Origin of the sequence: Streptomyces sp. NPDC056296, assembly GCF_042268605.1 — a bacterium.
In the GTDB taxonomy this organism is placed as follows: Bacteria; Actinomycetota; Actinomycetes; order Streptomycetales; family Streptomycetaceae; genus Streptomyces.
Genome location: NZ_JBHJRX010000018.1, coordinates 55,159 through 111,344, shown reverse-complemented (window position 1 = coordinate 111,344; position 56,186 = coordinate 55,159). Strand labels below are relative to the sequence as shown.

Genomic DNA, 56,186 nt, shown 5'->3' with positions numbered 1-56,186 from the left:
GCGCGGCGTCCGGGGTGTCGTCGCCGAGCAGATGGCCGGCCAGTCGGTCCGGGACCCGCAACGAGCGGGTGAGGAAGGGCCGCTCGGGCTCCTCGACCTCCAGCAGACCGAGCGCGCGCAGCGGTGCCGAGGTGTGGAAGCGGGCCCGGACCGCCGCCAGGTGGGCGGGCACCCCGCACAGGTCCAGGGCGAGGCCCACGGTGGCGCGGCGGCGGCTCACGTCGTCGTTGAGGTAGCCGTAGAGCGGCTCGAAGGTGCGGTCGACGTCGGGGGCGAGGGCGATGAGCAGGACGGCGGTGTCCAGCTCGGTCAGCCCGGTCCTCCCGGCCAGCAGCGCCAGCCGGTCACCGGGACCGGCCGGGGCGTCGGCGGACGCGTGCGGCGGGGCGGCATCGGTGCCTTCGGCAGCTTCGGTGCCATCGAGGGCTTCGTCGGCGTCGGGGGACGGCCAGGTGCGCAGCAGGTGGCGTACGGCGTCGTCGGACAGGTACAGGCCGCGCAACGGGTCGTCGGCCGTGGGGTCGGTGGCGGCGCGGTGCTCGACCAGCGCGGTCACCCGCTCCCGCAGGACGGCGAGGTGGGCGAGCAGGGCGTGCGCGGGATCGTCGTGCGAGTCGTACGCGTCCTGCGAGTCCTGCGAGTCCTGCGAGTCGTACGGACCGTACGAGTCCTGCGAGACGTACGGGTCGGTCGGGTCGGACGGGTCGCCCGTCGGGGTGCCGGAGGTGCCGGAGGTGGCGGCTGTCGTCGCGTCCTCGGTGGGGGCGCTCACCGTTGGTCCGTGCGGCGGTTCACCGCGTCCTTGAGAGAGGCCGCGTCCTTGCGGGCGGCGCGGGCGGCGGCCACCTGGTGCGGCCGGTGGGAGCGCTCGCTGGACTGCGCCGGTTCGCCGGGCAGTTCGCGTACCCGGACCACCGCGCCCTCGGTGACCGGAGGCCCGGCGTCGTACTCCGGGAAGGCGGGGAAGGGAGCGGTCACCACCAGGTCCAGGGACGGTTTCAGCTCGCCGCCGAGGGCGGACCAGATCTCGGCGAGGGAACGGGACTCCGTCTGGGTGCCGGCCACCGTCAGCGGCATCGACAGCTCCAGTGCCCGCAGGGCGGGCGGGAGTTCGGAAGGGGCCAGGACCTCGCGCGGCAGCAGGGTCGCCAGTACGGCGGACAGCAGCCGGTGTTCGTCCTGCGGGGTCTTCGTCCAGGCCGTCACCAGGTACGACAGCCGGAACCAGCGTGGCGGTCGGCGGCGCCGCACCTCGATGTCCCGCTTGTCGCGCACCGACACCCGTCCGCTCTGGCGCCGGGCCACGTCCTCACGGATGTCGTACAAGTAGGCGTTGACCACGGGGGCGTTGCGCCGGGCCGCCCAGTCACGGGTGGGTGCCTCGAAGGACACGTCGATGCCCGAGCCCGTCAGCGCGCCGCCGCCGAGGAGGCTCTTGAGGACCTCGTCCACCTCGTGGATCACTCTCGCGCTCCCGCCCTGCCGTCTCGCCGCAGCCGTCCGCCACTGTCCGTCACCGATCGTGCCCCGGGTGCCGTCCCGCCCGCAGGCGCGCCGGGGACGGCGGCCGGGCAGGCCACCCTGCCCGTGCGGCCCCGAGGGGCCGCCCTCGATTGCCCGTTCGGTCAGATGTAGCCTTCCCGCAGGGCATAGGCCACGGCGTGCGCGCGGTTGCGCAGATGGAGTCGCGTGGTGAGTCCGTGCATGACGTTCTTGACGGTCCGTTCGGAGTAGGACAGCTTGCCGGCGATCTCTCCGGTGTCGAGGCCCTCGGCGACCAGTCGCAGGACGTCCACCTCGCGGGGTGCGAGACCCAGCGAGGGGGCGCCGGGGCGGCCCGCCGCGCCCCGGTGCAGGGTGCCCACCTGGCTGATGAGCCGGCCGAGCAGGTCGGCGGGCAGGTCGCCGTCGCCGCGGGAAGCGGCCAGTACCGCCTGCACCAGCCGGTGGGCGGTGGCCTCGTGCCGCCAGACGATGGCGCCGACGCCGCACTCGACGACGTCCAGCAATTCGCTCTCCCGGATCGCGCCGACCACGAGTACGGCGCGCGCGCCCTCGCTGCGCACGATCCGGCGCAGCCGGGTGAGCGCCGCCTCGTCGAGCGCGTCCTCGATGAGCAGGGCCACCGTGCCGGGGCCGGACTCCTCGCGCAGGTCGATCTCCGGGTGGCGGCGCAACTGGCTGACCGCGCCCTCGCGGCTGATCGGGTCCGGAGCGGACACCGCCACCGGGACACGCCGGTCGGTGACGCCGACGGCTCCGTCGGCGCCGAGGGTGGATGCAATGGTGGTCCGGGGTGAGTTGAGCAACCGTTTCCCCCCTGTTCACGAGCCCGCCGTTCGGCGCAGGCCGGTAGCGGATGAGCGTGTTCCACACTTCTGTGACGGCTGGGGCTGCGCAATCGTGGAGCACCACGAGGCACACCACGAGACCAGCGCGCAGGCCCTCCCGAACGGGCCGCCGCGTGGGCGTTCCAGCAGGTCAGGAGGGTCTTGTGCAAAGGCACGCGGGTCCGTGACGCCGGGTGCGCACCGCCGTGAGCCTCGCCACAGCCACCGCCCGGGCCACGGGATGCCGTTGCCGTTCGTGGGCCACCTCACACCACCCGCGTCCGCATTCCTACGTCTCACATGCCGGGGGAGCACCATCCACCACAGGAGGCACCGATGACCGGACCGCTCCGCGAACGCGACGACGCCCTGGCGCTGCTCACGGCCGAGACCGAACGCGCCCGGGCCGGCACCGGCGGCCTCGTCCTGCTGCGCGGAGCCACCGGCACCGGCCGCACCGCCGTACTGGAGGCCGCCGCCCGGCACGCCGCGGACCGCGGCCTGCGGGTGCTGCGGGCACGCTGCTCACCCGAGGACACCGGCGTCCCCTTCGCCACGGTCCTCCACCTCCTCGGTCCGGTACCGGAGTTCACGGACCTGGCGCCGGGCGGCGACGACCGCGGCAGCGCGGCCCGGCTGTGGCGGCTGCTGCGCTCGTACGCGGACGAGGGCCCGCTGCTGGTGGCCGTGGACGACGTCCACCTGGCCGACGACCCCTCGCGGCGCTGGCTGATCGAGGCGGCCCGGCGCGTCGACCGATTACCGGTACTGCTGGTGGCCACCGAGCGCAGCCAGTACGACATCGAACCGCGGCCCGCCGGACTCACGCAGGCCCTGTCACCCTCCCTCGTGCGCACCCACACCCTCGCGCCGCTCAGCGACGCGGCAGCGGCCGGGCTGGTCCGCGGCGCCTTTCCCGCGGCCGGGCCGCGCTGGACGCGGGAGTGCGTCCGGGCCGGTGCCGGCAGCCCGCTGCTCCTGCATGCCCTGCTCGACGACCTCGGCGGCATCCCGCGGCAGGACGGGTCCGCACCCGACGGCGCGCCGCCCCTGCCCGACACCTGCGCCGCGCTGTACCCCGGGACCTACCCGGCGGCCGTCTCCTGGTGGCTGAACAGCGCCGGCCCCGCCACGGCCGACGTGGCCCGCTGCCTGGCGGCACTGGAACAGGCGTGGCCGCCCGGCACGGACGGCGACCCAGCCCCCGACCCGGCGGTCCTGCCGAACGGACGCGGGGCGGCCGGGCATGCCCTCATGCCCCCCGGCACGGAGCCGAGCCACGCCGCCGCACCCGACCACGCGCAACGCGCGGGACACGACCGGCACGACCAGCATGCGCGGGGCGCCACGCCGCCCGCCACGTCCGCGCGGCGTGACCAGCGCGGTCAGTTCGCGGAGTACGAGGAGTACCCGGGGTCCGACCAGGACGTGCGGCCGGGGCAGGACGACCAGTTCGCCCGGCATGACCGGTCCACGGATGCCGCGCAGCACACCCGGCCCGCGCAGCGCGACCAGGGCACGCAGTCCGCGCAGGGCGGGCAGCCCGGCCAGGGACCCCTGTGCGCGCCGCACGATCCGTACGCGCAGCCCGCGCAGCCCGCGCGGCGCGATCGGCCCACGGAGCCCGCGCCGTCCGTCCGGTCCGCGCAGCGGGACCAGGACATGTGGCCCGCCCAGGACACGCAGCCCCCGCGGCCCGACCCGTACGCCCAGGACGCGCCGCACACCCCCTACACGCAGCCCGACCAGCACGCCCCGTACCCCCAGCGCACGGAGCCCACGCGGTACGCCCCATACGCCCCGTACCCCCAGTACGGCCGCCTCTCCGCGCCGCCCCCCGACGCACCGCATCGGACGGCGCCGGGGCAGGCCTCCCACCCTCCCCGGGGGCGTGCGGCCGAGGCGGGGGCCGGGGATCCGGTGGATCTGCTCGCCGAGGCGGCCGGTGTCGATCCCGCGCGGGTCGCCGGGTGGCTCGCCGCGATGACGCGGCTGGGACTGCTGCGCCCGGACGCCGACGGCCGCCCCCGCTACGCGCACCCGCTGCTGCGCGACGCCGTGCTCACCGGCTGGCCCAGGCCCCGCCGGGAGGCGGCGCACCGGGCGGCGGCGGAGGCGATGCTGCGCCGAGGCGACCGGGTCGAGGCGGTCGCCCGGCATCTGCTGCGGACGCCGGCCGTCGGCCTGCCCTGGGCGTTGCGCGTCCTGCGCGACGCGGTCACGGTCGCCGTGCACGACGCCCGGCCCGACGACGCCGTCGGCTATCTGCGCCGGGTGCTCGACGAGCCGCTGCCGGACGACCTCCGCCAGCGGCTGCTGACCGAACTGGGCTCCCTGGAGTACGCGTCGGCCGACACCCCGGCGGCCATCGCGCGCCTCGCCGAGGCACAGCACCTGCCGGCCGACCCCCGCAACCGGGTACGTACGGCCGTCGCCCTCGGCACCGCGCTGGCCGGCCGCGGCGAGATCCGTACGGCCATGGAGGTGCTGCGGCGTACGGAGGGCAGGCTGTCCGGCCACCCGGGGCTGACCCGCACCGTGCAGACCGCCGGCCTGCTGCTGTCCGACGAGGACCTGGCGACCCGGCAGGAGGTGTACCGGTGGCTGTGCGAGACCGGTGAGAACTCCCCGGAGCTGGTGGGCACCGCCGGACAGGCCCTGCTCGTGCGGCACGCGGCGACGGCCGCGCTGATCTCGGCCGAGGAGGCGATGACCCGCGTACGGGCCCTGCTCGCGCAGCCCACCGACCCGCTCGCCGAGCCCTTCCTGCTGGGCACGGCCGCCGCGGTCGCCCAGTGGGCCGACGAACTCGACGAGGCGGACCGGCTCGTGGAGCGCGGCCTCGCCGGACAGCACCCCGCCCTCCTGCACCCGATGCAGCACGCGCTCCTCAACACCCGCGCGGACATCGCCGGGGCCCGCGGCGACCACGCCCGTCTGCTCGCCACCGGCGGCGCGGCGGGGGGCCGGGCGCCGTCCCGTACCGGGCCCTCGAACCGGGACGCCCACGCCGTGATGGCGCTGGTCCACACCGGTCGCACCGACGAGGCACAGCGCCTCGCCGACCGGTTCGACCTGCGCGAGGTGCCGGAGAACTGGGAGCTGAACCGCTTCCTGTACGCCCGGGGCGTGTTGCGCGCCGCCACCGGCGACCCGGCGGGCGCGCTCCACGACTTCCTGGAGTGCGGACGGCGCCAGAGCGCCCGCGAGGTGGTCAGCCCGGTCGTCACCCCGTGGCGGACGGCGATCGCGGAGTGCCGGCTGGCGCTGGGCGGCGGTGAGGAGGCACTGGCCCTGGCGACGGAGGAACTGCGGCTGGCCCGGGTGTGGAACACCCCGCGCACGGTGGGCCGCGCCCTGCGCGTGCTGGGCACCGCGACCGGCGGGCGGCGCGGCCTGGAGCTGGCCGAGGAGGCCGTACGGACCCTGCGGGACGCGCCCGTCGACACCCACATGGAGCTGATCCAGGCGCTCATCGCCCAGGGCCGTCAGCTCGCCGCCACCGGCGACCGCGGCCGCGCGCGCGACTGCCTGCGCGACGCGGCGGAGCTGGCCGAACGCAAGGGCGCCCCGCGGCTGCTCGCCATGGCCGGGCAGGCCCTGCGCGAGAGCGGTGCCCGGGGCCCGGTGACGGCCCGGACCGGCTCCGGGGCGCTGACCGGCAGCGAGCGCCGTATCGCCGAACTGGCCGCCGACGGACGGACGAACACCGAGATCGCCGACCTGTTGCACCTGGCCAGGCGCACCGTGGAGACCCACCTGACCAGCACATACCGGAAGCTGCGAATACGCCGCAGGACCGAGCTGCCCGGCGCGCTGGGCGGGGGCGGGGGCGGTCGGCCCAGGGACGCGCACCCCACCGCACGGAGCGCCACTCAGGACACCGCCCGCAACACCCCTCAGGACTGAGGATCGCCCGGTGCGAGACGCCCTTCGTCGGCCCGGAGCCTGCTGTCGTCCGCCGTCTCGGCGAGCAGCCGCCGGGCGACCGGCTCGGGCATCCGCACCACCACCGGGGTAGGCAGGGTCAGTTCCCGTACCGCCGTCCCGGTCCGGTGCGTGCCGCGCGCCACGACCCGCGCCACCACCCTCACGTCCACCGTGAACTGGACGAGGACGGACCGCTGCTTGGGCTTGTGCACCGGCATCGAGCCGGAGCCGTTCGCCGTCATGTCGGCCGCCCCGCCCGCGCTGTCCGCGTTGGCCAGGGCCTGGTTGAGCCGGAACTCGGTGGCGTTGAGCAGGCCCGCACCGAACAGTCCGCGCCCCGCCCGCCCGCGGTCCGCCGAGTACTGGCCGTCCTCCTGGGTGGGCCGGGGGCCCTCCGGGCCGCTGGGTGCGACCGCCTCGAACGACATCCTGGCACCCGTGCCGAGCACCTTGCCGGCGCGCAGCCGCGCGTGCACCGAAGCCCGTAGATCCTGGCCCTGGAGCCCGCTCGCGTGCACCGGCGGCAGCTCCGCCCCCGCGTTGGTCAGCAGCGGCAGTGCCGAGATCATCCACTCGGTGGAGACGGCCTCCTGGAGGGTGTACGCGGCGGACTGCCCCGTGTCGCGGTACCGGTGGCCGCCACCGGCCTCCTTCACCGCCGCGTCCACCAACTGCCTTACGTGCGGGGCTCCCTGGAAGCCGTTGACCTGCGCCTCCAGCGGCAGCCTGACTCCCCCGGCGCGCCAGGCGCCGAGCCGTGCCGGGTCGGCGTCCGCGGCGGCGGGCGGCCGTTCGTCGGCCGGCCGGGCGGTGACGGGCTCCAGCCGGGCCAGGGCCGTCAGGTCGTCCTTAGGCACGCGGTGTACCAGCTCCTTGCGCCCCAACTGGGCCAGAGCCACCCGGCCCTTCGCCGAGTGCAGCTCCAGCGAGGCGTCGACCGGCACGCGCATCTTCGCCGGGCCCGTGGAGGAGTCCGCGACCAGCTTCATGCCGACCTGGGCGCGGGAGACCGAGCCCTCGCGCTGCGAGTCGGCCGTGGTGGCACCCAGGCCCGCGACACCGCCCGTGCTCTTGAGCACCCCGGCGCCGCCGTCCGGTTTGGCGGAGCCCGCGAAGACGCCCTCGGCGCCGAGCGAGCCGCCCTGCTCCTGGGAGTCCGTCCGCTGGGTGGTGGCCGAGGTGATGTACTCCATGTCCCGCTTGTCGGTCGCCATCTCGGCGAACCTGCCGGGACCGGACCGGCGGACCCGGAACACCGCCCAGTACGGCGTTCTGCGGCCGTCGAACAGCTCCACGGTGACGCCGCCGTCCATGGCGCTCGACAGGAGCCCCTCGGCGCCGTCCCGGTCCAGGACGCGCAGCAGCCGCTGCACGTTGTCGTTGGGGTCGTCCAGCAGCCGGTGCGGCAGCAGGTCCGCCGCCAGGCCCTTGTCGCGGCGGGCGAGGGCGCCGCGCAGCTCCGTCAGCAGCGGCACGAAGTTCGGCAGGTTCTCGACCATGCCCATACCGAGCGGCAGGCGGGCGTCGAGATCGGGCACGGGCTGCGCGGGAGTGCGGGCGGGGTCGGCGGGCGGGACCATCGGCGCGCCGCCCTGCCGGTCCGCCGGCCGCCCACCGGCCCGCCGGGACCCCTCCGCCTCCGTCGCCGTCCCCGTTTCTGTTCTTGTCCCCGTCCTCGTACCCGTCCCCGTCTCCGTCCCCGTCCGGTCCTGCCGGGGCGCGAGCGCGTTCTCCGCCCCCTGTGCCCCGGCCGCCGCCGGCTTCGGCAGCCGCAGCCCCTGCGAGGACAGCTGTTCCGCCGTCAGCCACACCCCCACCTCGCCCGGCAGTGTCCGCGCCTCCGTGGTCACGTACGGGCCGCCGCCGGTGACCTTGACCTCGGCGACCATGGTGACCAGGAGGTCGCACCGGACGAGGTAGAGCGGGGCCTTGCGCGGGGTGTGGGCGTTGCGCTCCACCGTGCCGGACACGGTGACGCCCCCGGCGGTGCTCTCCCCCTTGCTCCGGGTCACCGCCGCGCCCTGCCCGGTGCGCCACTCGGCACCGTTCTGCAGGCCCATCAGCCCGCCCTGGTACGTCGTGGTGGTGCCGCGCCCCTCCTGGCCGCCGGCCTGGTGGCCGCCGAGCAGGAAGGTCTCCGTACCGGGGCCCGAACCCTCGTGCATCACCCGCGGGTTGGTCAGCGCCAGCCGCATGCCCACCGCCCCGTCCAGCGCGGCGAGCCGGCGCGGGTACTTCAGGTTCTTCACCACCCACCCCGAGGACACCGCCTGCCGCAGTGCCCCGGTGAGCGCGCCCGGACTGAGCCGTTCCTCGATCGCCTGCCGGGGTGCGAGCCCCTCGGTCTGCAGGGCCCGGTCCTCGCGGAGCCCCTTGTCCCTGGCCGCCGCCCCGGCCAGCAGGTCGAAGGCCAGGTCCCGGATGGGCGCGCCCGAGCCGACGGTCTCCACCAGCGTCCAGTTCCGCAGGGCGCGGCCGCTCGCCGGGCGGGGCGTCAGCGCGGCCAGGTCGCCGATGCCCGCGGCGTCCACCCGCCACTCGGGCCTCCGCCGCCGCGCCCCGCGCGCTGCCCTCTCCTCGTCGAGGCGCCGCTTCTCCTCGCCGTCCAGGGTGAACTCCGTCGGCGTGACCAGCCGTACGTCCTGCTGCTCCACGTCCATCCGGGCGATGCGCTCGGGTTCGGGCACGTCGCGCCCCGGCGAGCCGGGCAGGACCGAGCGCCGGGCCTTGCGCTGCCGGTGCGTCATGGTGACCTGCACCTGGAGGTTCAGCGGTGCCGAGAAGACGCTCGCGTCCTCGGAGCCGTTGGTGAGGACGTCGCTGCGGGTGGTGGGGCCGGCCTGGTTGCGGCGGGCGCTGATGTGGTTGCGGTCGCGGCGGGCCGTGCCCGTCAGGACGCCGGGGACGATCCGCACCTGGCCGATCGCCGACCAGCCGGTCGACCGGGAACTGCTCCGCCCGCTCTGGAGGTTGCTGCTGACGCCGGAGTGGCTGCGCACCAGCCACTTCTCGATGTCACCGGCGTACTCGGCGTCGCCGAGCGTGCCGGTGACCCGTATCTGCACGTCATGGGCGTGCATACGGCTCTTGTGGCGCAGCCGCACCGGGACGCCCGTGGACAGCAACTGGTCCTTGTTGGCCTTCAGGTTGGTCTCCGAGAGCCGGGTGACCAGCTCCTGGTAGTTGTGCCGCTGGGCCTGGGCCTCCGCCGCGGGGGTGCCGAGCTTCCGCTTGTCGCCGAAGGGGGGCAGGAAGCCCTCCAGCCGGGGGTCGGCGGCGAACATCCTCTCGATGGACGCGATCACCCCGGTGGTGTCCAGCTTGTCGAGCGCGACGCTCGCCCCCATCGCCCCGAACGGCAGGTGCCGCTCGACGTCCTCCTCCGTCTCCTGGCCGCCCCCGGCTCCCTCCCGTCGCCGCTTCGGTCTGGTGACGAGCGGGCCGGCGCTCACCCCGGGCGGCAGCGGCAGCCCCAGGTCCTGTGCTTCGTCCGCCCGCAGCGTCATCCACATCTGGACGGAGTGGTGTGCCACCCGGGAGGCCCGGCCCAGCAGCATGTTCGCGGAACTGGTCCCGGTGCCCTCCACGGTGAGGTCGACGGTGGCCAGGTACAGCACCTTGTCGCCCCGGACCTCGGCGCCCACCCGGCGGGCCGTCGTCTGGTCGTACTGGGTGAAGCGGGCCTTGCGGGCGGCGGCGGTGGGCATCGCCCCGGCCCGGGCGACGGCGGCGTTCATGGCCACGCCGACACCGACGGCCGGTCCCGCGCCGATCGCGCCGGAGCGCCCCTTGGCCGCGGCGTCGGCGGCCGTGTGCTGGGCGTGGGCGTGGGTGCGCAGCTGGGTCTCGCCGGCGGCCCAGCCGGGGGCGAGGCCGGCGATCCGGGCACTCATCCGGTACGCGCCGGCCGTACGGGGGTCAGGACCGGTCAGGTCGTCACTGACGACGCCGTTGCCCAGCAGCCGGGGCATGTCCTCCAGCACGGTCGCGGTGGAGGTCGCCGCGTACAGGCGGGCCCGCCCGGGGGAGCCGGGCTCGGTGAGCGAGGGGTGCAGCACTGAGGCGACCGCGTCGAACAGCCCGCCGCCGCCCGCGTGCGGCCCGGAGTCGTCGGTGCGCGACCCGGAGTCGTCGGTGACGGCGACCGGGGCGAGGGAGCCGGCGTGCCGGACGCGCTTGGCCAGGGCCGGGTCGGCGAGGCGCGGCGCTGCCGGGGGCGCGGCGGTGGCGTACGGCACCAGGCTCTCGGTCGGCACCCGCATGGTCAGCGTGCCGGTGCCGTACACGGGCGGTGCGGGCGCCGCGTCCTGCTGCCGGACCCGTACGCCGTAACGCACCCTGCGCGGCACCTCGACCGTCCCCGACTCGCTGCGCAGCACCCGCGGTTCGGCCACGCCCTTCTGGCCGCGGCTCTCCTGGGCGGACTGCCAGGGCTGGGCCTGCGCCATGCCCACGCCGCCCACATAGAGGCCCGGCGCGACGGGCGCGAGCCCGAAGAAGGTCCCGCCCGCGCCGTAACTCGTCGAGCCGCCCGAGCTGGCACCCACCGTGGCGGCGGAGTTGTGGTGGACGTCGACCTTGGTGGCCTCCTCCTGGGCCTGCGCGAGGGCGGCCGGCTCGATCTCCGGGGGCCGTTCGTCGGTGGCGGGGGAAATGGTGACGGTCACGTCGAACCAGCCCCGCCCCTCGCCCCCCTCGACGGCGAACGCGCGGCCCTGCCCGTAGAACGTCTCGGGTCTCGCGGCCAGTTCCGTCGCGATCTCGGCGACCGCGCCGTCGCCGCGCGCGACGGCGCCGGCCACGACGGTGCGGACGAAGTCGTGCCCGGTGACCCCGTACGTCGAGGACAGTCCCGGGGCCTGAAGGCCCAGCAGGTACGGGGGGAGGGTCAGACCGCGCTCGGCGGCCTCCGGCACGGTGCCGAGGCCCGGCCCGCCAGGCCCGCCCGGCGCGGTCGCGCTGTTCGCCGTACCCGGCCGCATCGCCCGCGTGGCCCTCGAATTGCCGGCGCTCTGCTGGAGCGCGAGCATGGAGCGCGGCCCGGGGCCGCCGGCCTGACCGAGGCCCTGCGCGCGTTCCGGCCGGGGCACCGAGGGCTTCCGCCCACGGGCGCCGTCCTGGCGCTCGTCCGTCTGCCGCTGTCCCTGCCGCTGTCCTCGCACCCGCGTCAGCGTATGGACGCGGAGGCGGCCGTACGGGGCACGTGACCGGGTTCGGGAAGATCGTCGACGAGACCTCTTTCGTTGTTCAACCACGGTGCATTCAGCGGGCCTTGACAGTTCACGCCGCCCGCAAGAGCCGCCCGATCTCCAGCTGCTCGGCCTCCAGCGGGTCGCCGTCCTCCACGTTCCACAGGCTGTTCTGCAGGACGCGGCCGAGGGACCAGGCACGGGCCCGCTCCCGGTCCAGTCCGAGTACGTCGGTCATGGCGTCGAAACGCCATCGCGTCTCGTCCGGGTCGTAACGGTTGTCGAGGGCCGGCAGCAGGTCGAACCCGGGGTCGCCGGCCAGCGGCTTGGGGTCGATGGCGAGCCAGGGGGCGCGGTCCGCGGCGAGGACGTTGTCGTAGTGCAGGTCCCAGTGCAGCAGCCGGTCGCCGGGCTCGTCGGCGACCTCGCGCACGGCGGCGGCGCAGTCGGAGACCAGGCGGCGGTCCGCCGGGTCCGCGATGCGCTCCAGGACCCACGGCGTCCGCTCCAGCATGCGCCGCGCGATGTCACCGAGACGGCGCACGCCGGGCGGCGCGGAAGTGGCGGTGAGGTGGGCGAGCAGCCGGGCGATGACGAGGACGGCCTCGCGGGAGTCCTCGACGTGGCTGAGCATGCGGGACGCGTCGAGCCGCTCCAGGAGCATGGTGCCGGTGGCCGCGTCGTGGTCGAGCAGCCGCACCGCCCCGTCGCCGTCCCACAACCGCAGGGCGACGGGCTCGCCCTCGGTCTCCTCGTCGAGGATCTGGAGCTTGAGCACGGCCGGTGTGCCGTCGCCGCGCACGACGGGCAGCACCAGGGCCGCCCAGCCGTGCATGGAGGGCCCGTCGAGGCGCAGCTCCCAGCGGTCCAGGAAGCCGGCCGCCAGCGCGGGCAGCCCGTCGATGAAAGCGCGGCCCGCCGCACCGTTGTACTTCGCCTGCGAGACGGCGAGCGCGTCCGGAACGTCGATCACGTCGGCCGACGCTACCGGCGGACGGCCCGCCGGGCACGGGATTATCCGGCGCCGACGGCACCCCTCCCGCCCCCGGGGCCCGGAAATTCGACGGAATCCGAAGGAGACACGCGCCGCTCACCAGGGCTAACGTCCTCACCATGAGCAGCTCGACCAGCGGCGTCGTCAATGGTGGCATCTCCTACTGGTACGCGGACGACGGTCTCCCGGCGGCGGTGCGGGAGCCGCTCGCCGGCGACGCGTCGGCGGACGTGGTGATCGTCGGAGGCGGATACACAGGCCTGTGGACGGCCTACTACCTCAAGCAGGCCGCCCCCTTCCTGCGGATCACCGTCCTGGAGCAGAAGTTCTGCGGCTACGGCGCCTCCGGCCGCAACGGCGGCTGGCTCTACAACGGCATCGCGGGCCGCGACCGGTACGCGAAACTCCACGGCCACGAGGCGGCGGTGCGCCTCCAGCGGGCGATGAACGACACCGTCGACGAGGTGATCCGGGCCGCCGACGCCGAGGGCATCGACGCCGACGTCCACAAGGGCGGCGTGCTCGAAGTGGCGTGCACGCCCGCGCAGGCGGCCCGGCTGAAGGCGTTCCACGAGGCCGAGCTGGCGTTCGGCGAGAAGGACCGGGAGCTGTACGGCGCCCGGGAGACGGCCGGGCGGATCAGGGTCGCGGACGCGGTCGGCTCGACCTGGACACCGCACGGGGCCCGCCTGCACCCGGTGAAACTGGTGAAGGGCCTCGCGGCGGCCGTCGAGCGCCTCGGCGTGACGATCCACGAGTCGACGCCGGTGACGGAGATCCGTCCCCGGCACGCGGTCACCCCGTACGGCACCGTCCGCGCGCCCTACGTCCTGCGCTGCACCGAGGGCTTCACCGCCGCCCTCAAGGGCCAGCGGCGGATCTGGCTGCCCATGAACTCCTCGATGATCGCCACCGAGCCGCTGACCGACGCCCAGTGGGAGTCCGTCGGCTGGGCGGGCCGCGAGACCCTCGGCGACATGGCACACGCCTACATGTACGCCCAGCGCACCGCCGACGGCCGGATCGCGCTGGGCGGGCGCGGAGTGCCGTACCGCTTCGGCTCCCGCACCGACAACGACGGCACCACGCAGGCGGCGACGGTCGAGGCGCTGCGCGAGATCCTCGTCCGCTTCTTCCCGTCCCTCGCCGGACTGCGCATCGAGCACGCCTGGTCGGGCGTCCTGGGCGTACCCCGCGACTGGTGCGCGACCGTCACCCTGGACCGTTCCACGGGCCTCGGCTGGGCGGGCGGCTACGTCGGCTCCGGCGTCGCCACCGCCAACCTCGCCGCCCGCACCCTGTGCGACCTGGTCCAGCGGGACTCGGGACAGGGCGGCCGCACCGACCTCACCGAACTGCCCTGGGTGAACCACCGGGTACGCCGCTGGGAACCGGAGCCCCTGCGCTGGCTCGGCGTGCAGGGCATGTACGCCGTCTACCGCGAGGCCGACCGGCGCGAACGCACGAGCCACGGCGCCGGGTCGTCCCGGCTGGCGCGGATCGCGGACCGGGTGGCGGGCCGGAGCTGACGCGGCCGCCCGCGGCCGGCGGGGCCCCTTCCGCTTAGGCCTCCTAGGCCTCCTAGGCCCAGGCCCCCTAGGCCACAGGTTCCGGCACCGGCCGGTCGGCCGGGGTGCCGTGTTTCGGGGCCTTGGCCGTCACCATCAGGCCCGCGACCAGGCCCGCCAGCAGCATGATGCCGGCGGCCAGCCAGATGGCGACCGTGTAGCCGTGGACGATGCCCTCCCGGACGACCGACTCCCGCTGGGACGGGTCGGTGAGGTGGGAGGTGATGTACGACGCGCTGGTGCTGGTCGCGATGGTGTTGAGCAGCGCCGTGCCGATCGAGCCGCCCACCTGCTGCGCGGTGTTGACCGTCGCCGAGGTCACGCCGGAGTCCCGCGGGGCGACCCCGGCGGTGGCGGTGGAGAAGACCGGCATGAAGGTCAGGCCCATGCCGAGGCCCATCAGGAGCAGGGCGGGCAGGATCGCGGTGGCGTACGCCGAGTCCACGGTCATCTGGGTGAGGATCACCATGCCGCCGGAGGCGAGGAGCATGCCGGGGACCATCAGCATGCGCGGGCCCACGCGGCGCAGCAGCCGGGCCGAGATCTGGGTGGAGCCGACGAGGATCGCGGCGGTCATCGGCAGGAACGCCAGGCCGGTCTTCAGGGGCGAGTAGCGCAGGATCTCCTGGAGGTAGTAGGTCATGAACAGGAAGAGCCCGAACATGCCGACGACGGCCAGCATCATCGTCACGACGCAGCCGGCGCGGTTGCGGTCGCGGATGATGTGCAGCGGCAGCAGGGGGCTCGGGGCGCGGGTCTGCCACCACACGAAGACCGCGAGGAGCACGACGCCCGCGGCGAACAGCGCCAGCACCAGCGGGTCGGTCCAGCCGCGGGGCTGCGCCTCGCTGAAGCCGTAGACGAGCGCGACCAGGCCGCCGCAACCGAGGACGACCCCGGGGACGTCCAGGCGGGCGCCGGTGTGTCCGGGACGGTCGTGCAGGAGCAGGAAGGCGCCGATCACGGCGGCGACGGCGATGGGGATGTTGACGTACAGGCACCAGCGCCAGTTCAGGTACTCCGTGAGGACACCGCCGACGATGAAACCCACCGCGGCGCCGCTGGCGGCCAGCGTGCCGTAGATGCCGAAGGCCTTGCCGCGCTCCTTCGGTTCGGTGAACGTGGTCGCCAGCAGCGACAGCGCCGACGGCGCGAGGACGGCGGCGAAGACGCCCTGGAGGGCGCGGGCGCCGAAGAGCATCGCCGACGTGGTGGCGGCGCCGCCGATCGCGGAGGCGGCGGCGAAGCCGATCAGCCCGATGACGAAGGTGCGTTTGCGTCCCACCAGGTCCGCGACCCGGCCGCCGAGCAGCAGCAGACCGCCGAAGGCGAGGGTGTAGGCGGTGATCACCCACTGGCGGTTGCCGTCGGACATGTCCAGGTCGCGCTGCGCGGAGGGCAGCGCGATGTTCACGATGGTCGCGTCGAGGACGACCATCAGCTGGGCCAGGGCGATCACCACCAGCCCCCACCAGCGGCGGGGGTCGGCCTCCGCGGGCGCGGCCGGCCCACCTGTCCGGGTGCCACTCATCTGGCCAGAAGACCATGAATCGGGGCGTACCGCATCCCGTTGCCCAGGTGGTCGTGGTGGTCGTCACCTGCCGCCTTTCATGGCTCCAGGACCACCTTCCCGGTCGTCGCCCGGGTCTCCAGCGCGCGGTGCGCGGCGGCGGCCCCGGCGAGCGGGAAGCGGTGCACCGCCGGGGCGAGCCGGCCCTCGGCGGCCTCGGCGAGGGCGCGCAGTTCCAGGGTGCGTACGGGGTTGGAGCCGCCGGCCTTCTCCATCATCACCGGGCCGAGCACCTGCTGGGAGACGCCGTCGACGAGGTAGGGGGCGCCGTCGTGCAGTCCCTCGCCCGACCAGCCGAAGACGAGGTGCCTGCCGCCGGGCCCGAGCAGGGCGACGGCCTCCCGGGCGACGTCCCCGCCGACGCCGTCGAAGACGACGGTGGCACCGCCGCCGCCGAGGTGGGCGCGGACCTCGGCCGGCCATCGCGGGTCCCGGTAGTCGACGGCGAGGTCGGCGCCGTTCGCGGCGACGCGGGCGACCTTCTCCGGGCCGCCGGCCAGCCCGATCACCGTGGCGCCGGCGTTCTTCGCGTACTGCACCAGCAGGGTGCCGATACCGCCGGCGGCGGCCGGGACCACGGCCACCGAATCGGGTCCGAGGTCGGCGAACTGCAGGATCCCCATCGTCGTACGCCCCGTGCCGATCATGGCGACGGCCTCGGCGAAGCCCAGGTTCCCGGGGATCTCGTGCAGCCGGGCGTGGTCGGCGACGGCGAGTTCGGCGTAGCCACCGGGCGCGAATCCGAGGTGTACGACGACGCGCGTGCCGAGCAGGCTCTCGGGGGTGTCCTCCCCGAGGGACTCGACGACGCCCGCCACCTCGCGGCCGGGGACCGTGGGCAGGGCGGGAAGCTCGGGCGACGGTCCCTGGACGCCCTCGCGCAGGGCGGTGTCCAGGAGGTGGACGCCCGCCGCGCGGACGGCGATCCGGACCTGGCCCGGGCCCGGCCGCGGATCCTCGACCTCTTCGAGGGTGAGGTTCTCGGCCGGGCCGAAGGCGTGCAGGCGGATGGCGCGCATGGGATCCCCCAGGGTGAGGCGGGCTGTGTGGGTCCCACTCAACGACCTCAAGCATGCTTGAGGTCAAGCTCCCGACGGCCGAGGGCCAGGGACACCGCCGTCAGCGCGCTGTTGAACGACACCTCCGACAGCAGCCCCGGAGCGGCGACCTGGTCACCGGCGAGATAGACCCCGTCGCCGCGGTCGACGGCGGGCCGGTCGCGCCAGGTCGTGCCGGGCAGGTCGACGGCGCCGGTACGGCCGTTCGCGATCGCCTCGCGCCGCCAGGTGAGACGCTCGCGCCAGCCGGGGAAGCCGAGGTCGAGCAGCTCCTCGGCGCGGGCGGTGCCGTCGGCCTTCGACTCGTCGGGCGCGATGGGGATCTGCCCCTGGATCAGCTGCTCGCCCGCCGGGGCCAGGGTGCGGTCCTGCGCGGTGCTGTGCTTTCTGGGGCATACCCCCAGACCCCCGGGCTCGATCCAGCCCGGCGCGTCCAGGTCCGAGACCGCGAAGGCGTCACCGCGCCGGGTCCGTACCGCCAGGTCGATCAGGGTGGTGCGGCCGCTCGGCCAGGTCAGCGCGGGGTCGCCCAGCAGACGGCGGGCGGCGTCGAGAGAGGTGGCGACGACGACCGGGGAGCCGGTCGGCAACGCGTCGACGCGGGAGAGCGTCTCCACCCGGACCCCGAGGTTCCATGCGAGGGCCGCCATCCGGTCGATCACCCCGGACCAGCCGCCGCGCGGGTAGTGCGCCTCGGGCGGCAGCTTGGCGGCCCGGCGCAGCCGCTCCTGCACGAAGGCGGCGGACAGCGACCCCGGGTCGTGGTGGAAGAGGGCGACGGCGCAGTAGTGGGCGGCGGCCCGGGCGCCCTCCTCACCCGCGACGCCGGTCGCCCAGGTCAGGAAGTCGGTGTCCACAGGGGCCTGTCCGGCGCCCCGGCGCAGCAACTTGAGCATGGCGAAGGGCGGGGTGCGGCGCAGTACGCCCTTGTGGCGCAGCCGCAGCCGGGCCCCCTCCAGCGGCGGGAGCGGCGCGAGCGGACCGATCAGGTCGCGCTGCTTGAGCCACGCCCAGTGCGGACCGCCGTTGTAGAGGGCGTGCGGGCCGTCGTTGGTCCTGTACTGGCCGTCGGCCGTCCGGGCCCGTCCGCCGAGGGTGTGATGGGCTTCGTGGACGGTGACCTTGGCGCCCGCCTCGGCGGCGGTGATGGCCGCGGTCAGTCCGGCGAAGCCGCCGCCGATGACGGTGATGCGATGCATGGCTGGGGGTCTCCCTCGCGTCGGGGTCGCCTGGTGTGGTGCCTGTCTGCGAGTACGACGGCCGCGGGGTGCCGAATGTGACATGCAGCCGGGAGATAAGGCGTTCGCGCAGGTCGGAGCGGGTTGTCAGCGCCGGGGTGCAGCATGGAGGCATGGCGAGGAGAGTGGCGGGCGGCGGCGGTACGGGTGCGACGAAGGTGCGGGCGGCACGGCGCCCCGAGCTGCGGCTGCCGCCGCTTGAGCCGTACGACGGAGGCGAGCTGGAACCGGACGGGGACTACGACGGGCTGGAGTTCCGGGACACGGACTTCGCCGGCCAGGACGGCGTCGGCGCCCGCTTCATGGACTGCGCGCTCACGGGGTGCGCGCTGGACGAGGCGTCCCTGACCCGGGCCCGGCTGCTCGACTCGGTCCTCCGCGAAGTCCGGGGCGTCGGCACGCGGCTCGCCGAGGCGACACTGCGCGACGTCGAGCTGTTCGACGCCCGCCTGGGCGGCACCCAACTGCACGGCGCCGTCCTGGAACGGGTGCTGATCCGCGGCGGCAAGATCGACTATCTGAACCTGCGCCGGGCCCGGCTCAAGGACGTCGTCTTCGAGGGCTGCGTCCTGGTCGAGCCGGACTTCGGGGGCGCACACCTGGAGCGGGTCGAGTTCGTGGACTGCGCCCTGAAGGGGGCGGACTTCAGCGCGGCGACCCTCACGGACGTCGACCTGCGCGGCGCCGCCCCGCTGGAGCTGGCCCGGGGCGTGGACCGGCTGAGGGGGGCGGTGATCAGCCCGGCCCAGCTGCTGGACCTGGCGCCGGTGCTGGCGGCGGAGCTGGGGGTGCGGGTGCTGGCGGGGGAGTAGGGCGGCCGGGTCGCCGGCGCGAAGCGGAGCCCGAGGCGCTCAGGAGACCCGCGGGAAGCGGGCCTGGAGGGTCCAGATCGCCGGGTTGTCCGCCAGGTCGTCGTGCATGTCGGTGAGGTCGGCGATCAGGTCGTGCAGGAAGTCGCGGCACTCCCGGCGCAGTTCGCCGTGGGAGAAGGAGAGCGGGGGCTCGCTCTCCGGCAGCCACTCGGCCTCGATGTCGACCCAGCCGAAGCGGCGCTCGAAGAGCAGGCGGTCGGTGGACTCGGTGAAGTCCAGCTCCGCCCGCTGCGGCCGGGCTGCCCTGGACCCCGCCGGGTCCCGGTCGACGCGCTCCACGATGTCGCACAGCGCCCAGGCGAAGTCGAGCACCGGCACCCATCCCCAGGCTGTGGAGAACTCCCGGTCCGCCTTGGTGTCGGCGAGATACACGTCCCCGCAGAACAGATCGTGCCGCAGCGCCCGGACGTCCGCACGGCGGTAGTCCGTCTGCGGTGGGTCGGGAAAGCGGGTGGAGAGGGCGTAGCCGATGTCGAGCACGCAGGTGATGGTGTCATGACCGGAGCGGAAGCCGGTGCCGGTGCCGGTGCCGGAACCGGAGCCGGAGCGGTGCGGCGCCGGGCGCGCCCGTGAGGCGCTGGGGCGGGCGCATCCGTCAGGCACGGCGGCGGCTGAGGCCGGGGCAGCGCTGGGGTCTCACGGGCTCTCCGGTCGGCCGTCCCCGTACAGCCAGTCCGCCCAGATCTCCGTGAAGTCCTCGTCCGGCGCCGACTTCTCCACGTACGCCGTGAAGTCCCCGGTGTCCGCGTTGCCGTGGCGGTGGGCGGTGGCCCAGCCCCGCAGGAGGTCCCAGAAGGCGTCGTCGCCGACCGTCTGGCGGATCTTGTGCAGGACCATCGCGCCGCGCTGGTAGACGGGGCTCGCGGAGATGTCCTCCGCGTCGGGCGGGTCGGCGGGCGGGAACGCCCAGATCGAGTCGCCGGCGTCCTCGTCGTCGTAGTAGGTCCCGTCGTAGAGCGCGTCGAAGGTCTCCTGCGCGGTGTCGCCGCCCTCGTCCTCCTCCCACAGCCACTCGGCGTAGGTGGCGAAGCCCTCGTTGAGCCACATGTCCTGCCAGGTCTTCGGGCTGACGGAGTTCCCGTACCACTGGTGGGCGAGTTCGTGGACGAGCAGGACGGTGTCTGGGGCGCCGGGGAAGTAGGGCCGGTTCTGGGTCTCCAGGGCGTAGCCGGCGTCCTCGGTGCGGTCGACGATCGCGCCGGTGGAGGAGAAGGGGTACGGGCCGAAGTTCTCCTCGGCCCACTCCATGATCTCGGGGATCCGCCCCAGGACCTTCCGGCTCGCGTCGGCCTGCTCCGGGTCGACGGCCGTGTACACCGGCAGGCCGTCGTCGGTGGTGGAGCGGTCGGTCTCCCAGTCGCCGACGGCGACCGTGACGACGTGGCTCGACATCGGCTCGGCGGTGTGCCAGGTGAACGTCGTACGGCCGTCGCGGGTCCGCTCGCCCGTCAACTCGCCGTTGGAGACGGCCCCGAGCCCCTCCGGCACGGTCACCGCGAGGTCGTACGTGGCCTTGTCGGAGGGGTGGTGGCTGCCGGGGAACCAGGCCATCGAGCCCGTCGGCTGACCGAGCCCCACCGCGCCGTCCTCGGTGGGCAGCCAGCCCTCCTCGGAGCCGTCGGGGTCGGTCACCGTCACCGGGTCGCCGGAGTAGCGGACGGTCACCCGGAACGTCTCCCCGTCGTCCAGCTCGTCCGCCGGGCGGAGGGTCAGCTCCTGTCCGGCCCGGTTGAACCGGGCGTCCCGGCCCTCGACGGTGACCTTCTCGACGTCCAGGCCCTTGAGGTCGAGGTTGAAGGCCGACATGTCCCGGGTCGCGCGGGCGGTGATCGTCGCGGTGCCGGCGAGGTGCTCGGCGTCGGGGTCGTAGGCCAGGGTCAGGTCGTAGTGCCCGACGTCGTAGCCGCCGTTTCCCGCCTTCGGGAAGTACGGGTCGCGCACACCCGAGCCGCCGGGGGAGCCATCGACCGCGCCGCCACCGCTGCATGCCGCGAGGGCGGTTGCGGTGGCGGCGGCTACGAGCAGACGGGCGGTGCGCACGTCATGATCCTATGAGGCGTTTCACGTGAAACGCCCGCTGGGACCGGCTGTCGGGGCCTTTGGGGAGGCGTGGGGCGTTGCTAGTCGATCGCCGCCGCACCCGCCTGCGCGAACTTCTCGTCCAGGGTGCCGGACGGGGCACCCGCGACACCGATGCCGGCGATCGGCGCCTTGCCGGCGGTGACCGGGACGCCGCCGCCCAGGAACAGGGTGCCCGGGATGTCCTTCAGGTTCGGGGCCTTCTCCAGGCGGCCCTCCAGCTCGGAGGTCGGGGCGTTCCAGGAGACGGCGGTGTACGCCTTCTTCTCGGCCGACTCGTACGACTGCGGGCCGGCGCCGTCACCGCGCATGGTGAGGATCGTGTTGCCGTTGCGGTCGACGACCGCGACCGTGATCCGCTGGCCCTCCTTCTCGGCGGCCTTCAGCGCGGCCCGCGCCGCCTCGGACGCGGCGTCGATCGTCAGGTGCGTGGAGGTGGTGGTGTCGCGCTTGCCGGCCGCGGCGGCGGGGGCGGCGGTCACGGCGGAGTCCTGGGCGGCCTGCGGCGCGGAGGCGTTCGCCGCCACCGTGCCGAAGGTGCCGGCGGCGACGGCGGCGAGGACGGCACCGCCGGTGGCGATGCGGGTGCGCCGGGAGAGGGTCTTCTTCATGGTGGTCTGCTCCTCGGGGTGGGATATCGGGGGGATATCGGGGGGGATATCGCGGTGGTGAAGGGGGTGGGGAGGGGTTGTTCCGTCTGCTCTCCACCCTCCGCCCCGCGCCCCGGGCGCACGGTCGCCGTTCCGGGTGCTCGTGGGCGACGGAACGGACGACGCCGGGGTCATCCGATCGGCTGACCCGCCGACCGTCCCGAAGGGCCACCATGGGAGTGTCCGCGCAGCTCAGCGGTCTCCTACGGCACGTTGTAGGACACGAAGGCGACACAGGAGGCGCGTGGGATGCCGAAGCCGTACGACCCGGACACCCGGTGGCTCGGCGCCGTCATGCACGTGGCGTTCTTCCTGCTGCTCGGCGGCGCCCTGGCCCGCTTCCTGCTGCGCCACCCCGGCGAGCCCCGCACCCCGTGGATCCTCGCCCTGTCCCTCGCCCTGGCCGTGCTGCACCTGCTCGGGCCCGTCCTGAGCGGTCCGGTCCAGAGGGGCCCCGGAGCGCGGCCCACCCGGTGGCGCATGGCCTGGCTGGGCCTGGTGGTCGTGGTGTGGATGGTGCTGGTCGTCCTCGCGCCCAGCTTCTCCTGGTGCGCGGTGCCCCTCTTCTACACCGGCCTGCGCACCCTGCCGGCTCGGGCGGCGCTCGTGCTGGTGACCGTCCTGACGGTGTTCGTCGTCGCCGCGCAGTTCCGGCTCGCGGGGCGCTTCGACCCGAACCTGCTGCTCGCGCCGCCCGCCGTCGCCGCGATCGCCGCCGCCGTGTTCCTGCACACCGAACGGCAGGCGGCCCGGCAGCGCGCCCTGATCGACGACCTGATCCGCACCCGCCGCGAACTCGCCGCCTCGGAGCGCCGTGAGGGCACCCTCGCCGAACGCCAGCGGCTGTCGATGGAGATCCACGACAGTCTCGCCCAGGGCCTGTCCAGCCAGCGGATGCTGCTCCAGGCGGCCGAGCGGGTCTGGGAGTCCGACCCGGGCAAGGCCCGCACCCACGTCCGGGGCGCCGCCTCCGTCGCCGAGCACAACCTCACCGAGGCCCGCCGCTTCGTCCACGACCTCGCCCCCGCCGACCTCGCCCGCGGCGGAGGCCTGGAGGAGGCGTTGCGCGCCCTGGCCGCTCGGGAGTCGGGCGACCAGCTCACCGTGCGCGTCCACGTGGACGACGGCACCTGCGTCCCGCCGCTGCCCGACCGCGTCCAGTCGGCCCTGCTGCGCATCGCCCAGGGCGCCCTGGCCAACGTCCGGGAACACGCGGACGCGTTCACCGCCGCGCTCACCCTCACCCTCCTCGACGACCAGGCCGTCCTGGACGTCACCGACGACGGGCACGGCTTCGACCCGGCCGCGCTGCCCGACGCCCCCGCCGGGGTGCGCGGACACGGGCTGCCCGCCATGCGCGCCCGGCTGCGTCAACTCGGCGGCACCCTGACCGTCGAGTCCGCCCCCGGCGAGGGCACCGTCCTGTCCGCCGCCGTCCCCCTGCAAGCGCCCCGCAACGACCCGGCCGACTCGCTGGAGGCACCCCGATGACCGCTTCGGCCGACCCGCTGGGAGGCACCCCGATGACCGCTTCGGCCGACCCGCTGGGAGGCACCCCGATGACCGCTTCGGCCGACCCGCTGGAGGCACCCCGATGACCGACCCGGCGGACACCGGCCCCGCCCCCGTGCGCATCCTGGTCTGCGACGACCACGTCGTCGTACGCGCCGGGCTGCTCGCCCTGCTCGACAGCGCCCCCGGCATCGAGGTGGCCGGCGAGGCGGGGACCGGCGAGGAGGCGCTCGCGCTCGCCGCGCGGCTGGCGCCGGACGTGGTGCTGATGGACCTTCAACTCGGCGAGGGCATCGACGGCGTGGAGACCACCCGCCGGCTCACCCGAGCCGGGGGCACCGCCCCGCACGTCCTGGTCCTGACCACGTACGACACCGACGCCGACATCACCCGCGCCATCGAGGCCGGCGCGACCGGCTATCTGCTGAAGGCCGAACGCCCCGAGGAACTCTTCGCGGCCATCCACGCCGCCGCCGAGGGCCGCACCGCCCTGTCCGGACCGGTCGCCAGCCGCGTCATGGCCAACATGCGCAGCCCGCGTCCCTCCCTCACCGACCGCGAACGCGACATCCTGGCCCAGCTCGCCACCGGACTCGGCAACCGGGAGATCGCCCGCGCCCTGTTCATCAGCGAGGCCACGGTCAAGACCCATCTGCGCCGCATCTACGACAAACTCGGCGTCGACACCCGCGCGGGCGCGGTCGCGGTGGCGAAGGAGCGACGCCTGCTGCCGTGACGCCCCGCCGCCGGAACGCCGAAGGCCCCCCGGCGCACGACCGGGGGGCCTTCGTACGGAACGAACGGGCGAGTGAACGTCAGACGTTCACGCCGAAGTCCTGGGCGATGCCCACCAGGCCCGAGGCGTAGCCCTGGCCGACGGCGCGGAACTTCCACTCGGCGCCGTTGCGGTACAGCTCGCCGAAGACCATGGCGGTCTCGGTGGCCGCGTCCTCGGAGAGGTCGTAGCGGGCGATCTCGGCGCCGCCGGCCTTGTTGAGGATGCGGATGTAGGCGTTGCGCACCTGGCCGAAGTTCTGCGAACGGTTCTCGGCGTCGTAGATCGACACCGGGAAGACGATCTTCTCGATGTCGGCCGGGAGGCCGGCCAGGTTGACGTTGATCGCCTCGTCGTCGCCGGCGCCCTCGCCGGTGCGGTTGTCACCGGTGTGGACGATCGTGTTGTCCGGCGTCTGCTTGTTGTTGAAGAACACGAAGTGGGCGTCGGAGTAGACCTTGCCCTCCGTGTTGACCGCGATCGCGGAGGCGTCGAGGTCGAAGTCGGTGCCGGTGGTGGTGCGGACGTCCCAGCCGAGGCCCACGGTGACTTCGGTCAGGCCCGGAGCCTCCTTGGTGAGCGAGACGTTGCCACCCTTGGACAGGCTTACAGCCATTGTTGTTCCTGCGCGGGTACTCCGAGCCTCGCCAGGAGTGAAGCGCTTCTGAGCCGTGCGGCGGCAAGCCGCGCACCTGCCCCGTAACGCTTAGACCGCGCAGACCTCCTTCCTGATGGTGTAGGTGTAACCGTCTGCCCGTTGGAGCAGACGGAGGTTGGTGTGTGAGGTGTCGACATGCCCGCCGGGGGCTGGGACGCGATGTCGGCCGCTGGAGCGGACCATGACGCGCCCTGTGTGAGTACCGGCGTATTTGCCACTGGGTATGACGGCCTTAACGAGGTCACCGGTCCGGTAGCCGAAGAACGCCTTCTGCCGGGGCATACGGAGGCGCGGGAAGCCATACCGGTCGGATCGGGTCCGGGTATGCGTCCCGCGTCCGGTGCAACCTACGACAAGGACTTTGGACACCATCTCGGTGACAGTATCGAATTTGCCGACGCTGAGAGCGTCGAGGGTGTGCGTCTTCGGCAAGTGGTTGCGGACACGGTTCCACTTCGTACGCCCACCACTGTCGCCGTGGGTCGGCAGCCGTGTGTCCAGCTCACGCCGCAGAGCCTGACGTGTTGAGTTGACGGCGGCGGCGTCCTTCAGTGGAGACTTTGCCTGTGCGAGGAGCCTGGCGAGAACCTTGGGCTTGCTTGCCAGAAAGTCCTCCACGGATCGGTTCGACTTGGCCTGGTTGCACGGAATGCAAGCCACGGTGAGATTAGATACCCGGTCCGTGCCGCCTCGGGACTTCGGCGCGATGTGGTCGATATTCAGCGGCACGTGTTGCACGCCACAATAGGCACACTGATGGTTCCAGTTGGCGAGCAAATATTCACGTACCTCGGTGCCGCGCAATGTACCCTGCTGCGACTGATTTTCCTCGAAGAGTGGGTCGGAGCTTAGCGCACGTGTATCGAATACGACTTGTTCCACATGACTCGCTCGCACAGGCGCCCAACGGCAGAGGCGGTCCACCCACGATGCAGTGGTGACGACACGGTGCTTGAGGCTGGGTGCGACCCAGCCTTCCGATCGGCACCGATTGTGGAAGCGAGGGGCTCGGTAACGGAGGTTAGACGACCGGCGGCGACGCCGGAATGATGCCCGTTGTTCCATGCGCTGACGAATGGTCGGGCCGCGGTGATCGAGCTGTACCGAGAAGCGCGCTCGCCTCTCGCCTGCCTGTGTGGTGAACAAGCTGATGCCAGTGTGCCTGGAGCCGGGGTCGATACCTACTTCTACCCCGTCCACGTCCGACTCGACGACGGTACGGTCTTTGAGGCGGATGACGAAAGGCGTATGCCGGTGGACAACGGCACGTCCCCGCTGGAGAAGCTGGCGTGCCCTGGCAGGGCTACAGGGCTGCAGGGGCTGGTGGCATTTATCGAGCACCATGACGAATGGGTACCGCTCACGCGGCTTCTCCCCAGCCCTCGATTGAGGCCTGGGGGTGACGCCACAAGCGCCAGGTGAAGCGCTGGTGGTCTCCTCTCGCACATGTTCCGCGCCGGGTTCTGCCAGACGGCAGCGTTCGAGTCCCGTTTCGTTCCGGCTCCTAGGGGTGTCTACTGACTCGAATTCCAGAGCAAGCTGCTGAGGAGGCACAGCTTGGTGGGTCTTCAGTCCTGCGTGGAACGTAGCCAACTGGTCACCTCCTTGTAGGCGTTGGCTGGTGCTGGTCACACAGAGGCCAGACCGGTCTGCGTCCTGGCCCCGGCCGTCGTGCCGGGGAGCGTGTGACTGTTGGGAGTCCCTTCCCTTGCTACGGGGGAGTGAGCTTCGCAATGGGTATGACGTTACCGTCATCCGTATGAACGCGAAGCGGGTTCTCTCAGTTCCCGGGCACGTGACCTTGCCCCAGACTGGTTGTGCAGTCCTAAGAAAAATCGCGTGACGTGGGCCCAGCAGTTCCGGGAACATGGACGTCATGTCTGGTCCATATGTCATCCGCGACTCTGTCGTACTTCCCGAGGCCGAGCTCACGTGGCGCTTCTCGCGATCGTCGGGTCCCGGCGGGCAGCACGTCAACACCACTGACTCGCAAGTAGAGTTGCGCTTCGACCTGGTGCGGACTGATGCTCTGCCCGAGGCATGGAAACAGCGTGCGCTCAAGCACCTGACTGGCCGTCTCGCCAACGGGGTCGTCAGTGTACGCGTCTCCGAGTATCGGTCACAGTGGCGTAACCGCGAGACCGCTGCCGTGCGTCTTGCGGCGCTCCTTGCCGAGGCAACGGCGCCCCCGCCCAAGCCTCGCAGGCCGACTCGGATTCCACGTGGGATTAACGAGCATCGGCTCCGTGAAAAGAAGAAAAGGTCAGAGGCCAAGAAGCGAAGGTCGGGGAGAGACTGGACGTAGGCCCTTCGACCAGCCGATGCATTTCCGGTTGCACGCAGCTGATGTCATAGGCGACCCTATTTCCAGCCTGCCTCAAGCCACAACTGGTCCAGGTTGACGTCGCATTGATTTCCTTGCTCACACGAGAGCTTGATGGTATTAGTTCCCTTGGTTAGCTGAACATTCGCCCAAGTTTGCGTCCACCCAGCGCTCAAATCGCCCTCGGCGGCTTTGGCGAAGTTGGCCATGTTCAATGCGCGAGTCTGAGGCTTGCCGTTTACTGCCAGCGTCGCGTTTGCATCCTTACCCGGCACGCCGTATCCCACATACAGCGTGTACTTTCCATCTTCCGGGATGCTATCGACAGTCCATGTGGCCTGGGCTCCAACTTGGTTGAATCCCTGTACATAGACGCCACCATCGGCCTTGGCGCCTTCAGCCTCCGAGGCCGTCGTCACACCGGGCGACAGCCTCAGCGCCTTGGCGTCGGTCGCCGGGAGCTCCACCTCTTCCTCCGCGCCGTCGCTCGCCGACGGGCTCGGGTCGGTGGTGTCGGACTGGGTGGGGGCGGTGCCGCCGCCCGCCTCGTTGCCGCCCTTGTCGTCCTCCGAGTCGCTGCTCGTCATGGCCACGGCGATGCCGATGACCACCGCGGCGACGACCGCGACCGCGCCGATCAGCAGGCCCTTGGTGTTGGGGCCGCGGCGCCCGCCGCCCCCGCCGTGCGCCGACTGCTGCGGGGCGGTGGGGGCACCCCCGCCGGGGAAGGTCTCCGGCGCCGCGTAGTGCGCGTTCGGCCGGCCGTAGGCGCCCTGCTGCTGGCCGTAGGTGCCCTGCTGCTGCGGGGCGGCCTGGCCCTGCGGTGCTCCGTACTGCCGCGTGCCGACGGGACGCACCCGGTTGACCGAGTTCGGGTAGCCGTAGCCACCGGACGGCGGCTGGGCCCCGTTGGCCTGCCCGTCGGCGTAGAGGTAGCCGAAGGGGTCGTCGTCCTCGGGCGTGCTCGCGCCGTTGTTGCCGGGCGTCATCCCTAGGTCTCCTAACCAGATGCGGTGCGTGTGCGGTATGGGTGTGAGATGGCGAGCCTACCCGCTCCCACTGACCCGAAAGGGTGACTCAGACCGCATCAAGGCGCTGACCTGGTGATCATCCGGCTCGGCGATGCTGTTTGGGACGAGATCGTTTCTCGACGTACATCCGTTCGTCAGCTGACTTCAGCACTTCGTCCGCCGTCATGCCGCAGTGGGCCCACCCGATGCCGAAACTGGCGCCCACGCGGACGGCCCTTCCCTCGGCCCGGATGGGCTGGATGATCTCGTTGCGCAGCCGTACGGCGAGGTCCTCGGCGTCGGCCCGGCCGAGCCCGTTGGCGAGGATCACGAACTCGTCGCCGCCGAGCCGGGCCACCGTGTCGCCGTCGCGCACGCCGCCGCTGAGCCGACGGGCGACCTCGATGAGCACGGTGTCGCCGGCGTTGTGCCCGAACCGGTCGTTGATCGACTTGAAGCCGTCCAGGTCGCAGAAGAGGACCGCGAGCCCCTTCGTGCCGTCGTCGCGGCCGTCCTCGGGGGCGACGGCGTGCACATGGTGGTCGTAGGCGCCGTACGGCTCGGTGACCGCGCCGAAGTCGAAGGTGTGGCCGCCGGAGTCGAAGACGGCGGAGTCCCCGTAGGCCGCGTCCATGGCGTCGGCGACGGCCGCGTGCGAGGTCTGCGGGCGCCGGCACAGCCGGGCGGCGAGACGGGAGCGCAGCTCGGCGCTGTTGGGCAGGCCGGTGAGGGAGTCGTGGGAGGCGCGGTGGGCGAGCTGGAGCTCGCGGCGCTTGCGTTCCTCTATGTCCTCGACGTGGGTGAGCAGGAAACGCGGCCCGTCGGCGGCGTCGGCGACGACGCTGTTGCGCAGCGAGACCCAGACGTAGGTGCCGTCGCGGCGGCCCAGCCGCAGCTCGGCCCGGCCGCCCTCGGCGGAGGTGCGCAGCAGGGTGCCGATGTCCTCGGGGTGGACGAGGTCGGAGAAGGCGTAGCGGCGCATCGCGGAGGCGGGGCGGCCCAGCAGGCGGCAGAGCGCGTCGTTGGTGCGCAGGATCCGGCCGTGCTGGTCGCCGCCCATCTCGGCGATGGCCATGCCGGAGGGGGCGTACTCGAAGGCCTGCCGGAAGCTCTCCTCGCTGGCCCGCAGGGCCTGCTGGTCGCGCTCCAGGCGGACCAGGGCGCGCTGCATGTTGGAGCGGAGCCGGGCGTTGCTGATCGCGATGGCGGCCTGGAACGCGTACATCTGCAAAGCCTCGCGGCCCCAGGCGCCGGGGCGGCGGCCGTTGCGCGGCCGGTCCACGGACAGGACGCCGATCAGCTCGCCGCTGTTGCCACTGCCCTGCGGGCCGGGCGCGTACATCGGGGCGAAGAGCCGGTCCGAGGGGTGCCACTCGTCCTCGAAGCGGGGCGCGGGTCCGTCGGTGTACCACTGCGGGACGTCGTCGTCGTCGAGGATCCAGCCCTCGGTGTGGGGTATGAAGATCAGGTCGCCCCACTGCTCGCCCATGTTCAGCCGCCGGTCCCAGGACTCGCGGGAGCCCGAGCGGCCGGTGATGAGGGCCTCGGCGGCCGGGTTGCCGGCGAAGGCGGCGACGACGAGGTCGCCGTCGGGACGGACCAGGTTGACGCAGGCCAGCTCGTACCCCAGGGCCTGGACGACGCCGTCGGCGACGGCCTGCAGGGTGTCGGCCAGGCTGCGGGCCTTGTTCATGTCGGCCATGGCCTGGTGCAGTTGCCGCAGGGACGCAAGACGGACGTAGGGCTCCGACTCGGTCTCCATGCTCGCCCTCCCCCCGAGACCTCGCAGCGAATCAAGGGATCTCTCCGGCGCCCTTACTGATGGTGCCCTTGCAGGTTCCCCGCCACTGAATCACAGCGCGCTCCCCACTCGGTACACAGGGTCAACAATTACCGCCCCTTGTGACTCAAGTCACAGCAAAAGATGAACAATTGAGTGGAGTTTCTGCGTTTTCCCTGTGCGTTTACTGAACGCAAATTTTGTAGGTATGCGCACGTCTTCGTCCGTGGTCCTAGGTCCCGGTTCGGACCGGGGCCCGATGTCCGGCGAACGGCCCGGAGATTAGCGTGGCGGGGTGCCGAATACTCCTTCTCTCACGTCCCACGCGTCCCCCGCGTTCCCGTTGCCGTCGCCCGCCGCCGGGCATGCTGAGGGGGTGAGCAACGAGGAATTCCGTGCCGCCATGTCCCGGCTGGCCTCGGGCGTGGTCCTGGTGACCGCCCAGGAGCCGCCGCTCGACGCCGACGACCCGCTGGCGCCGGGCGGCGAGGACGTCGGGATGACGGCCACGGCGTTCATGTCGGTCTCCCTGGACCCGCCGCTGGTCCTGGTCAGCCTGCGGACGGGCTCCCGCATGGACGACCTGCTCGACGAGCAGCCCCTGTGGGCGGTCTCCGTGCTCTCCGAGAGCCAGCGGCACATCGCGGGCCGCTTCGCGATGAAGGGCCGGATCAGCGACCGCCTCCTCTTCGCGGACATCCCCTACGTGCGCGGCGAAGCGACCGGGGCGCCGCTGGCCGGGGGCGCCCTGGCCACCCTGGAGTGCCGCACCGAGCAGCGGGTGCCGGCCGGGGACCACGTGCTGGTCATCGGCCGGGTGCTGACCGCCTCGCTGCCGAGCGCGGACGGGGGGCCGCTGACGTACTTCCGGGGCCGGTACCGCCAGTTGGGCTGAGCCGCAATTCACTCGCCCATCCTCGCGCCGCCTGCTTAGGGTGCGCGCATGACGACGAACGCCGGTCTCCGCCTGGAGACGATCACTTCCGCGAACTTCGAGGCCGCCACCGGCATCCGGGTGCGCCCGGAGCAGGAGTTCGCCGTGAGCCCGGTGGTGAAGTCCCTCGCCGAGGCGTACGTCCATCACGGCGTCGCCTGGCCCCGGCTGATCGTGGACGGCGACCGTCCGGTCGGCTTCCTGATGGCCTTCTTCGACATCGACTGGTACGAGGACGGCAGCGTCCTGCGCTCGGGCCTGTGGCGGCTGAACATCGCGGCCGGCGAACAGGGCCGCGGCTACGGCCGCTTCGCCGTGGAGTCGGTGGCGGAGGAGGTCCGCCGCCGCGGCGGCAAGGAGTGCTGGGTGACGTGGCATCCGGGCCCGAACGGTCCCGAGGGCTTCTACCTGGGCCTGGGCTTCCGCACCGACGGAGAGACGAGCGAGGGCGAGACGGTGGGCGTGCTGGGTTGGGGCCAGTAGACGCCTGTCCGACGGATCAGGTCCCAGGAAGCCGCGAAACCTCATCGCCGCCGGTGAGCAGGTCTGGTGCGGCGGGACGCCGGCATCAGCCGGTGCTGTGGTGCGCGACGCGATGCGGCTTTCCCAGCGCACGGGTCCGCCGGCTAGGGGACATGCCTGGCATGGGGTTGAATGACAGCAGCGCGGCTGCGAGCCCTGCCTTGGGCCGGAACGAGCGCGTGGAGGCCGCACTGGGGGATGGCAAGACCAGTCGCTCCGATCGCGAACAGGCATCAAAAAACTGCGTTACGGGATGGCATAGCCGCGGTTGCCGCCGCGTTAGCAGCAGTACAGGCCGCTGCGCTTTCTTCGTGTTTTTTGCGTAAGCTCTCGACGCCCTTATGGCGGTAAGGATTGACGTCGAGAGATTACGCGGCCTATTAGCTGAGAGCGGCCTATCCTGAACCTTGGCTAAGAAGGGTCTGGTCTCAGGGCTGCCCTCGTATTGTTATATCTCTCAGATGACCTATGACCAGTCGGTGCAAGAGTTCAGCATGGTGCTGCCTTCGAAACGACCTACCTGGATGCCGACATCGAAGATTCCGCTGTCGTCCTTGGCGTATGTTTCCCAGCGCTTCGACGTACCGTTACCGCTGGTGTTCTTGTGCCAGGACCAGTACTTGACAGTGCCGGCGTGGTTCTTTGTGAGCAGTCGAATACTGACGTGATGGCTGTCAGACTTCATGTCGTCGACTGACATGCTGAGGTCAATTCTGTCCGTGGCCCCGTAGAAGTCCCAAACGGTCACTCCGCCGGACGCTCCGGTCGTATTGCAGTGCGCGTAGAGTTCATAAGCCGACGCCGGAGTGGCGCCGGCGAGCCCTATGAGCATGGCCGATCCTGCAATGCCGACCGTGGTGGCTATTGCCTTCTTCGTATGTGTCTCGATTTCGCTTCTGCTGGTGGACGCGCTTAGCGTATGCAGCAACTAGAAAGAAGGCAAGGGCTGATTCGGTGCTGGCTGAAAGTAGAGCATTCTAGGCGATTTTCAATTCCTGAGTGACCGCAATGCCGCGGGTCAGCTCCTCGTACGCCCCCCGGTCGAACTCGCCGGCCACCGGTGCGAGGACCGTCGCCGCGGACAGGGCGACCGCGCGGGCCAGCCGGTCCGGCCAGGGCAGGTGCTCGACCAGGCCGGAGAGCAGGCCCGCGACCGCCGAGTCGCCCGCGCCGGTCGGGTTGCCGTGCACGTGGGCGGGGGGCGCGGCACGCCAGCGGCCCTCCGGGGTCACCGCGAGCAGCCCCTCCGCGCCCAGCGAGGCGATCACCGAGCGGGCGCCGCGGCGCCGGGCCGCCTGGGTGGCCCGCAGCGGCTCGTGCGAGCCGGTCAGCTCGGCCAGCTCGTCGGCGTTCGGCTTGATCAGGTCCGGGCGGGCGGCGACGCCCCGCCGCAACGGCTCCCCGCTGGTGTCGAGCAGCACCGGCACGCCCGCGGCGCGCGCGGACCGCACCAGACCGGCGTAGGCGCCCACCGGGACGCCCGGCGGCAGGCTGCCGCACAGCGCCACCGCGGAGGCACCGGCGAGCAGCTCCTCGTACGTGTCCTGGAAGGCGTTCCACTCAGCCGGTGCGACGGCCGGGCCCGGTTCGTTGAGCTGGGTGGTGTCGCCGGTGCGTTCGTCGACGACGGCGATGGTGCGCCGGGTGGCCCCGGCGACCGGCACCAGCGCGTCGGCCACCCCGCGCACGCCGGCCAGTCCCTCGCGTACGACGCCGCCGGTGGTGCCGCCCGCGAAACCGGTGACCGTCACCTCGTGCCCGAGGGCCGCCAGCACCCGGGCCACGTTCAGCCCCTTGCCGCCGGCCCGCTCCGTCACGTCGGTGACCCGGTGGGACGCGTGCGGCCGCAGGGACCGGACCCGGTAGGTGATGTCGAGAGCGGTGTTGAGCGTGACGGTGAGGATCACCGGTACCGACCTCCCCCGATCGCCTCCGGCCGTCTGCCCCGGAGATGTTTTCCGAAGACACGATCATGCCAAACGGACGGCGGTCGGCCCAGTCCCCCCGTCGGATCAGCCCAGTTGGGGCTCGACCACCCAGGCGCCGTGGCGCATCACGCCCCGCACGTCGAAGGCGTCGTCCAGCACCACCAGGTCGGCGTCCTTGCCGGGCTCCAGGGAGCCGACCCGGTCGGCCATGCCGAGCAGCCGCGCCGGGTTGGCGGAGATCGCCGCGACGACGTCCTCGACGGGCAGCCCGTCCACCGTCACCGCCCGCTTGAAGGCGCGGTCCAGGGTGAGCGTGGAACCCGCGATCGAGCCGCCCTCCACCAGCCGGGCCACGCCGTCGGCGACCTCGACCTCCATCGGGCCGAGCAGGTAGCGGCCGTCGCCGAAGCCGGCCGCGTCCATCGCGTCGGTGATGAAGGCGACCCGGGCGGCGCCCGCGTGGTGGAAGGCCAGCTGGAGCGCGGCCGGGTGCAGGTGGGTGCCGTCGTTGATCAGCTCGACGGTGATCCGCTCGTCCTCCAGCAGCGCCGTGATCGGGCCGGGGGAGCGGTGGCCGAGCGGCGGCATCGCGTTGAACAGGTGCGTGGCCACCGTGGCGCCCGCGTCGATGGCCTGGACCGTCTGCTCGTACGTCGCGTCGGTGTGCCCGACCGCCGCGATCACGCCGTGCTCCGCGAGCAGCCGTACGGAGTCCAGGCCGCCCGGCAGCTCGGTGGCCAGCGTCACCATCTTCGCGTGCCCGTGCGCGGCGTCGACCAGCTTGCGGACCTCGGCCGGGTCGGGGTCGCGCAGCAGCTGCTCGTCGTGCGCGCCCTTGCGGCACGGGGAGATGAACGGCCCCTCGAAGTGGATGCCGGCGATGTCGCCCTGCTGGGCCAGCTCGGCGAGCAGCCCGGCCTGCCTGGCGAGGAAGTCCAGTTCGCCGGTGACGGCGGAGGCGACCACCGTGGTGGTGCCGTGCAGGCGGTGGGTGTGGACGCCCTTGAGGATGTCCTCGGCGGTGCCGCCGGTGAAGGAGGCGCCGCCGCCGCCGTGGTTGTGGATGTCGACGAAGCCGGGGACCACCCAGTGGCCCGACACGTCGATGACTTCGGCCTGCGGGGGCGCCGTGTCCGCGATCCGCGTGCCGTCGACGATCACGCGGCCGTCGTCCACGGTGCCGGTGGGCAGTACCACCCGGGCACCGGCGAGAACCTTGCTTGGGGCCATCAGGTGGTTACCTCCGGGGGAGTCGCGGTTGTGGGAGTGGTGCCGAGTGGGTCGGTGCCGAGTGGGTCGGTGCCGAGTGGGTCGGCACCGGGCGGGTGGGCGCCGGTCGGTTCGGTGCCGGGACGGTCGGTGCCGAGCAGGTCCCAGGCCAGGAGCCCGGCACCCAGGCAGCCGGCGGTGTCCCCCAGCGCCGCGGGGACCAGTTCCGGATGCTTCTGGAAGGTGACGCGCCGCCGGACGGCGTCCCGCAGCGGTGTGAACAAGGTTTCCCCCGCCTCGGCGAGGCCGCCACCGATGATCAGGACGCGCGGGTCCAGCAGAGTGAGCGCGGTGACCAGCCCGTCGGCGAGCGCGTCCACGGCGTCCTGCCACACGGCGAGCGCGCGGGCGTCGCCCGACTCGACGGCCTTGGCGCAGTCGGCGGCGTCCGCGCCCGGGTCACCGCACGCCTCGGCCCACGCCTGGCTGACCGCCGACGCGGACGCGAACCGCTCCAGGCAGCCGCGCTGCCCGCACGGACACGGGGTGCCGCCGGGCCGTACGACGATGTGGCCGATCTCGCCCGCGAAGCCGTGGGCGCCCGACTCCACCCGGCCGTCGATGCCGATGGCGCCCGCGATGCCGGTGCCCAGCGGCACGAACAGGAACCGGTCGGCGCCCTGCCCGGCCCCGATCCGCCCCTCGGCGAGCCCGCCGGTGCGCACGTCGTGACCGAGGGCGACCGGAATGCCGCCGAGCCGGTCGCCGAGCAGCGCCCGCAGCGGTACGTCGCGCCAGCCGAGGTTGGCCGCGTACACGGCGGTGCCGTGCTCCTCGTCGATGATGCCGGGGACGGCCACACCGGCGGCGCGGGCGGGCTCGCCGAACCGGTCGGCACCGTAGGCGCGCAGTTCGGCGGCGAAGTCCAGGATGCCCGCGACGACGGCGTCGGGCCCGCGGTCGCGACCGGTGGCCCGGCGGGCCTGGTGCAGCAGCTCGCCCCCAGGCCCCGCCAGGGCGGCCTTCATCCCGGTGCCGCCCACATCGAGGGCGATGACATGTCTCACGGGGACAGTGTGGCCCGTTGACCCGGGAGAGGTCTAGTCCACTGCCGTGGTGTAGACCTTAATCCGTTAAGCGGACAAGCGCAGGGTTGGGGATTCGGGTGCAGCGGCGTAGGACAGGAACGATCGCGGTGGTGTCCGCACTGGGCATGACAGCGGTCCTCGGCGGCTGCGGGCTCACCGGAGACTCCGGCGAGGTGACGCTGAAACTGGTCGCCGCCGACTACGGCGACAGCAAGGCCAACGGCTCCCAGAACTACTGGGACGAGCTGGCCAAGGCCTACGAGGCCGAGCACCCCGACGTGCACGTGGACGTCACCGTCCACTCCTGGAGCGACGTCGACCGCGAGGTCCGCGAGATGGTCGAGGCCGGCGAGGCGCCCGACATGGCGCAGATCGGCGCCTACTCCGACTACGCGGACAAGGACCTGCTCTACAGCGCCGACGACGTACTCTCCATCCCGGTCCAGGCCGACTTCGTCTCCCAGCTCGCCCGCGCGGGCCAGGTCAACGGCGTGCAGTACGGTCTGCCCTTCGCGGCCTCCACCCGCGTGCTCTTCTACAACAAGACCCTCTTCAGCGAGGCCGGCATCACGCCGCCCAAGAGCTGGGACGAGCTGGCCGAGGCCGCCGAGGCGCTGGACGCGGAGGGCGTGAAGTACCCGTACGCGCTGCCGCTGGGCGCCGAGGAGGCACAGGCCGAGACGATGCAGTGGATGCTCAGCGGCGGGGGCGGCTACACCGACGACGTCGGCACCTACGCCGTCGACTCGCCGCAGAACGTCACCACCTTCACCTGGCTCCGGGACGAACTGGTCGGCAAGGGCCTCACCGGCCCGGTCGCCCCCGGCAAGCTCGACCGGGCCGACGCCTTCGCCGCCTTCGCGAACGGCGACGTCGGCATGCTCAACGGGCACCCCTCGCTGATGAAGATGGCCTCCGACAAGGGGGTGAAGTACGGCATGGTGACCACCCCCGGCATCGACGGCGAGAGCGGGAACACGCTCGGTGTCACCGACTGGATGACGGCCTTCAAGAAGAACGGCCACCAGGAGGAGATCGGCGACTTCCTCGACTTCGTCTACAGCGACGAGAACGTCCTCGACTTCTCCCGCCGGTACGACCTGCTGCCGGTGACCACGTCCGCGTCCCAGGTCATGAGCACGGCCGCGGAGGACAAGAACCTCAAGCCCTTCCTGGACGAACTGCTGCTCTCCGAGCTCTACCCGGTCGGCAAGACCTCCTGGGCCTCGGTCAGCGCGGACGTCAAGAAGCACATCGGCCAGGCGGTGGCCTCCGGCGGCAGCCCCGAAGAGGTACTCGGCCAGATCCAGGCGACGGCGATGCGGGCGGGCAGCGCGGAGTAGCGGCCCGCTGTCGGTGGCGGGCGTTACGGTGCCGTCCATGGACCTGGGACAGAGGGAGCGCGACATCCTCGCGCTGGAACGCCGCGGCTTCCCCGGCCCCGGCGCGAAGGAGCGCGCGATCCGCGAGGAGCTGGGCCTGGCCCCCGTCCGCTACTACCAACTCCTCAACGCCCTCCTGGACGACCCCCGCGCCCTGGCGGCCGACCCGGTGACGGTCAACCGCCTGCGCCGCGTACGGGAGTCGCGCCGCTCGGAGCGGTGACGCCGCCGGCGGGGACGGGTGAAGAACCCCGGGGCGGCTCTCGGCGGCCCCGGACGGTCATGGGCCGCGGCGGTCGCGGGCCGTCGGCGTCCCGCGAAGTCGGTCGGCGTCCGCCGGGCGGGTCGGCGTCCGCCGGGCGGGTCGGCGTCTGCCGGGCGGGTCGGCGTCCGCCGGGCGGGTCGGCGCGTCCGCCGGGCCGGCCGGTGTCCGTCGCGAGGCGCCCGAGCGATGCGTGTCCCCCGCGCCGGCGGGATAGGTTCGCGGTATGGGCAGCCACCAGGACTCCACCCGTGACGACTCCCCGGGCCACCTGCCGACCCCCGCGACGGCGGCCGGACGCGAAGGGCTCGACGCCCTCCTCGCCGATCCCGGCCGCGCGGTGATCGCCCTCGACTTCGACGGCACGCTCGCCCCGATCGTCGCCGACCCCGATCAGGCCCGCGCCCACCCGGACGCCGTACCGGCGCTCGCGGCCCTCGCCCCGAAGGTCGCCTCCGTCGCGGTGATCACCGGCCGCCCGGCCGAGGTCGCGGTCCGCCACGGCGGCTTCGCCGACGTCCCCGGCCTGGACCACCTCGTCGTCCTCGGCCACTACGGCGCCGAGCGCTGGGACGCCGCCACCGGCACCCTCACCACCCCCGAACCGCACCCCGGCGTCGCCGCCGTCCGCGCCGAGCTGCCAGGACTGCTGGAGCGCTCCGGGGCGGGGCAGGGCACGTGGATCGAGGAGAAGGGCCACGCGGTCGCCGTCCACACCCGCCGCGCCCCCGACCCCCAGGCCGCCTTCGACGTCCTGCGCGCCCCCCTCACCGACCTCGCCGCCCGCCACGGCCTGATCGTCGAACCGGGCCGCATGGTCCTGGAACTGCGCCCACCCGGCATGGACAAGGGCGCCGCCCTGCGGGAGTACGTCCGCGAGCTGGACGCGAGGGCCGTCCTCTACGCCGGCGACGACCTCGGCGACCTCCCCGCCTTCACGGCCGTCGACACCCTCCGCACGGAGGCCACCCCCGGCCTCCTGGTCTGCAGCGGCAGCGACGAGGTCCCGGACCTGAGAAAACGAGCGGACGTGGTGGTCGACGGCCCGCAGGGCGTGGTGCACCTCCTGCGAGCCTTGGCAACGCGCCTCACATAGCCGCCCACGCCCCCGCAGCCTGCGAGCAGCCGCCCGCCCCCCGCCGCAGCCTGCGGGCATTCGTGCCGCCTAGGGCGGCACGGGTGGGCGCAGGCGGCACCCGGCCACGCCGGGCAGCGCAACGCCCCCTCGGCCCCGCAACGCCCCCTTCAGCCCCGCAACGCCCTCAACTGCTCAAGAAACCACCGCGCCGGAGGCAACGCCGTCCCCGCCGCCGCCAACCTCTTCGCCCGCTCCGCCCGCTCCCCGGCACCGACCGACAACGCCTCGTGCAACGCCTCCGCCGTCCCCGACACGTCGTACGGATTCACCACCACCGCGTCCTCGCCCAGCTCCTCGTACGCCCCAGCCTCCCGGGACAGCACCAGCACGCACCCCTCGTCGGAGACGACCGGCACCTCCTTGGCGACGAGGTTCATCCCGTCCCGGACGGGGTTGACCAGCGCCACGTCCGCCAGCCGGTACGCCGCCAGCGACCGCGCGAAGTCGTCCTTCACATGCAGCACGACCGGCGTCCACCCGGCCGTCCCGAACTCGTCGTTGATCGACTCGGCCACCCGCCGCACCTCGGCCGTGTAGTCCCGGTACACGGCGAGGTCCTGCCGCGAGGGGTAGGCGAAGGCGACGTGCACGACCCGCTCGCGCCACTCGGGCCGCCCGGCCAGCAACTCCCGGTACGCCAGCAGCCCCCGCACGATGTTCTTCGACAGCTCGGTCCGGTCCACCCGCACGATCGTCCGGCGCGCGCTCCCGTCAGGGGCCGCCCCGATCTCGGCCCGCAGCGCCGCCATCCGCTCGTCCACGTCGGCCTCGTGCGACCGCTGCCGCAGGAACTCCGCGTCCGCCCCGAGCCCGTGCACGCCGATCTCGGTGCCAGCGACACCGCCCACCACGGCGTCGCAGCACGCGGTGAACGCGTCGGCCCACCGGCGGGTGAGGAACCCGAGCCGGTCGGCGCCCAGCATCCCCCGCAGCACCTGCTCCGCGATGTCGTCCGGCAGCAGCCTGAAGTAGTCGACCGGCGCCCACGGCGTGTGCGAGAAGTGCCCGATCCTGAGGTCCGGCCGCAGCTCCCGCAGCATCCCCGGCACCAGCGTCAGGTGGTAGTCCTGCACGATCGCGACCGCGCCCTCGGCCGCCTCCTCGGCCAGCGCCTCGGCGAAGGCCCGGTTGTACGCCTCGTAGGAGGCCCACTGCCGCCGGAACTCCGCGTCGAAGACCGGCTCCAGCGGCGTCTGGTAGAGCATGTGGTGCACGAACCAGAGCACGGAGTTGGCGATGCCGTTGTACGCGTCCGCGTGCACGTCGGCCGGTACGTCCAGCATCCGTACGCCGTCCTCGCCGGCCCCGCGCCGTACCGCCTCGCGGTCGCCGTCGCCGAGCGCGGAGCACACCCACAGCGCCCCCGCGTCCGGCCCGATGGCCGACAGTCCGGAGACCAGTCCGCCACCGCCGCGTTTGGCGTGCAGCGAACCGTCCTCCCGCACCTCGTACGAGACGGGCCCCCGGTTGGAGGCGACCAGTACCTGAGCAGCACCGAAGCTTGAAGCCATACGCCTCAACCTAGCCCGGCCGCGAAACGCTCAAACGTACGTTTCCGGTGTTCACGCCACCTTCCGGGCCGCGTACTCCGCGATCTCCGTCATGGGGGGCCGTTCCTCGGTGTCCACGGAGTACGTGCGTGGCTCGAAGCCGTCGGTGCCCCGCTCGAACTGGGTGAGGGACGGCCGGACCAGGTGGCCGCGGGCCAGCCGGAGCTGGGCGGTGCGGTAGATCGCGGCGGACATCCGGCCCAGTGCCTGGCCGTCCTGGTGCCGGTGCCTGCGGACGCCGACGTCGACCTGTGCGAGGGCGTCCAGGCCCACCAGGTGCAGGGCGTCGACCAGCATGCCCAGTTCGACTCCGTAGCCGACGGGGAAAGGGAGCTGTTCGAGGAGGGAGCGGCGGGCCGCGTACTCGCCGCCGAGCGGCTGGACGAAGCCGGCCAGCCGCGGCCAGTGCATGTTGAGCAGCGGACGGGCCATGAGTTCCGTGACCCGGCCGCCCTGGCCGGGAGCGGCGCCGAGGGGCCGGTCGTACATGGCCTTCACGAGGTGCACGTCCGGCTCGGTGAGCAGCGGGCCGACGATCCCGGAGACGAAGTCGGCCGAGAACTCGCGCAGGTCCGCGTCGACGAAGCAGACGATGTCGCCGCCGGTCACCAGCAGCGAGCGCCACAGCACCTCGCCCTTGCCCGGCACGGCCGGGACGCGGGGGAGGATCGCGTCGCGGTGCACGACCCGGGCGCCCGCCGCCGCGGCCACCGCCGACGTACCGTCCCTGGACCCGGAGTCCACGACCACCAGCTCGTCCACGAGCGGCACCCGCTCCATCAGCTCCCGCCGGATCACCGAGACGATGCCGCCGACGGTCGCCTCCTCGTCGAGGGCGGGGAGCACCACGCTGACCGACTGCCCGGTGGCGTGCTTGGCGGCCATGAGCTGCTGGATCGGCCGGTCCGCCACGGACCAGGAGCGTGCGCTCAGCCAGCGCTCGACTTCTTCCAGCACGGTCTCCGGCTCCTTCTGTGATCCATCTCGCGGTTCGGACGACTATCTCGACAGCCATGGCCGTCGGTTACAGTCTTGAACAACGCGGGTGACCATCGCATGCCGGGGTCGCCGCGCGAACAACAACTGAAGACCGCTCATCCAGAGGGGCAGAGGGATACGGCCCGTTGAAGCCCCGGCAACCCTCCAGTCGGTTCTTGTCACGCGGACGTGGCGAGGCTCCCGGCTAGGGAAGGTGCCAAATCCGTCTCACGGCGAGATGCGTCGTGAGGAAGATGAGGAGAAAGGGCCTCGCCTCACATGGCTGTGAAGACTGTCGAAAGCACCACCGACACCACCGCTTCCACCCCCTCCGCCGCCTCCCCGGTCGACCTGGGTCCCGCCGCGGCGCTCACCTGCCGCGAGTGCGGTCACCGCGTGCCCCTCGGCCCGGTCTTCGCCTGCGAGGAGTGTTTCGGCCCGCTGGAGATCGCCTACGACTTCTCGGCGTACGACACCGAGGAACTCCGCAAGCGGATCGAAGCGGGCCCCGCGAACATCTGGCGTTACGCCCCGCTGCTGCCCGTCCCCGCCGACGTGGCCGACAAGCCGAACATCAACCCGGGCTGGACCAAGCTGGTCAAGGCCGACAACCTGGCCCGCGAGCTGGGCATCACCGGCGGTCTGTACGTCAAGGACGACTCCGGCAACCCGACGCACTCCTTCAAGGACCGCGTCGTCGCACAGGCCATCGAGGCCGCCCGCGCCTTCGGCTTCACCACCCTCTCCTGCTCCTCCACCGGCAACCTCGCGGGCGCCGTCGGCGCCGCCGCCGCCCGCGCCGGCTTCCGCTCCTGCGTGTTCATCCCGCACGACCTGGAGCAGGGCAAGGTCGTCATGGCCGCCGTGTACGGCGGTGAGCTGGTCGGTATCCAGGGCAACTACGACGACGTGAACCGCTTCTGCTCCGAGCTGATCGGCGACCCGGCCGGCGAGGGCTGGGGCTTCGTCAACGTCAACCTGCGGCCGTACTACGCGGAGGGCTCCAAGACCCTCGCGTACGAGATCTGCGAGCAGCTCGGCTGGCGGCTGCCCGACCAGCTCGTCGTGCCGATCGCCTCCGGCTCCCAGCTCACGAAGATCGACAAGGGTCTGCAGGAGCTGATCAAGCTCGGTCTGGTCGAGGACAAGCCGTACAAGATCTTCGGCGCCCAGGCCGAGGGCTGCTCGCCGGTGTCCACCGCGTACAAGGCCGGCCAGGACGTCGTACGCCCCCAGAAGCCGGACACCATCGCCAAGTCCCTGGCGATCGGCAACCCGGCCGACGGCCCCTACGTCCTCGACATCGCGCGCCGCACCGGTGGCGCCGTGGAGGACGTGAACGACGAGCAGGTCGTGGACGCGATCAAGCTGCTGGCCCGCACGGAGGGCATCTTCGCGGAGACGGCGGGCGGCGTGACGGTCGGCGTCACGAAGAAGCTGATCGAGGACGGCGTCCTGGACCCGTCTCTCACCACCGTCGTCCTCAACACCGGCGACGGTCTGAAGACCCTCGACGCGGTGGCCGGCACCGGCCTCACCGCCACCATCCGCCCGAACCTGGACTCCTTCCGAGAGGCTGGCCTCGCATGAGCGTGACCGTTCGCATCCCGACCATCCTGCGCACCTACACCGGCGGCAAGGCCGAGGTCGCCGCCGACGGCGCGAACCTCGGTGAGGTCATCGCCGACCTGGAGAAGAACCACACCGGTATCGCCGCCCGTGTCCTGGACGACCAGGGCAAGCTGCGTCGCTTCGTCAACGTCTACGTCAACGACGACGACGTCCGCTTCGAGCAGGGCCTTCAGACCGCGACCCCGGACGGCGTCGGCGTCTCCATCATCCCGGCGGTCGCCGGCGGCTGATACGCGTCGTAGTACGAATTGCCCTCTCCGTAAGAGAAACGGAGGGGGCAATTCCATGTGATTGAGCGCGGTAGAGTTGGGGAACGCGCTCCCGATCGAGAGATCGGGAACTTCGACTTCCTGCCGCCCGCCCGACAAGAAATAGCCAAAATGTGGGCGTATTTCGCGGCTTTTGTTCCCTTTGTGGAACCCAACTTGACCCGAATTCAGGCGAATTCTCGCCACATTCCGGACCGAGCGCGTCCAGATTTCTCGTCCGACTGACCTGTTGCAGAGGGCAGTTGGACAAGTACATTCAGCCGCGGTCGACGCGTTCCGGCGCACGCCCCCAGTCGTGGGGGGTGAGGTCTGACCCGGGTCCGCGAAGTGCGGATCTGTGCAAGGGCCAGTAATAGGGGAGTTAGGCATGGCTCAGGGCACCGTCAAGTGGTTCAACGCGGAGAAGGGGTACGGCTTCATCGCGGTCGACGGTGGTGCGGATGTTTTCGTCCACTACAGCGCGATTCAGATGGACGGCTACCGCACCCTCGAAGAAGGCCAGCGGGTCGAGTTCGAGATCTCGCAGGGTCAGAAGGGCCCGCAGGCCGACATGGTTCGCCTCAGCGCCTGAGACGCGCGACCACGGCAAGTCAGCGGTCTTCTCCGAAGGGCCCGCACCCCATGGGGTGCGGGCCCTTCGGTCTGCCCGGAACCCGCACCGATCCCCGAGAGGCGCTTGCACTCGGCAGGGGCGAGTGCTAATCATTGCGTTAGCACTCTGAAGGTGAGAGTGACAACGAAGGACCGAGTCGGTGAGGTCCGCGGGCCGGGTGGGGAAGGAACCGCCAGGCCGGCGAGCCGTCCGTCGCGGGCGCGGGCGCGGTCCGAAGGAATCACCCCCAGTCCTGGAGGGACCACTTCACATGGCCAAGATCATCGCGTTCGACGAGGAGGCACGGCGCGGCCTCGAGCGCGGCATGAACCAGCTCGCGGACGCCGTCAAGGTGACGCTCGGCCCCAAGGGCCGCAACGTCGTCCTCGAGAAGAAGTGGGGCGCCCCCACGATCACCAACGATGGTGTCTCCATCGCCAAGGAGATCGAGCTCGAGGACCCGTACGAGAAGATCGGCGCCGAGCTGGTCAAGGAAGTCGCCAAGAAGACGGACGACGTCGCCGGTGACGGTACGACCACCGCGACCGTTCTCGCCCAGGCCCTGGTCAAGGAAGGCCTGCGCAACGTCGCCGCCGGTGCCAACCCGATGGCCCTGAAGCGCGGTATCGAGAAGGCCGTCGAGGCCGTCTCCGCCGCCCTCCTCGAGCAGGCGAAGGACGTCGAGACCAAGGAGCAGATCGCCTCCACGGCCTCCATCTCCGCCGCCGACACCCAGATCGGCGAGCTCATCGCCGAGGCCATGGACAAGGTCGGCAAGGAAGGCGTCATCACCGTCGAGGAGTCCCAGACCTTCGGTCTGGAGCTGGAGCTCACCGAGGGTATGCGCTTCGACAAGGGCTACATCTCGGCGTACTTCGCCACCGACATGGAGCGTATGGAGGCGTCGCTCGACGACCCGTACATCCTGATCGCCAACTCCAAGATCGGCAACGTCAAGGACCTGCTGCCGCTCCTGGAGAAGGTCATGCAGTCGGGCAAGCCGCTGCTGATCATCGCCGAGGACGTCGAGGGCGAGGCCCTGTCGACCCTGGTCGTCAACAAGATCCGCGGCACCTTCAAGTCCGTCGCCGTCAAGGCCCCGGGCTTCGGCGACCGCCGCAAGGCGATGCTCCAGGACATCGGCATCCTCACGGGTGGTGAGGTCATCTCCGAGGAGGTCGGCCTCAAGCTCGAGAACGCCACGCTCGACCTCCTGGGCAGCGCGCGCAAGGTCGTCATCACCAAGGACGAGACCACGATCGTGGACGGCGCCGGCTCGGCCGACCAGGTCCAGGGCCGGGTCAACCAGATCCGCGCCGAGATCGAGAACAGCGACTCGGACTACGACCGCGAGAAGCTCCAGGAGCGCCTGGCGAAGCTGGCCGGCGGCGTGGCCGTCATCAAGGCCGGTGCCGCCACCGAGGTCGAGCTCAAGGAGCGCAAGCACCGCATCGAGGACGCCGTTCGCAACGCGAAGGCGGCCGTCGAGGAGGGCATCGTCGCCGGTGGCGGCGTGGCCCTGCTCCAGGCCTCCCAGGTCTTCGAGAAGCTGGAGCTCTCGGGTGACGAGGCGACCGGCGCCAACGCCGTGAAGCTCGCCCTGGAGGCCCCGCTGAAGCAGATCGCCGTCAACGGTGGTCTCGAGGGCGGCGTCGTCGTGGAGAAGGTCCGCAACCTGACCGTCGGCCACGGCCTCAACGCCGCGTCCGGTGAGTACGTCGACATGATCGCCGAAGGCATCATCGACCCGGCGAAGGTGACCCGCTCTGCCCTGCAGAACGCCGCCTCCATCGCCGCGCTGTTCCTCACCACCGAGGCCGTCATCGCCGACAAGCCGGAGAAGGCCGCCGCTGGCGGCGCTCCGGGCGGCATGCCGGGCGGTGACATGGACTTCTGATCGACCCCGGTCGATCACCGTCCTTCACACCGAGGGCGGCACCCCCTGTTCCGGCAGGGGGTGCCGCCCTCGGGCGTTTCCCGGAGCCGTCTCCATCCGCTCATCCGCTCATCCGCTCGCCCGCGATGTGCCGTGGATCACGCCGGACCGGGAGCCGCGGGCGGAATGGCCACGAGGGGTGCGCCCGTTGTCGTGGAGGCACGATCAATGCAGGCGCACATACCACCCGGTACCCCCAGGAGCCCCCACGTGACCGTCACCGCCCCCCACGCCGCCTCGCGCGCAGCCCAGATCCTCGCCCGCCCGGCCACCATCAACGGACTGACCGTGCCCAACCGCATCGCGATGGCGCCGATGACCCGGATGTTCTCCCCGGGCGGCGTCCCCGGCGACGACGTGGTCTCGTACTACTCACGCCGCGCCGCCGCCGGTGTCGGCCTGATCGTCACCGAGGGCACGTACGTCGGCCACGACTCGGCCGGGCAGAGCGACACCGTCCCGCGCTTCCACGGCGAGGAGCAGCTGGCCGGCTGGGCGAAGGTCGCGGAGGCGGTGCACGCGGCGGGCGGCACGATCGTGCCGCAGCTGTGGCACATCGGCATGGTCCGCAAGCAGGGCGACCAGCCCTTCCCCGACGCCCCCGCCGTCGGCCCCTCCGGCCTGCGCATCGGCGAGGACGAGGTCACCGGCAGGGCGATGACCCAGCGCGACCTGGACGACGTCATCGGCGCTTTCGCCGAGGCCGCGGCCGACGCCGAGCGCATCGGCTTCGACGGCGTGGAACTGCACGGCGCCCACGGCTACCTCCTCGACCAGTTCCTGTGGGCGGGCACCAACCGCCGCACCGACGCCTACGGCGGCGACCCGGTCTCCCGCACCCGCTTCGCCGCCGAGATCGTGGCCGCCGTGCGCGACGCCGTCTCGCCCGAGTTCCCCGTGATCTTCCGCTACTCGCAGTGGAAGCAGGAGGCGTACGGCGCCCGCCTCGCCGAGACCCCCGAGGAGCTGGAAGCGATCCTCGCCCCGCTCGCCTCGGCCGGTGTCGACGCCTTCCACGCCTCCACCCGCCGCTACTGGCGTCCCGAGTTCGACGACTCCGACCTCAACCTCGCCGGCTGGACCAAGAAGCTCACCGGCAAGACCGCCATCACCGTCGGCTCGGTCGGCCTGGACGGCGACTTCACCAAGGCCTTCCAGGGCGAGGGCGCCCCGATCGGCAGCCTCGACAACCTCCTCGACCGTATGGAGCGCGACGAGTTCGACGTCGTCGCCGTCGGCCGCGCGCTGCTCCAGGACCCGCGGTGGGCCGAGAAGGTCCTCGCCGGGAACTTCGACGCGCTCGCCCCGTACGACGCGGCCTCGCTGAAGTCCCTGAGCTGACCCTGCCCGGTCCGGTCGCGCACCGCGGCGTAAAGTCCGTGGGATCACCAACTACTGCCGTACGTACGTTCCGCGGCGTCCAGTGAGGGAGTGATCCATGACGAATCCCGAGGTCCCTGACCCCGTGGTGCGCACCGCCGCCGGTTCGGTGCGCGGGCGGGCGGAGGACGGCCTGACCGTCTTCCGCGGCATCCCGTTCGCCGAACCACCCGTGGGCGAGGCCCGCTTCACCGCCCCGCGTCCCGCCCGCCCCTGGTCCGGCATACGTGAGGCGTACGCCTTCGGCCCGCCGTCTCCGCAGGACGCGGGGGTCGCGGGCCCGCCCGCCGCCCACCCCGAGGGCGACGACTGGCTGACGGTCAACATCTGGACCCCCGAACCCGACCCGGCCGCCCGCCGCCCGGTGATGGTGTGGATCTACGGCGGCGCCTACAAGTTCGGCCACTCCGGCAGCCCCGGCTACGACGCCCGCCGCATCGCCGCCGACGGAGACCTCGTCGTCGTCACCTTCAACTACCGCGTCGGCATGGAGGGCTTCGCCCACATCGAGGGCGCCCCCGCCAACCGGGGCCTGCTCGACCAGGTGGCCGCGCTGGAGTGGGTGCGGGACAACATCACGGCGTTCGGCGGTGACCCGGACCTGGTCACAATCTTCGGTGAGTCGGCGGGCGCCGGTTCCGTCGCCTCCCTGCTCGCCATGCCCCGCGCGGCCGGACTCTTCCACCGCGCCATCGCCCAGAGCGTCCCGGGCACCTTCTTCTCCGACGAACTCGCCCGGGACGTCGGCACCGTCCTCGCCGCCGAGCTGGGGCTGCGCCCGACCGTCGCCGACCTGGCGGCCGTGGACCCGGCCGAACTGGTCAAGGCGGGCCAGACCCTCGCGCCCCGGATGCCCCAGTACGTGGACCGCTGGGGGCAGGCCGCGCCGACGGTCACCCCGTACTCGCCGGTCGTCGACGGCGACGTCCTGCCGGTCACGCCGTGGCAGGCGCTGGCGTCCGGCGCGTCCCGGGACGTCGACCTGGTCGTCGGCCACAACCGCGACGAGAACCGCCTGTTCACCGCCATGGCGGGCAAGCTCGGCCAGATCACCGACGAACGCGCGAGCAAGGCGCTGCGGCTGTACGCGCCGGGCGGCGAGGCGGCCTACCGCGCCGCCTACCCCGATGCTTCCGCGAACGACCTGTACGAACGCGTCCAGACCGACTGGCTGTTCGCCATGCCGTCCCTGCACCTGGCCGAGGCGCACCTCGCGGGCGGGGGCCGGGCGTTCGTCTACGAGCTGACCTGGCAAGCCCCGGCCAACGACGGTGTCCTCGGCGCCTGCCACGCCCTGGACGTCCCCCTCCTGTTCGGCACCTTCCAGGCCGACCTGGGACTGCTGCTGTTCTCCGGCACGGAGCCGTCCCCGGAGGCGCTCGCCCTGTCGTCCCGTTTCCGGTCCTCGTGGACCGCGTTCGCGCGCACCGGCGACCCCGGCTGGCCCGCGTACGACACGGAACGGCGCCTGGTCCAGGTCCTGGACGCGGAGCCGGCCGTGGCGCCGTACCCGGAGGAGGCGTCGAGGCGGCTGTGGGAGGGCCACGAGTTCGCGGCGCTGCCTCTGCTGAAGCCGGGGGAGTGAGAGCCGGCCTCACGGCCCCCCCGGTTTCCAAGTGACCGTGGGGGCCGCCCGCTTCTTGGCCAGTGTCGTGCCTCCGCGACCCGCGTCAAGGGCGCTGCGCGTCGGCTGCGCCGATCGGCCTGCGGCCGACCCTTGACCCGGCTCGCTCCACCACGGGTGAGAAGCGTGCGGGCGGCCCGGGGAAAGCGGTGGCCCGGGTACGCCGGTCCCTTACGTCGGCTGCGTGACGACCCGGGGCTGTGGGGCGCGCTCGCACCTCGCATGCACGCCGGGCCGTCTCAGCGGCTTGCGGTGAGTAGGTGGGGGCGGGGGTGTTCTCGAAAAGCGAGGACACTTCGGCCCGAAGTGTCCTCGCTTTTTGGGAGGGCCCCCTGGCCTGGCCTGGCCTGGCCTGGCCAGGCCAGGGGCGGCGCGGCGTGAGGCGGTGCTCGCGGGGCTGATTGGAGCGTTTGTCCCACCCATCGCCCACACGCAACCCGCTCATCCTGCGTACACGCGTCACCCCCTCCACGCCCTCCACCACCCTCCGCGCCCACCCACCGGTAGTCGCCGAGACGGCGGGGCGTGCCGCCACCGGAGCCGGTGCGCCACCGCACCACCCACCCGCCGCAAGCCGCTAAGCTCTCCCGGCGTGCTGGTGAGGCGCGAGCGCGCTCCGTCACGCCGGGGAGCCGGGAGCCGACTCAGGGGACCGGCGTGCCCGGGCCACCACTTTCCCCGGACCGCTCGCTCGCTTCTCCCTCGTGCTGGAGCGAGCCGAGTCAAGGGTCGGCCGCAGGCCGATCGGCGCAGCCGACGCGAAGCGCCCTTTACTCGGGTCGTGGAAGCACGACACTGGCCAAGAAGCGAGTGGCTCCACGGTCACTTGTAGGCCGGGGACGCCTTGAGGTCGCTGACGAAGACAGTCCAGGCGTCGGCTCGGAACAGGAGTTTCGGGCCGTGGGGGTTCTTGCTGTCGCGGACGGGGACGATGGTGGGGTTGTTCATGGCTGCTTCCAGACAATTGCCCCCACTTCCCCCGCTGTAGCTGGACCTGTGCCAGTCCAGATGGAGCTCAGGGTTGTTCCTCATGGGCGTAATCCTGCGCCATCGCCTCGACTAGAGCCAGGGAGTTCTTCGGGGACAGCGAGCAGGCCGAGAGGAGGCTGTATGTGTGCCGCTGGTAGCGCACGACAGCGGGTTCGTCCTCCAGCCGTCCGGTGCCGACGCCCTCGAAGTACACCAGCGGCGGCGCGTCCTCGAAGTCCATCAGCTTGATGGCGCCCTCCAGCGAAGCATGCGCTCCCGCGTCGAACGGCAGCACCTGCACGATGATCCGGTTTCGGCGTACCAGGCCGACGATGTGGTCGAGGGCCTCGGCCATCACCGCGCGCCCGCCGGTGATCCGCCGCAGCGCGGCTTCGTCCAGTACCACCCACAACAGAGGCTCTGTTGGATCGTCAAGGAGACGCGTCCGATCCATCCGCGCTGCCACCAGCTCCTCGATCACCGCGTTCGGCGCCGTGGGCTGGTACGCGCGACACACCGCCCGCGTGTACGCGGGAGTTTGCAGCAGGCCGGGGATGAGAAGGGGCGCGTACTCCCTGATCTCCGTAGCAGTCGCCTCCGCCTCCGCGGCCTCAGCGAAATGCTCGGGATACTTCGACTTCGCCGAAGCCGTGCAGTTGCGCTGGAAGAAGTCCTCCGTCCCCAGCGCCTCGTCCAGCAACCGCGCGTACTCCGGCTGCATCCTGCGCGTACCGGACTCCAACTGCCCGATGAACGAGCCGCTGACGAACAGCCGTCCGCCCAGCTCCTCCTGGCTCAGCCCGGCCTTCTCGCGGGCGTGCCGTAGCTCGGCGCCCAGGAGGGCGCGGGGGGACGACGAAGGGTCGAGGTCTTTCGGTCCAGGCATGGCAACGGAACTCCCGGTCGTACAACGAGGGTTGTTGGGGCGCCCTGTATGGCCAGGTTAGAGGCGGAACGGACACGCTGTGTCGTGAATCACGAACTCAGCGTGGAGGTGGGAGAACGTGCGGTCGACCGAAGAAGTCGTCGAGTCCTTGCGGCAGGCCCTCGTGGGTGCCGGAGTCGTACTGCCGTCCCTGTGCGTCGATCCGGTGACCGGCGCGAGCGAGGAGCCGTTCGCGTTGGTCGACCTGGGGCGTTGCAACGTCCGGGTCGCCGAGCGGCTGGCGTCGGTGGTGCGGGGTGAGCGGCCGGCGGTCGGTACGCATGCCGTGGACGTGCGGGACGGGCGCGTGGGGGAGGTGGTGGGGCATGTCGGCGGCAGTGTGCGGTTGCGTCCGGTCGGCGGGGGCCGGGAGTGGGACTGTCCGAAGGAGGCGGTGGTGGATGCGCAGCCGGAGGAGGTGATGCGGGCCCGGCTGCGCGAGACCAACCGCGAGAGTGTGCGGGGCTAGTGGCTAGTCCGGTGCCACGATGCGTTCGACCGCCGCCGCCACCAGCTCGTCGCGCTCGGCCGGGGTGAAGACGTCCGGCAGGGTGAGCTGTTCGACGATCAGCCAGTTCAGGGCGAGGTAGAGCAGCTTGACGGCCATCGCGTCGCCGGGGAGGCCGGACGCCTCGTGGTAGGAGACGTTGGCGGCGACGTCGGCGCGGATGCGTTCGGTCAGGACAGCGCGCAGCTCGGGGCGGCGGGTGGCCTCCAGGCGGAGTTCCAGCAGCGCGAGGTAGCCGGTGCGGAACGAGGCGATGCGGTCGACCAGTTCGCGCATCAGGGCGACGTAGGTGTCCCGGTCGCGGCCGGCTGTCCGCTGGCGGGCGATGGTGGCCTCGTCGGGGTGGAGCCGCTCGTAGACGCGGGCGCCGGCCTGGGTGAGCAGGTCGTCGCGGTTGGCGAAGTAGTTGGACGCGGTGCCGCCCGGGACGGCGGCCTTCGTGTCCACCGCGCGGAAGGTCAGGCCCCGGGCGCCCTGTTCGGCCAGTACCTCGATCGCGGCGTCCACGAGGGCGGCGCGACGTTCGTCGTTCCGTCTCACCATGGGGAAAACACTCCAGGCGTAGTACTACAACTGAACCACTGCGGGCATAGTACTACGCGAAGGCCGGACTCAGATGCCGCCCATCGGCTCGATGTCCACCCGTACCGGTGTCCCCCACACCCGCAGTACCTCGTAGTCCGTGAACTCGTGGACGAGCCGGTACGCCATGGCGGCGCGGGGCGCGCGCAGTTGGGCCGCGATGTACAGCTCGGCCTCGCGGCGGTCGCGGCGCGGGGTGCCGCACAGCTGCCACGCCTGGCCGTTCCACAGCTCGGGCAGCCAGCGCTGCTGGGGCTGCGGACGGTCGCCCCGCATCCCGTACCGGGACTGGACCGGCTCGGTGTGCCGGGCGGGGAGCGGGCCGCCGTTGTACTCGCTGCGGCGGGCGGTGCGGCGGCGGGTCTCGCACAGCAGGCACAGGTCGGGGGCGGCCTTGTCGACCGGGCCGTTCGGGTGTTCCGGGCAGCGGGTGCTGGGGGCCGTCGTGGAGACGCTCTCCTCCAGCTGGTCCATCGCGCGTTTGAGGTCCGCGCGGACCTCGTGCAGCTTGGCGTCCGGCGTGTCGGCGGTCAGGGCCTCGCCGTGCTCACCGAGGAGACGCAGGGCGCGGCCCAGGGCGGTCAGCTGGGCGTGGTTCATGCTCCCCAGAGTCGCACACGGCACGGTCGGCGCCGTCGCCCAAGCCGAAGAAGTACGTCGCCGCGAAGCCGACCACGTAGCCGGTGAGCAGCCCGCCGCCGTACACCCCCGCCGTCGCCGCCCAGCCTCCGCCGCCCGCGAGGAGCGGGAACAGTGCCCAGCCCGACGGGCCGATCGCCGTCGCCCCCACGCCGGTGCCGAGCATCGCGAACAGACCGACGAAGGCGCCGCCCGCCGCCCCGCCGACGCAGGCGGTGAGGAAGGGGCGGCCGAGGGGGAGGGAGACGCCGTAGATCAGGGGTTCGCCGACGCCGAGCAGGCCGGCCGGGAGCGCCGATCTGATCGTCGTACGGAGGGCGGTGTCGTGGCGCAGGCGGACGTAGACCGCCGCTGCCGCGCCGACCTGGCCGGCGCCCGCCATGGCCAGGATGGGGAGCAGGACGGTGTGGCCCTGCTGCTCGATGAGGGTGGTGTGGATGGGGATGAGGGCCTGGTGGAGGCCCAGCATCACCAGGGGGAGGAAGAGGCCGCCGAGGATCAGACCGGCCAGGGCGCCCGTCGTCGTCAGGAGCCAGTTCGCCGCCGTGCCGATGGCGGTGGCGACCTCGCCGGCCGCGTACATGAGGACGTTGAGGGTGACCAGGCCGGAGACCAGGACGGTCAGGGTCGGGGTGAGCAGGACGTCCAGGGTGCCGGGGAGGCGGGCGCGGCACCACTTCTCGACGTACGTGCCGAGCAGCGCGGCGGCCAGTGCGCCGAGGACGCCGCCCTGGCCGGGGGCGAGCGCGACGCCGAACGCGGTCACCTTCGCCACGCCGGGGTAGACGACGACGGCGGCGACCGCGCCGCCCAGCACGGGCGTGCCCCCGAACTCCTTCGCCGTGTTGTGGCCGACGAACACCGCGATCAGCGCCATGAAGGCGGAGGAGAGGGCGGCCAGGGCGGGCGTGATGCCAGGGAGCCATCCGAGGTTCGTCAGCAGGCCCGCGATGCCCGCGACGATTCCGCAGCCGATCAGGGCGGGGATGAGCGGGACGAAGATGTTCGCGACGCGGCGCAGGGCCGTCTTGAGCGGGGTCGCGTTGCGCTGCTTCTGCCGTGCCTTCAGCTCGGCGCCGCGCAGGGCGAGGGCGTCCGCGGTGCCGGGGGACTCGCCGCCCGCCGGGGCATGTGCCGCCGCCCCGCCGCCGTCCGCCGCCAGCAGTGCCTCGAACGCCTCCGTCACCCGGCCGACCACCCCCGGACCCAGCACCACCTGGTACGACTCGCCGTCCTCCACCACCCCGAGCACCCCGGGCAGCGACCGCAGCGCCTCGTCGTCCACCCGGGAGCGGTCGGCCAGGCCCAGGCGCAGGCGGGTCATGCAGTGGGCGACGGAGGTGACGTTCGCGGCGCCGCCGACCAGGGGGAGCAGCGCGGCGGCAGTGGAGTGGGGGGTGTCCTTGTGCACCCCCCGAGCGTGCGGTCAGCCCTTCGTCGCCGCCAGCGCGGCGCGCAGGTGGCCGCCGGAGTCCTCCAGAAGGCGGGCGGCCGTCGGGCCGTCCACATCGGCCAGCAGGGTCAGGATCGCGTGCTTGACCTCGCCGTCGGTGGCGGTCAGCGCCCGCTCGATCTCGTCGTCGGCGGCACCGGTGGCGAGCGCGACGATGCGGCGCGAGCGGGCGCGCAGCTTCTCGTTGGAGGCGCGGACGTCCACCATCAGGTTCCCGTACGTCTTGCCGAGGCGGATCATCGTGATCGTCGACAGCATGTTCAGGACCAGCTTCTGCGCCGTACCGGCCTTCAGGCGGGTGGAGCCGGTGATCAGCTCGGGTCCGGTGACGACCTCGATGCCGTGCTCGGCGGCGGCGGCCAGGGCGCTGCCGCTGTTGCACGCCAGCCCGACGGTCAGGGCCCCCTGCGCGCGGGCGTGCTCGACGGCGCCGATGGCGTACGGCGTGCGGCCGGAGGCGGAGACGCCGACCACGGCGTCGTCGGGGGTGAGAGCGAGGGCGTCCAGGTCGGCGCGGGCCAGCTCGGCCGAGTCTTCGGCGCCCTCCACGGAGGTGACCATGGCGTCCGGGCCGCCCGCGATGAGGCCGACGACCTGTCCGGGGGCGGTGTTGAAGGTGGGCGGGCACTCGGAGGCGTCCAGCACGCCGAGCCGGCCCGCCGTACCGGCGCCCGCGTAGACCAGCCGCCCGCCGCGCGCCATCCGGGCGGCGATCGCGTCGACGGCGGCGGCGATCTCGGGCAGCCGCGTGGCGACGGCGGCGGCGACGGTGGCGTCCTCACCGTTCATCGTCCGCGCGATGTCGAGGGTGGCCAGCTGATCGATCTCGGCCAGCTCGGGCCGGAACGCCTCGGTGGCGAGGGTCTCCAACTGGGAGCGGAGATCGGGGTGATGGGGGGTGGAGGTCATGAGGATACGGCCCTTTTCCACTTCGGTCGGTGTACTAACCAGGGGCGCGGGGAACTGCGCGACCAGCCACACTCGGCCCGTCAGCCGCCCACGACGATCAAGCCCTACGGTCTCCCGCGGAGCGCCCCGTGCCGATGGGCAAGCGCCTCGTAGGACGCCGCCAACGCCGGCGCCGCCGCCTCGTACGTCCGCTGCGCCACCCCCACGAACAGACAGTCCACCACCAGCAGCTGACTGGTCCGCGACGACATCGCCGCCGGCCGCAGCTCGCTCTCCCGCGACGTGGACGTGGTCAGCACGTGGTCGGCGTACTGCGTGACGGGGCTGTCGGGCCGGCCGGTGATGGCGACGGTCGTCGCGCCGCGTTCGAAGGCGACCCGCAGCGGCTCGATGACGTCCCCCGTCGACCCGGAGTGCGTGATGGCGAGGGCGACGTCCCCGGCGCGCAGCTGCACCGCGTTGGTGACGGCGAGGTGCGGATCGCTGGGGGCGTGGGCTATGAGCCCTATGCGCAGGAGCTTCTGGGTGAGGTCCTGCGCGACGAGGCCGGACGCGCCGATGCCGTACACGTCGGTGCGCCGGGCCGCGGCGAGTGCGGCGACGGCCGCGCCGAGCTGGACGGTGTCCAGGGCGGCGGCGGTGTCGGCGAGGGTCTGCTGCTCGTCGTAGGCGAGCTTGGCGACGACGTCGGCGATCGGGTCGTCGACCGCGATGTCGGTCGTGATGGCGGGCGCGCGGCCGGACTGCTGCTGGGCGGCGAGCCCGGCGAGCGCGAGGCGCAGGTCGCGGTAGCCGGGGTAGCCGAGCAGCCGGGCGGTGCGTACGACGGTGGCCTCGCTGGTGCCGGTCAGCTCGGCGAGGCCGGTGACCGTGAGGGCCGCGCAGCCGGCGGGGTCGCCCGCGACGGCCTCGGCGACCCGCTGCATGGAACGGGTCATCGACGGCGCCAGCGTGCGGACCTTGGCCGCGAGGGCGGCGGGCGCGGGCGGCGCGCCGCCGCTTCCGGCGCCCCGGCGGCCACCGGTCGCACCGATTCCACCGGTCGCACCGGTCGCACCGCTGCCGCCGACCGCGCTGCCGAAAGTTTCCTTCACTTCATCGGTCACTCGTGAAAGATATTTTCGTTTCGGTCCGCGGGTCAAGAGTGCGCACAATGGGTGCATGGACCCCATCAGCCCCCTGGAGCAGACGCTGCACGCCGCGCGCGCCCTCGTGCTCGCCGACCTGGTGGCGGGCCAGGTCGCCGAGCCGGACGTCGTGTCGCTGGTCGAGGAGTCCGTCGTACAGCGGCGCTGGTGGGTCGAGCAGTGGCCCGAGGGTGCGGAGTTCGTGGCCGGACTGGTCGCGCAGGACGTGCAGGACGCCCTGCTGGAGCGGTACGGCCGCTGGCCGCTGTGCCCGGTGTGCGGCTCCGGCGACCCGCACGCGCTGGACGTCGAGCCCGAACTCGGCCCCGACCCGCACTGGGTGTGCGGCAAGGCGGGCGTCAAGGTCGCGGCGGTCGGCTCACTGGGCTCGGCCATCGGCGGCCCGCGGACGTGATGAGGACGACCCGGTGACCGTCTACATCGACCCGCCGACCTGGCCGGGGCACGGCCGCATGTGGTCGCACCTCGTCAGCGACGTCTCCTACGCCGAGTTGCACACGTTCGCCGCGACGCTGGGCGTGCCGCGCCGCGCCTTCGAACGCGACCACTACGACATCCCCGCCCAGCGGTACGACGACGTCGTGTCCGCCGGCGCGCTGGAGGTCAGCAGCCGCGAGGTGGTGCGGCTGCTGCACGGGGCGGGGCTGCGGCGAAGGAAGAGCGGGACTCAGCCGCGCGAGTCGCGAGAGCCGCGTGGGCCCCGAAGCTCGTAGGCGAGTTGCTCCTGGTCCCCGGCGACCCGGGTGAAACCGGCGCGGACGATCACGGCCTGGGAGGCGAGGTTGGCGGGCTCGGTCGTCGCGAAGACCGACGTGACCTCCTCGCGGGCCAGCGCCCACGCGGACAGCGCTCGCAGGCCCTCGGTGGCGTAGCCGTGACCGCGGGCGGCCTCGGCGAGGTCGTAGCCGATCTCCACCCGGCCGTCCTCGTCCGGCGCCCCGTGGAAGCCCATGCCGCCGACCGCGCGGCCGTCCTCGCGGCGCACGAGTGCGAACACACCCCACTCCGACCGGTGCACACCCGCCTCGTACGCCTTCAGCAGCATTCCGGCGGCGTCCCGCGTGCCCTGGAACGGGCCGCCCTCGACCCACTC

At 72.5% G+C, this 56,186-nt stretch carries 49 protein-coding genes and 1 riboswitch (2 of these 50 only partly in view); of the genes, 20 read left to right on the top strand and 29 right to left on the bottom strand.

The window, feature by feature from the left end; genetic code table 11:
* The 3 genes from ACFCZF_RS15905 to ACFCZF_RS15895 form a co-directional block, all read right to left on the bottom strand.
* Positions 1-772 carry the beginning of an ATP-binding protein gene (locus tag ACFCZF_RS15905; RefSeq protein WP_376672139.1) on the bottom strand. 1,421 nt of this gene lie to the left of the window's left edge, so only the first 772 of its 2,193 coding nucleotides appear in the window; it begins with the start codon at positions 770-772; its stop codon lies beyond the left edge, outside the window.
* Complete coding sequence (locus ACFCZF_RS15900; protein ID WP_376672138.1) at positions 769-1,464, bottom strand: DUF4255 domain-containing protein; 696 nt, start codon at positions 1,462-1,464, stop codon at positions 769-771. The genes ACFCZF_RS15905 and ACFCZF_RS15900 overlap by 4 nt, the downstream gene beginning before the upstream one ends.
* A gap of 161 nt (positions 1,465-1,625) precedes the next feature.
* Positions 1,626-2,309, bottom strand: coding sequence for a LuxR C-terminal-related transcriptional regulator (locus ACFCZF_RS15895; RefSeq protein WP_375913018.1), 684 nt, complete (start codon positions 2,307-2,309; stop codon positions 1,626-1,628).
* Between the two features lie 357 nt (positions 2,310-2,666).
* Between ACFCZF_RS15895 and ACFCZF_RS15890 the strand changes: the two genes are divergently transcribed.
* On the top strand, positions 2,667-6,239 hold the full coding sequence (locus ACFCZF_RS15890) for an AAA family ATPase (RefSeq protein WP_376672137.1): 3,573 nt from the start codon (positions 2,667-2,669) through the stop codon (positions 6,237-6,239).
* Here ACFCZF_RS15890 and ACFCZF_RS15885 read toward each other — a convergent pair.
* Together ACFCZF_RS15885 and ACFCZF_RS15880 are read right to left on the bottom strand one after the other, a co-directional pair.
* On the bottom strand, positions 6,230-11,422 hold the full coding sequence (locus tag ACFCZF_RS15885) for a hypothetical protein (protein WP_376672136.1): 5,193 nt from the start codon (positions 11,420-11,422) through the stop codon (positions 6,230-6,232). The genes ACFCZF_RS15890 and ACFCZF_RS15885 overlap by 10 nt on opposite strands.
* Before the next feature lie 118 nt (positions 11,423-11,540).
* Positions 11,541-12,464 carry an aminoglycoside phosphotransferase family protein gene (locus tag ACFCZF_RS15880; protein WP_376672152.1) on the bottom strand — a complete coding sequence of 308 codons (924 nt, stop codon included), beginning with the start codon at positions 12,462-12,464 and terminating at the stop codon, positions 11,541-11,543.
* Between the two features lie 98 nt (positions 12,465-12,562).
* On the opposite strand from ACFCZF_RS15880, the gene ACFCZF_RS15875 reads away from it, so the two are divergent.
* A complete protein-coding gene (locus ACFCZF_RS15875; RefSeq protein WP_376672135.1) occupies positions 12,563-13,972 on the top strand; it encodes an NAD(P)/FAD-dependent oxidoreductase in 1,410 nt (469 codons plus the stop codon).
* Positions 13,973-14,039: 67 nt separating this feature from the next.
* Here the strand turns inward: ACFCZF_RS15875 and ACFCZF_RS15870 are convergent, their stop codons facing one another.
* From ACFCZF_RS15870 to ACFCZF_RS15860, 3 genes are all read right to left on the bottom strand, one after another.
* Positions 14,040-15,542: an MFS transporter gene (locus ACFCZF_RS15870; RefSeq protein WP_376672134.1), complete on the bottom strand. Its 1,503-nt coding sequence runs from the start codon at positions 15,540-15,542 to the stop codon at positions 14,040-14,042.
* A 77-nt stretch (positions 15,543-15,619) separates the two neighbouring features.
* The gene (locus ACFCZF_RS15865; protein ID WP_376672133.1) at positions 15,620-16,600 is read right to left on the bottom strand and encodes a zinc-binding dehydrogenase; all 981 of its coding nucleotides are present in this window, start codon (positions 16,598-16,600) and stop codon (positions 15,620-15,622) included.
* A gap of 47 nt (positions 16,601-16,647) precedes the next feature.
* The gene (locus ACFCZF_RS15860; protein WP_376672132.1) at positions 16,648-17,838 is read right to left on the bottom strand and encodes an NAD(P)-binding protein; all 1,191 of its coding nucleotides are present in this window, start codon (positions 17,836-17,838) and stop codon (positions 16,648-16,650) included.
* Positions 17,839-17,990: 152 nt separating this feature from the next.
* Here ACFCZF_RS15860 and ACFCZF_RS15855 point away from each other — a divergent pair, with 152 nt between their 5' ends.
* Complete coding sequence (locus ACFCZF_RS15855; RefSeq protein ID WP_376672131.1) at positions 17,991-18,689, top strand: pentapeptide repeat-containing protein; 699 nt, start codon at positions 17,991-17,993, stop codon at positions 18,687-18,689.
* 39 nt (positions 18,690-18,728) lie between these two features.
* Here ACFCZF_RS15855 and ACFCZF_RS15850 read toward each other — a convergent pair whose 3' ends face one another.
* The 3 genes from ACFCZF_RS15850 to ACFCZF_RS15840 form a co-directional block, all read right to left on the bottom strand.
* Complete coding sequence (locus tag ACFCZF_RS15850; protein WP_375913075.1) at positions 18,729-19,229, bottom strand: hypothetical protein; 501 nt, start codon at positions 19,227-19,229, stop codon at positions 18,729-18,731.
* A gap of 156 nt (positions 19,230-19,385) precedes the next feature.
* Positions 19,386-20,789 (bottom strand): M1 family metallopeptidase, encoded by a 1,404-nt coding sequence (locus tag ACFCZF_RS15845; protein ID WP_376672130.1) that lies wholly within the window; start codon positions 20,787-20,789, stop codon positions 19,386-19,388.
* An 80-nt stretch (positions 20,790-20,869) separates the two neighbouring features.
* Complete coding sequence (locus ACFCZF_RS15840; protein WP_376672129.1) at positions 20,870-21,439, bottom strand: heme-binding protein; 570 nt, start codon at positions 21,437-21,439, stop codon at positions 20,870-20,872.
* A gap of 288 nt (positions 21,440-21,727) precedes the next feature.
* On the opposite strand from ACFCZF_RS15840, the gene ACFCZF_RS15835 reads away from it, so the two are divergent.
* Positions 21,728-22,969, top strand: a complete 1,242-nt coding sequence (locus tag ACFCZF_RS15835) for a sensor histidine kinase (RefSeq protein ID WP_376672128.1) — start codon at positions 21,728-21,730, stop codon at positions 22,967-22,969.
* Between the two features lie 103 nt (positions 22,970-23,072).
* On the top strand, positions 23,073-23,726 hold the full coding sequence (locus ACFCZF_RS15830) for a response regulator (protein WP_375912989.1): 654 nt from the start codon (positions 23,073-23,075) through the stop codon (positions 23,724-23,726).
* A 79-nt stretch (positions 23,727-23,805) separates the two neighbouring features.
* Here the strand turns inward: ACFCZF_RS15830 and ACFCZF_RS15825 are convergent, their stop codons facing one another.
* The gene (locus tag ACFCZF_RS15825; RefSeq protein ID WP_121747691.1) at positions 23,806-24,381 is read right to left on the bottom strand and encodes a TerD family protein; all 576 of its coding nucleotides are present in this window, start codon (positions 24,379-24,381) and stop codon (positions 23,806-23,808) included.
* A gap of 90 nt (positions 24,382-24,471) precedes the next feature.
* Positions 24,472-25,767 (bottom strand): RNA-guided endonuclease IscB, encoded by a 1,296-nt coding sequence (iscB, locus tag ACFCZF_RS15820; RefSeq protein WP_376672127.1) that lies wholly within the window; start codon positions 25,765-25,767, stop codon positions 24,472-24,474.
* Between the two features lie 523 nt (positions 25,768-26,290).
* On the opposite strand from iscB, the gene arfB reads away from it, so the two are divergent.
* Positions 26,291-26,728, top strand: a complete 438-nt coding sequence (gene arfB, locus ACFCZF_RS15815) for an alternative ribosome rescue aminoacyl-tRNA hydrolase ArfB (RefSeq protein ID WP_376672126.1) — start codon at positions 26,291-26,293, stop codon at positions 26,726-26,728.
* A 56-nt stretch (positions 26,729-26,784) separates the two neighbouring features.
* Here the strand turns inward: arfB and ACFCZF_RS15810 are convergent, their stop codons facing one another.
* Together ACFCZF_RS15810 and cdgB are read right to left on the bottom strand one after the other, a co-directional pair.
* Positions 26,785-27,735: a carbohydrate-binding protein gene (locus ACFCZF_RS15810; protein ID WP_376672125.1), complete on the bottom strand. Its 951-nt coding sequence runs from the start codon at positions 27,733-27,735 to the stop codon at positions 26,785-26,787.
* Positions 27,736-27,853: 118 nt separating this feature from the next.
* Complete coding sequence (gene cdgB / locus ACFCZF_RS15805; protein WP_376672124.1) at positions 27,854-29,518, bottom strand: diguanylate cyclase CdgB; 1,665 nt, start codon at positions 29,516-29,518, stop codon at positions 27,854-27,856.
* Between the two features lie 313 nt (positions 29,519-29,831).
* Between cdgB and ACFCZF_RS15800 the strand changes: the two genes are divergently transcribed.
* Together ACFCZF_RS15800 and ACFCZF_RS15795 are read left to right on the top strand one after the other, a co-directional pair.
* Positions 29,832-30,431, top strand: a complete 600-nt coding sequence (locus ACFCZF_RS15800) for a flavin reductase family protein (protein ID WP_376360383.1) — start codon at positions 29,832-29,834, stop codon at positions 30,429-30,431.
* A gap of 48 nt (positions 30,432-30,479) precedes the next feature.
* The gene (locus tag ACFCZF_RS15795) at positions 30,480-30,953 is read left to right on the top strand and encodes a GNAT family N-acetyltransferase (RefSeq protein ID WP_376672123.1); all 474 of its coding nucleotides are present in this window, start codon (positions 30,480-30,482) and stop codon (positions 30,951-30,953) included.
* Between the two features lie 505 nt (positions 30,954-31,458).
* On the opposite strand, the gene ACFCZF_RS15790 is transcribed toward ACFCZF_RS15795, so the two are convergent.
* The 4 genes from ACFCZF_RS15790 to ACFCZF_RS15775 all read right to left on the bottom strand — a co-directional run bounded on the left by ACFCZF_RS15790 (position 31,459) and on the right by ACFCZF_RS15775 (position 35,157).
* Entirely contained in the window at positions 31,459-31,824 is a 366-nt protein-coding gene (locus ACFCZF_RS15790; RefSeq protein WP_376672122.1) for a hypothetical protein, read from the bottom strand.
* 145 nt (positions 31,825-31,969) lie between these two features.
* Positions 31,970-32,899, bottom strand: coding sequence for a 1-phosphofructokinase family hexose kinase (locus ACFCZF_RS15785; RefSeq protein WP_376672121.1), 930 nt, complete (start codon positions 32,897-32,899; stop codon positions 31,970-31,972).
* 105 nt (positions 32,900-33,004) lie between these two features.
* Complete coding sequence (nagA, locus tag ACFCZF_RS15780) at positions 33,005-34,150, bottom strand: N-acetylglucosamine-6-phosphate deacetylase (RefSeq protein WP_376672120.1); 1,146 nt, start codon at positions 34,148-34,150, stop codon at positions 33,005-33,007.
* Entirely contained in the window at positions 34,150-35,157 is a 1,008-nt protein-coding gene (locus tag ACFCZF_RS15775) for an ROK family protein (RefSeq protein ID WP_376672151.1), read from the bottom strand. The genes nagA and ACFCZF_RS15775 overlap by 1 nt, the downstream gene beginning before the upstream one ends.
* A gap of 185 nt (positions 35,158-35,342) precedes the next feature.
* Here ACFCZF_RS15775 and ACFCZF_RS15770 point away from each other — a divergent pair, with 185 nt between their 5' ends.
* The 3 genes from ACFCZF_RS15770 to otsB all read left to right on the top strand — a co-directional run bounded on the left by ACFCZF_RS15770 (position 35,343) and on the right by otsB (position 37,957).
* Entirely contained in the window at positions 35,343-36,560 is a 1,218-nt protein-coding gene (locus ACFCZF_RS15770) for an extracellular solute-binding protein (RefSeq protein WP_376672150.1), read from the top strand.
* A 37-nt stretch (positions 36,561-36,597) separates the two neighbouring features.
* Positions 36,598-36,822: a DUF3263 domain-containing protein gene (locus ACFCZF_RS15765; RefSeq protein WP_375912966.1), complete on the top strand. Its 225-nt coding sequence runs from the start codon at positions 36,598-36,600 to the stop codon at positions 36,820-36,822.
* 265 nt (positions 36,823-37,087) lie between these two features.
* Positions 37,088-37,957, top strand: a complete 870-nt coding sequence (gene otsB / locus ACFCZF_RS15760; RefSeq protein ID WP_376672119.1) for a trehalose-phosphatase — start codon at positions 37,088-37,090, stop codon at positions 37,955-37,957.
* Positions 37,958-38,106: 149 nt separating this feature from the next.
* Here the strand turns inward: otsB and ACFCZF_RS15755 are convergent, their stop codons facing one another.
* Both ACFCZF_RS15755 and ACFCZF_RS15750 read right to left on the bottom strand, forming a co-directional pair.
* The gene (locus tag ACFCZF_RS15755; protein ID WP_376672118.1) at positions 38,107-39,510 is read right to left on the bottom strand and encodes a trehalose-6-phosphate synthase; all 1,404 of its coding nucleotides are present in this window, start codon (positions 39,508-39,510) and stop codon (positions 38,107-38,109) included.
* A gap of 51 nt (positions 39,511-39,561) precedes the next feature.
* On the bottom strand, positions 39,562-40,506 hold the full coding sequence (locus ACFCZF_RS15750) for a glucosyl-3-phosphoglycerate synthase (protein WP_376672117.1): 945 nt from the start codon (positions 40,504-40,506) through the stop codon (positions 39,562-39,564).
* Positions 40,507-40,640: 134 nt separating this feature from the next.
* Positions 40,641-40,788, top strand: a riboswitch (SAM riboswitch).
* Positions 40,789-40,806: 18 nt separating this feature from the next.
* Between ACFCZF_RS15750 and thrC the strand changes: the two genes are divergently transcribed.
* The 6 genes from thrC to ACFCZF_RS15720 all read left to right on the top strand — a co-directional run bounded on the left by thrC (position 40,807) and on the right by ACFCZF_RS15720 (position 47,921).
* A complete protein-coding gene (gene thrC, locus ACFCZF_RS15745) occupies positions 40,807-42,117 on the top strand; it encodes a threonine synthase (RefSeq protein ID WP_376672116.1) in 1,311 nt (436 codons plus the stop codon).
* Positions 42,114-42,389, top strand: coding sequence for a MoaD/ThiS family protein (locus ACFCZF_RS15740; RefSeq protein ID WP_375912951.1), 276 nt, complete (start codon positions 42,114-42,116; stop codon positions 42,387-42,389). Before thrC ends, ACFCZF_RS15740 begins: the two co-directional genes overlap by 4 nt.
* Before the next feature lie 406 nt (positions 42,390-42,795).
* The gene (locus ACFCZF_RS15735) at positions 42,796-42,999 is read left to right on the top strand and encodes a cold-shock protein (protein WP_004929928.1); all 204 of its coding nucleotides are present in this window, start codon (positions 42,796-42,798) and stop codon (positions 42,997-42,999) included.
* Positions 43,000-43,291: 292 nt separating this feature from the next.
* Positions 43,292-44,917 (top strand): chaperonin GroEL, encoded by a 1,626-nt coding sequence (groL, locus tag ACFCZF_RS15730; protein WP_375917568.1) that lies wholly within the window; start codon positions 43,292-43,294, stop codon positions 44,915-44,917.
* Between the two features lie 249 nt (positions 44,918-45,166).
* A complete protein-coding gene (locus tag ACFCZF_RS15725) occupies positions 45,167-46,297 on the top strand; it encodes an NADH:flavin oxidoreductase (RefSeq protein WP_376672115.1) in 1,131 nt (376 codons plus the stop codon).
* A 97-nt stretch (positions 46,298-46,394) separates the two neighbouring features.
* The gene (locus tag ACFCZF_RS15720; protein WP_376672114.1) at positions 46,395-47,921 is read left to right on the top strand and encodes a carboxylesterase/lipase family protein; all 1,527 of its coding nucleotides are present in this window, start codon (positions 46,395-46,397) and stop codon (positions 47,919-47,921) included.
* Positions 47,922-48,782: 861 nt separating this feature from the next.
* Here ACFCZF_RS15720 and ACFCZF_RS15715 read toward each other — a convergent pair.
* Complete coding sequence (locus tag ACFCZF_RS15715; RefSeq protein WP_376672113.1) at positions 48,783-48,992, bottom strand: DUF397 domain-containing protein; 210 nt, start codon at positions 48,990-48,992, stop codon at positions 48,783-48,785.
* Positions 48,976-49,815 (bottom strand): Scr1 family TA system antitoxin-like transcriptional regulator, encoded by an 840-nt coding sequence (locus tag ACFCZF_RS15710; RefSeq protein WP_376672112.1) that lies wholly within the window; start codon positions 49,813-49,815, stop codon positions 48,976-48,978. The genes ACFCZF_RS15715 and ACFCZF_RS15710 overlap by 17 nt, the downstream gene beginning before the upstream one ends.
* 118 nt (positions 49,816-49,933) lie before the next feature.
* Between ACFCZF_RS15710 and ACFCZF_RS15705 the strand changes: the two genes are divergently transcribed.
* Complete coding sequence (locus tag ACFCZF_RS15705; RefSeq protein ID WP_376672111.1) at positions 49,934-50,323, top strand: hypothetical protein; 390 nt, start codon at positions 49,934-49,936, stop codon at positions 50,321-50,323.
* Positions 50,324-50,326: 3 nt separating this feature from the next.
* Here the strand turns inward: ACFCZF_RS15705 and ACFCZF_RS15700 are convergent, their stop codons facing one another.
* The 5 genes from ACFCZF_RS15700 to ACFCZF_RS15680 form a co-directional block, all read right to left on the bottom strand.
* A complete protein-coding gene (locus tag ACFCZF_RS15700; protein ID WP_375917585.1) occupies positions 50,327-50,905 on the bottom strand; it encodes a TetR/AcrR family transcriptional regulator in 579 nt (192 codons plus the stop codon).
* A 69-nt stretch (positions 50,906-50,974) separates the two neighbouring features.
* Positions 50,975-51,544 carry a hypothetical protein gene (locus ACFCZF_RS15695; protein WP_375917588.1) on the bottom strand — a complete coding sequence of 190 codons (570 nt, stop codon included), beginning with the start codon at positions 51,542-51,544 and terminating at the stop codon, positions 50,975-50,977.
* A complete protein-coding gene (locus tag ACFCZF_RS15690; RefSeq protein ID WP_376672110.1) occupies positions 51,492-52,994 on the bottom strand; it encodes a PTS transporter subunit EIIC in 1,503 nt (500 codons plus the stop codon). The genes ACFCZF_RS15695 and ACFCZF_RS15690 overlap by 53 nt, the downstream gene beginning before the upstream one ends.
* A gap of 15 nt (positions 52,995-53,009) precedes the next feature.
* Entirely contained in the window at positions 53,010-53,945 is a 936-nt protein-coding gene (gene murQ / locus ACFCZF_RS15685) for an N-acetylmuramic acid 6-phosphate etherase (protein WP_376672109.1), read from the bottom strand.
* 104 nt (positions 53,946-54,049) lie between these two features.
* Entirely contained in the window at positions 54,050-55,051 is a 1,002-nt protein-coding gene (locus ACFCZF_RS15680; protein WP_376672108.1) for a MurR/RpiR family transcriptional regulator, read from the bottom strand.
* Between the two features lie 55 nt (positions 55,052-55,106).
* On the opposite strand from ACFCZF_RS15680, the gene ACFCZF_RS15675 reads away from it, so the two are divergent.
* On the top strand, positions 55,107-55,487 hold the full coding sequence (locus ACFCZF_RS15675) for a hypothetical protein (RefSeq protein WP_375917598.1): 381 nt from the start codon (positions 55,107-55,109) through the stop codon (positions 55,485-55,487).
* A 13-nt stretch (positions 55,488-55,500) separates the two neighbouring features.
* The gene (locus ACFCZF_RS15670; protein WP_376672107.1) at positions 55,501-55,806 is read left to right on the top strand and encodes a DUF4031 domain-containing protein; all 306 of its coding nucleotides are present in this window, start codon (positions 55,501-55,503) and stop codon (positions 55,804-55,806) included.
* Here the strand turns inward: ACFCZF_RS15670 and ACFCZF_RS15665 are convergent.
* Positions 55,761-56,186, bottom strand: the final stretch of a protein-coding gene (locus tag ACFCZF_RS15665) for a GNAT family N-acetyltransferase (RefSeq protein ID WP_376672106.1). The gene runs 669 nt beyond the window's last position; 426 of the gene's 1,095 nt are visible here — the last part of the coding sequence; the start codon falls outside the window, past its right edge; its stop codon occupies positions 55,761-55,763. The two genes, ACFCZF_RS15670 and ACFCZF_RS15665, sit on opposite strands and share 46 nt — an antisense overlap.

What these genes read in the sequence shown, in the direction of transcription:
- ACFCZF_RS15890 (WP_376672137.1), top strand. Translation starts at nt 2,667, where the DNA reads ATGACCGGACCGCTCCGCGAACGCGACGACGCCCTGGCGCTGCTCACG.
- ACFCZF_RS15875 (WP_376672135.1), top strand. Translation starts at nt 12,563, where the DNA reads ATGAGCAGCTCGACCAGCGGCGTCGTCAATGGTGGCATCTCCTACTGG.
- ACFCZF_RS15870 (WP_376672134.1), bottom strand. Translation starts at nt 15,542, where the DNA reads ATGAGTGGCACCCGGACAGGTGGGCCGGCCGCGCCCGCGGAGGCCGAC.
- ACFCZF_RS15865 (WP_376672133.1), bottom strand. Translation starts at nt 16,600, where the DNA reads ATGCGCGCCATCCGCCTGCACGCCTTCGGCCCGGCCGAGAACCTCACC.
- ACFCZF_RS15860 (WP_376672132.1), bottom strand. Translation starts at nt 17,838, where the DNA reads ATGCATCGCATCACCGTCATCGGCGGCGGCTTCGCCGGACTGACCGCG.
- ACFCZF_RS15855 (WP_376672131.1), top strand. Translation starts at nt 17,991, where the DNA reads ATGGCGAGGAGAGTGGCGGGCGGCGGCGGTACGGGTGCGACGAAGGTG.
- ACFCZF_RS15840 (WP_376672129.1), bottom strand. Translation starts at nt 21,439, where the DNA reads ATGAAGAAGACCCTCTCCCGGCGCACCCGCATCGCCACCGGCGGTGCC.
- ACFCZF_RS15835 (WP_376672128.1), top strand. Translation starts at nt 21,728, where the DNA reads ATGCCGAAGCCGTACGACCCGGACACCCGGTGGCTCGGCGCCGTCATG.
- ACFCZF_RS15830 (WP_375912989.1), top strand. Translation starts at nt 23,073, where the DNA reads ATGACCGACCCGGCGGACACCGGCCCCGCCCCCGTGCGCATCCTGGTC.
- ACFCZF_RS15825 (WP_121747691.1), bottom strand. Translation starts at nt 24,381, where the DNA reads ATGGCTGTAAGCCTGTCCAAGGGTGGCAACGTCTCGCTCACCAAGGAG.
- iscB (WP_376672127.1), bottom strand. Translation starts at nt 25,767, where the DNA reads ATGGTGCTCGATAAATGCCACCAGCCCCTGCAGCCCTGTAGCCCTGCC.
- arfB (WP_376672126.1), top strand. Translation starts at nt 26,291, where the DNA reads ATGGACGTCATGTCTGGTCCATATGTCATCCGCGACTCTGTCGTACTT.
- ACFCZF_RS15810 (WP_376672125.1), bottom strand. Translation starts at nt 27,735, where the DNA reads ATGACGCCCGGCAACAACGGCGCGAGCACGCCCGAGGACGACGACCCC.
- cdgB (WP_376672124.1), bottom strand. Translation starts at nt 29,518, where the DNA reads ATGGAGACCGAGTCGGAGCCCTACGTCCGTCTTGCGTCCCTGCGGCAA.
- ACFCZF_RS15795 (WP_376672123.1), top strand. Translation starts at nt 30,480, where the DNA reads ATGACGACGAACGCCGGTCTCCGCCTGGAGACGATCACTTCCGCGAAC.
- ACFCZF_RS15790 (WP_376672122.1), bottom strand. Translation starts at nt 31,824, where the DNA reads ATGCTCATAGGGCTCGCCGGCGCCACTCCGGCGTCGGCTTATGAACTC.
- nagA (WP_376672120.1), bottom strand. Translation starts at nt 34,150, where the DNA reads ATGGCCCCAAGCAAGGTTCTCGCCGGTGCCCGGGTGGTACTGCCCACC.
- ACFCZF_RS15775 (WP_376672151.1), bottom strand. Translation starts at nt 35,157, where the DNA reads ATGAAGGCCGCCCTGGCGGGGCCTGGGGGCGAGCTGCTGCACCAGGCC.
- ACFCZF_RS15770 (WP_376672150.1), top strand. Translation starts at nt 35,343, where the DNA reads ATGACAGCGGTCCTCGGCGGCTGCGGGCTCACCGGAGACTCCGGCGAG.
- ACFCZF_RS15765 (WP_375912966.1), top strand. Translation starts at nt 36,598, where the DNA reads ATGGACCTGGGACAGAGGGAGCGCGACATCCTCGCGCTGGAACGCCGC.
- otsB (WP_376672119.1), top strand. Translation starts at nt 37,088, where the DNA reads ATGGGCAGCCACCAGGACTCCACCCGTGACGACTCCCCGGGCCACCTG.
- ACFCZF_RS15755 (WP_376672118.1), bottom strand. Translation starts at nt 39,510, where the DNA reads ATGGCTTCAAGCTTCGGTGCTGCTCAGGTACTGGTCGCCTCCAACCGG.
- thrC (WP_376672116.1), top strand. Translation starts at nt 40,807, where the DNA reads ATGGCTGTGAAGACTGTCGAAAGCACCACCGACACCACCGCTTCCACC.
- ACFCZF_RS15740 (WP_375912951.1), top strand. Translation starts at nt 42,114, where the DNA reads ATGAGCGTGACCGTTCGCATCCCGACCATCCTGCGCACCTACACCGGC.
- ACFCZF_RS15735 (WP_004929928.1), top strand. Translation starts at nt 42,796, where the DNA reads ATGGCTCAGGGCACCGTCAAGTGGTTCAACGCGGAGAAGGGGTACGGC.
- groL (WP_375917568.1), top strand. Translation starts at nt 43,292, where the DNA reads ATGGCCAAGATCATCGCGTTCGACGAGGAGGCACGGCGCGGCCTCGAG.
- ACFCZF_RS15720 (WP_376672114.1), top strand. Translation starts at nt 46,395, where the DNA reads ATGACGAATCCCGAGGTCCCTGACCCCGTGGTGCGCACCGCCGCCGGT.
- ACFCZF_RS15715 (WP_376672113.1), bottom strand. Translation starts at nt 48,992, where the DNA reads ATGAGGAACAACCCTGAGCTCCATCTGGACTGGCACAGGTCCAGCTAC.
- ACFCZF_RS15710 (WP_376672112.1), bottom strand. Translation starts at nt 49,815, where the DNA reads ATGCCTGGACCGAAAGACCTCGACCCTTCGTCGTCCCCCCGCGCCCTC.
- ACFCZF_RS15700 (WP_375917585.1), bottom strand. Translation starts at nt 50,905, where the DNA reads ATGGTGAGACGGAACGACGAACGTCGCGCCGCCCTCGTGGACGCCGCG.
- ACFCZF_RS15695 (WP_375917588.1), bottom strand. Translation starts at nt 51,544, where the DNA reads ATGAACCACGCCCAGCTGACCGCCCTGGGCCGCGCCCTGCGTCTCCTC.
- murQ (WP_376672109.1), bottom strand. Translation starts at nt 53,945, where the DNA reads ATGACCTCCACCCCCCATCACCCCGATCTCCGCTCCCAGTTGGAGACC.
- ACFCZF_RS15675 (WP_375917598.1), top strand. Translation starts at nt 55,107, where the DNA reads ATGGACCCCATCAGCCCCCTGGAGCAGACGCTGCACGCCGCGCGCGCC.